The 57,671-nt window shown below is 60.5% G+C and carries 47 protein-coding genes and 2 tRNA genes (1 of these 49 running past the window's edge); 44 read left to right on the forward strand and 5 right to left on the reverse strand.

Annotated features, from left to right (window positions below; all coding sequences use genetic code 11):
- Positions 1-66: 66 nt before the first annotated feature.
- Positions 67-2,235, reverse strand: coding sequence for a transglutaminase domain-containing protein (locus ACTNBB_RS03595; protein WP_441056688.1), 2,169 nt, complete (start codon positions 2,233-2,235; stop codon positions 67-69).
- 336 nt (positions 2,236-2,571) lie between these two features.
- On the opposite strand from ACTNBB_RS03595, the gene ACTNBB_RS03600 reads away from it, so the two are divergent.
- From ACTNBB_RS03600 to ACTNBB_RS03650, 11 genes are all read left to right on the forward strand, one after another.
- Positions 2,572-2,868 (forward strand): type II toxin-antitoxin system RelE/ParE family toxin, encoded by a 297-nt coding sequence (locus ACTNBB_RS03600; RefSeq protein ID WP_441056690.1) that lies wholly within the window; start codon positions 2,572-2,574, stop codon positions 2,866-2,868.
- A 42-nt stretch (positions 2,869-2,910) separates the two neighbouring features.
- A complete protein-coding gene (locus tag ACTNBB_RS03605) occupies positions 2,911-3,963 on the forward strand; it encodes a helix-turn-helix domain-containing protein (protein ID WP_441056692.1) in 1,053 nt (350 codons plus the stop codon).
- A gap of 536 nt (positions 3,964-4,499) precedes the next feature.
- A complete protein-coding gene (locus tag ACTNBB_RS03610; RefSeq protein WP_441056694.1) occupies positions 4,500-6,629 on the forward strand; it encodes a hypothetical protein in 2,130 nt (709 codons plus the stop codon).
- Entirely contained in the window at positions 6,626-7,531 is a 906-nt protein-coding gene (locus tag ACTNBB_RS03615) for a hypothetical protein (protein ID WP_441056696.1), read from the forward strand. The genes ACTNBB_RS03610 and ACTNBB_RS03615 overlap by 4 nt, the downstream gene beginning before the upstream one ends.
- Positions 7,528-9,408 carry a DUF2194 domain-containing protein gene (locus ACTNBB_RS03620; RefSeq protein WP_441056698.1) on the forward strand — a complete coding sequence of 627 codons (1,881 nt, stop codon included), beginning with the start codon at positions 7,528-7,530 and terminating at the stop codon, positions 9,406-9,408. Before ACTNBB_RS03615 ends, ACTNBB_RS03620 begins: the two co-directional genes overlap by 4 nt.
- Entirely contained in the window at positions 9,405-10,832 is a 1,428-nt protein-coding gene (gene pelF / locus ACTNBB_RS03625) for a GT4 family glycosyltransferase PelF (RefSeq protein ID WP_441048827.1), read from the forward strand. The genes ACTNBB_RS03620 and pelF overlap by 4 nt, the downstream gene beginning before the upstream one ends.
- A gap of 3 nt (positions 10,833-10,835) precedes the next feature.
- Complete coding sequence (gene pelG, locus ACTNBB_RS03630) at positions 10,836-12,380, forward strand: exopolysaccharide Pel transporter PelG (protein WP_441056699.1); 1,545 nt, start codon at positions 10,836-10,838, stop codon at positions 12,378-12,380.
- Positions 12,370-14,139 carry a CotH kinase family protein gene (locus ACTNBB_RS03635; protein ID WP_441056700.1) on the forward strand — a complete coding sequence of 590 codons (1,770 nt, stop codon included), beginning with the start codon at positions 12,370-12,372 and terminating at the stop codon, positions 14,137-14,139. Before pelG ends, ACTNBB_RS03635 begins: the two co-directional genes overlap by 11 nt.
- Positions 14,126-14,917 (forward strand): polyphosphate polymerase domain-containing protein, encoded by a 792-nt coding sequence (locus tag ACTNBB_RS03640; protein WP_441048824.1) that lies wholly within the window; start codon positions 14,126-14,128, stop codon positions 14,915-14,917. Before ACTNBB_RS03635 ends, ACTNBB_RS03640 begins: the two co-directional genes overlap by 14 nt.
- 3 nt (positions 14,918-14,920) lie before the next feature.
- Positions 14,921-15,586, forward strand: coding sequence for a DUF4956 domain-containing protein (locus tag ACTNBB_RS03645; RefSeq protein WP_154515404.1), 666 nt, complete (start codon positions 14,921-14,923; stop codon positions 15,584-15,586).
- 66 nt (positions 15,587-15,652) lie between these two features.
- The gene (locus ACTNBB_RS03650; RefSeq protein WP_441056701.1) at positions 15,653-16,645 is read left to right on the forward strand and encodes a PLP-dependent transferase; all 993 of its coding nucleotides are present in this window, start codon (positions 15,653-15,655) and stop codon (positions 16,643-16,645) included.
- Between the two features lie 101 nt (positions 16,646-16,746).
- On the opposite strand, the gene ACTNBB_RS03655 is transcribed toward ACTNBB_RS03650, so the two are convergent.
- Positions 16,747-17,091, reverse strand: a complete 345-nt coding sequence (locus ACTNBB_RS03655; protein WP_441056703.1) for a winged helix-turn-helix domain-containing protein — start codon at positions 17,089-17,091, stop codon at positions 16,747-16,749.
- A gap of 193 nt (positions 17,092-17,284) precedes the next feature.
- On the opposite strand from ACTNBB_RS03655, the gene ACTNBB_RS03660 reads away from it, so the two are divergent.
- The 27 genes from ACTNBB_RS03660 to ffh all read left to right on the forward strand — a co-directional run bounded on the left by ACTNBB_RS03660 (position 17,285) and on the right by ffh (position 49,078).
- The gene (locus ACTNBB_RS03660; protein WP_154515410.1) at positions 17,285-18,796 is read left to right on the forward strand and encodes an IMP dehydrogenase; all 1,512 of its coding nucleotides are present in this window, start codon (positions 17,285-17,287) and stop codon (positions 18,794-18,796) included.
- 370 nt (positions 18,797-19,166) lie between these two features.
- Complete coding sequence (leuS, locus tag ACTNBB_RS03665) at positions 19,167-21,743, forward strand: leucine--tRNA ligase (protein WP_427747319.1); 2,577 nt, start codon at positions 19,167-19,169, stop codon at positions 21,741-21,743.
- A gap of 256 nt (positions 21,744-21,999) precedes the next feature.
- On the forward strand, positions 22,000-22,494 hold the full coding sequence (rimP, locus tag ACTNBB_RS03670) for a ribosome maturation factor RimP (protein ID WP_441033500.1): 495 nt from the start codon (positions 22,000-22,002) through the stop codon (positions 22,492-22,494).
- Between the two features lies 1 nt (position 22,495).
- Entirely contained in the window at positions 22,496-23,743 is a 1,248-nt protein-coding gene (gene nusA / locus ACTNBB_RS03675) for a transcription termination factor NusA (protein WP_154515419.1), read from the forward strand.
- Between the two features lie 91 nt (positions 23,744-23,834).
- Positions 23,835-26,510 carry a translation initiation factor IF-2 gene (gene infB / locus ACTNBB_RS03680; RefSeq protein WP_427719633.1) on the forward strand — a complete coding sequence of 892 codons (2,676 nt, stop codon included), beginning with the start codon at positions 23,835-23,837 and terminating at the stop codon, positions 26,508-26,510.
- A 12-nt stretch (positions 26,511-26,522) separates the two neighbouring features.
- On the forward strand, positions 26,523-26,933 hold the full coding sequence (rbfA, locus tag ACTNBB_RS03685; protein ID WP_006234038.1) for a 30S ribosome-binding factor RbfA: 411 nt from the start codon (positions 26,523-26,525) through the stop codon (positions 26,931-26,933).
- Positions 26,926-27,969 carry a DHH family phosphoesterase gene (locus ACTNBB_RS03690; RefSeq protein ID WP_427719632.1) on the forward strand — a complete coding sequence of 348 codons (1,044 nt, stop codon included), beginning with the start codon at positions 26,926-26,928 and terminating at the stop codon, positions 27,967-27,969. The genes rbfA and ACTNBB_RS03690 overlap by 8 nt, the downstream gene beginning before the upstream one ends.
- 15 nt (positions 27,970-27,984) lie before the next feature.
- On the forward strand, positions 27,985-28,917 hold the full coding sequence (gene truB / locus ACTNBB_RS03695; RefSeq protein ID WP_441056705.1) for a tRNA pseudouridine(55) synthase TruB: 933 nt from the start codon (positions 27,985-27,987) through the stop codon (positions 28,915-28,917).
- The gene (gene ribF, locus ACTNBB_RS03700) at positions 28,914-29,921 is read left to right on the forward strand and encodes a riboflavin biosynthesis protein RibF (RefSeq protein ID WP_441056707.1); all 1,008 of its coding nucleotides are present in this window, start codon (positions 28,914-28,916) and stop codon (positions 29,919-29,921) included. Before truB ends, ribF begins: the two co-directional genes overlap by 4 nt.
- Positions 29,914-32,022 carry a DNA primase gene (gene dnaG / locus ACTNBB_RS03705; RefSeq protein WP_441056709.1) on the forward strand — a complete coding sequence of 703 codons (2,109 nt, stop codon included), beginning with the start codon at positions 29,914-29,916 and terminating at the stop codon, positions 32,020-32,022. The genes ribF and dnaG overlap by 8 nt, the downstream gene beginning before the upstream one ends.
- Before the next feature lie 110 nt (positions 32,023-32,132).
- Positions 32,133-33,476, forward strand: a complete 1,344-nt coding sequence (gene rpoD / locus ACTNBB_RS03710) for an RNA polymerase sigma factor RpoD (protein ID WP_370450567.1) — start codon at positions 32,133-32,135, stop codon at positions 33,474-33,476.
- 342 nt (positions 33,477-33,818) lie between these two features.
- Positions 33,819-33,893 (forward strand) — tRNA-Asn (locus tag ACTNBB_RS03715).
- A 33-nt stretch (positions 33,894-33,926) separates the two neighbouring features.
- Positions 33,927-34,001: transfer RNA gene (locus tag ACTNBB_RS03720), tRNA-Asn, on the forward strand.
- Positions 34,002-34,163: 162 nt separating this feature from the next.
- Complete coding sequence (locus tag ACTNBB_RS03725) at positions 34,164-34,553, forward strand: Asp23/Gls24 family envelope stress response protein (protein WP_187361832.1); 390 nt, start codon at positions 34,164-34,166, stop codon at positions 34,551-34,553.
- Positions 34,554-34,580: 27 nt separating this feature from the next.
- The gene (locus ACTNBB_RS03730) at positions 34,581-36,242 is read left to right on the forward strand and encodes a DAK2 domain-containing protein (protein WP_441056711.1); all 1,662 of its coding nucleotides are present in this window, start codon (positions 34,581-34,583) and stop codon (positions 36,240-36,242) included.
- A 10-nt stretch (positions 36,243-36,252) separates the two neighbouring features.
- The gene (gene recG / locus ACTNBB_RS03735) at positions 36,253-38,430 is read left to right on the forward strand and encodes an ATP-dependent DNA helicase RecG (RefSeq protein ID WP_441056713.1); all 2,178 of its coding nucleotides are present in this window, start codon (positions 36,253-36,255) and stop codon (positions 38,428-38,430) included.
- The gene (rsmD, locus tag ACTNBB_RS03740) at positions 38,427-39,071 is read left to right on the forward strand and encodes a 16S rRNA (guanine(966)-N(2))-methyltransferase RsmD (RefSeq protein WP_441056715.1); all 645 of its coding nucleotides are present in this window, start codon (positions 38,427-38,429) and stop codon (positions 39,069-39,071) included. The genes recG and rsmD overlap by 4 nt, the downstream gene beginning before the upstream one ends.
- Positions 39,064-39,561, forward strand: a complete 498-nt coding sequence (gene coaD / locus ACTNBB_RS03745; protein ID WP_154515440.1) for a pantetheine-phosphate adenylyltransferase — start codon at positions 39,064-39,066, stop codon at positions 39,559-39,561. The genes rsmD and coaD overlap by 8 nt, the downstream gene beginning before the upstream one ends.
- 68 nt (positions 39,562-39,629) lie before the next feature.
- A complete protein-coding gene (locus ACTNBB_RS03750; protein WP_154515443.1) occupies positions 39,630-40,127 on the forward strand; it encodes an ATPase in 498 nt (165 codons plus the stop codon).
- Complete coding sequence (locus tag ACTNBB_RS03755; protein ID WP_441033356.1) at positions 40,127-40,681, forward strand: YceD family protein; 555 nt, start codon at positions 40,127-40,129, stop codon at positions 40,679-40,681. The genes ACTNBB_RS03750 and ACTNBB_RS03755 overlap by 1 nt, the downstream gene beginning before the upstream one ends.
- A 64-nt stretch (positions 40,682-40,745) precedes the next feature.
- Positions 40,746-40,925: a 50S ribosomal protein L32 gene (gene rpmF, locus ACTNBB_RS03760; protein ID WP_022094017.1), complete on the forward strand. Its 180-nt coding sequence runs from the start codon at positions 40,746-40,748 to the stop codon at positions 40,923-40,925.
- A gap of 88 nt (positions 40,926-41,013) precedes the next feature.
- Positions 41,014-42,030 (forward strand): phosphate acyltransferase PlsX, encoded by a 1,017-nt coding sequence (gene plsX / locus ACTNBB_RS03765; protein WP_154515449.1) that lies wholly within the window; start codon positions 41,014-41,016, stop codon positions 42,028-42,030.
- A 117-nt stretch (positions 42,031-42,147) separates the two neighbouring features.
- Positions 42,148-42,390 (forward strand): acyl carrier protein, encoded by a 243-nt coding sequence (locus ACTNBB_RS03770; RefSeq protein WP_441056717.1) that lies wholly within the window; start codon positions 42,148-42,150, stop codon positions 42,388-42,390.
- Between the two features lie 3 nt (positions 42,391-42,393).
- Positions 42,394-43,119, forward strand: coding sequence for a ribonuclease III (gene rnc / locus ACTNBB_RS03775; RefSeq protein WP_154515455.1), 726 nt, complete (start codon positions 42,394-42,396; stop codon positions 43,117-43,119).
- Positions 43,120-43,129: 10 nt separating this feature from the next.
- Positions 43,130-46,666 (forward strand): chromosome segregation protein SMC, encoded by a 3,537-nt coding sequence (gene smc, locus ACTNBB_RS03780; protein WP_441056719.1) that lies wholly within the window; start codon positions 43,130-43,132, stop codon positions 46,664-46,666.
- Positions 46,666-47,583, forward strand: coding sequence for a signal recognition particle-docking protein FtsY (gene ftsY, locus ACTNBB_RS03785; protein WP_271807278.1), 918 nt, complete (start codon positions 46,666-46,668; stop codon positions 47,581-47,583). The genes smc and ftsY overlap by 1 nt, the downstream gene beginning before the upstream one ends.
- A 10-nt stretch (positions 47,584-47,593) precedes the next feature.
- A complete protein-coding gene (gene ffh / locus ACTNBB_RS03790; protein ID WP_441056721.1) occupies positions 47,594-49,078 on the forward strand; it encodes a signal recognition particle protein in 1,485 nt (494 codons plus the stop codon).
- 116 nt (positions 49,079-49,194) lie between these two features.
- Here ffh and ACTNBB_RS03795 read toward each other — a convergent pair whose 3' ends face one another.
- Entirely contained in the window at positions 49,195-49,959 is a 765-nt protein-coding gene (locus ACTNBB_RS03795; RefSeq protein ID WP_441056723.1) for a NifB/NifX family molybdenum-iron cluster-binding protein, read from the reverse strand.
- A gap of 216 nt (positions 49,960-50,175) precedes the next feature.
- On the opposite strand from ACTNBB_RS03795, the gene thyA reads away from it, so the two are divergent.
- The 4 genes from thyA to ACTNBB_RS03815 all read left to right on the forward strand — a co-directional run bounded on the left by thyA (position 50,176) and on the right by ACTNBB_RS03815 (position 54,051).
- Positions 50,176-51,024: a thymidylate synthase gene (gene thyA, locus ACTNBB_RS03800; RefSeq protein WP_154515464.1), complete on the forward strand. Its 849-nt coding sequence runs from the start codon at positions 50,176-50,178 to the stop codon at positions 51,022-51,024.
- A 9-nt stretch (positions 51,025-51,033) separates the two neighbouring features.
- A complete protein-coding gene (locus ACTNBB_RS03805; RefSeq protein WP_441056725.1) occupies positions 51,034-51,552 on the forward strand; it encodes a dihydrofolate reductase in 519 nt (172 codons plus the stop codon).
- Between the two features lie 109 nt (positions 51,553-51,661).
- A complete protein-coding gene (locus tag ACTNBB_RS03810; RefSeq protein ID WP_441033339.1) occupies positions 51,662-52,576 on the forward strand; it encodes a TrmH family RNA methyltransferase in 915 nt (304 codons plus the stop codon).
- A gap of 125 nt (positions 52,577-52,701) precedes the next feature.
- Positions 52,702-54,051: an MATE family efflux transporter gene (locus tag ACTNBB_RS03815; protein WP_370450570.1), complete on the forward strand. Its 1,350-nt coding sequence runs from the start codon at positions 52,702-52,704 to the stop codon at positions 54,049-54,051.
- A gap of 85 nt (positions 54,052-54,136) precedes the next feature.
- Here ACTNBB_RS03815 and ACTNBB_RS03820 read toward each other — a convergent pair whose 3' ends face one another.
- Positions 54,137-54,622, reverse strand: a complete 486-nt coding sequence (locus ACTNBB_RS03820) for a cob(I)yrinic acid a,c-diamide adenosyltransferase (RefSeq protein ID WP_154515476.1) — start codon at positions 54,620-54,622, stop codon at positions 54,137-54,139.
- A gap of 92 nt (positions 54,623-54,714) precedes the next feature.
- Here ACTNBB_RS03820 and ftsH point away from each other — a divergent pair, with 92 nt between their 5' ends.
- Entirely contained in the window at positions 54,715-56,607 is a 1,893-nt protein-coding gene (ftsH, locus tag ACTNBB_RS03825; protein ID WP_195838531.1) for an ATP-dependent zinc metalloprotease FtsH, read from the forward strand.
- 75 nt (positions 56,608-56,682) lie between these two features.
- Positions 56,683-57,135: a DUF523 domain-containing protein gene (locus ACTNBB_RS03830; protein ID WP_441016321.1), complete on the forward strand. Its 453-nt coding sequence runs from the start codon at positions 56,683-56,685 to the stop codon at positions 57,133-57,135.
- 130 nt (positions 57,136-57,265) lie between these two features.
- Here the strand turns inward: ACTNBB_RS03830 and ACTNBB_RS03835 are convergent, their stop codons facing one another.
- On the reverse strand, positions 57,266-57,671 hold the end of the coding sequence (locus ACTNBB_RS03835; RefSeq protein WP_441056728.1) for an iron-containing alcohol dehydrogenase family protein. 683 nt of this gene lie beyond the right edge of the window; the window shows 406 of its 1,089 coding nt (coding positions 684-1,089); its start codon lies off the right edge, out of view; the stop codon is at positions 57,266-57,268.

Raw genomic sequence — 57,671 nt, forward strand, 5'->3', positions numbered from 1 at the left:
GGCGGCGTAGCATGCGCTAGAATGACGGCATTCTAGGTGATTCTCGGCTCCTCGGGCAGCCTGCGGCTACCCTCGAAAACCGAGCTCTACACCAACATTCGGGACACTACCTATCGCGCAAATGAGTCCATTTGAGTTGATGACATTTGTCCAATAGGCGATTTGGAATTCCGTTGGATTGGAAACGCCTGCGACAATGTTGTAAAGGAGCCTCGCCTGCGCTTCTGGTTTCTTTGCCCTAAATTTGCTTGAGGTAAAGAACTCCTTGATTGCCTTTTCCGATCCACCGTTATTGGCTAGCACGTTTGCCCAATAATCAATTCTCCATTGTCCTGGAGCGGGAGTATCGAGACACTTTTCGTAGAGTAGCCAGGCATAGACAGAGGGTGATTGCGAACCTTGGCTGTTTTTGTTGCATAGCCCATAGTTCATGCATTGAGATATAAAGAACTTGCTGTTGCTAAACTCGGCAATCGCTCCGTTAACCCCATTGGCTTTGATGTGTTGCGTCCAGTATGCAAGCTGCGCTTCTGTAGGGTTATTGATTCCGGCGACTACTCGATATAGTAAACGAGTAATTTCCACTGCATTCTTTTGTTTTATAACGCTGCTGGTAAAGAACTCCATTACTGCTCTTTGCGGCCCATCCTTCTGCTTGAGTACGCCTGTCCAGTAACTTATTTGATGCGTTGTTGGCTCTGGCGTGTTAAAGCACTCTGCATATAGCATCCGCGCATAGCCTTCGGGAGTATTTGAATAGTTTGTTTGCGATGGCTCGACCGACTCGGCGTGTTTCGCTTTGAACATATACTTCGCTGTCCAGCTTTTACTCGACGTCATCTCGACCTTTGACGTGGCCGTCAGGTTGGCCTTGTATCCATCGGTCTTCCATTCTCTCTGGCTCATCGCATGGGCAACGATCCCATTTTGAATCCCCAAGATGCTCGGCGGGAAGGACTGGTTGTCGGCATCAATGGAAAAGCTCTTTTCCTTGGCATCTAGGTGCTGCTGAATGCGGTCGGCATACTTCTCGGCCCATTCATCGGCCTTGCCGTTTCGCACAAAGTAATTGTTGGAAAGGTCGGTTGAGCGGTAGGCGTAGTCGTCCTTTTGGTAGTTTGCCGCGTGGTCGGAGTGGGCGATTGCCATGAGCTCGTCGGTCAGGCCAAAGTACAGATGGCGCTGGTCCAAGTCTCCGTACCAGTTGTCGCTGGTGTCGTCCCAGGTTAGGTCCATCTGGCACCATTTGCCGTCGATCTTTACGGCGTTCCAGGTGTGGCCGTTGCCTGTGATGCGGCCGTTGGCGATGCCCGCTGCGTTAAGGAGCTTGGAGTAGATGCGCTGGTAGCTCTCGCAGGTGCCCTGGTGGCGCGTGAGGCCGCTCTCGGCCGAGCACCAGTTGAGGCTGTGGTCGTACTCCAGCTGGTCGAGCGTCCAGTCGTGGAGCCACAGCGCCATGTCGTATTCCGAGCCGTTTGTCTCTTGCCTGCACAGGTCCACGGCGTTGTTGACGATTTGCGTGACGCTTGGGCGGGCGGCGTCGTTTACGGTCACCTCTGCCGTTGTGCGCAGGTAGTAGATCCCCTTGTCGTTTTGGGGGTCGTTTCTGTCGTTGTCCATAAAGTAGAAGTAGATGCGGTACGTGCCCGATGCCGTGAATTCAAAGGTAAAGTCGTGGCCCGTGTTGCCCAGGCTGTAGTAGTTGGACCGTGCCTGGCGCGACGGGTCGCAGACGCTTTCCTGGCTGCCGCCGTCGCAGTATGTGGGCACGTCCATGCGCGCCTTGGCCTGGGACGAGCCGTTGGTTTGGGTTACGTGGAAGGTCGTCGCGGTGCCCGCGGAGGCGTCGTTCCACGAGACGGTGAAGGTGATGCCGTTTTGGGTTGCCGTGGCGGAGTGGGCGTAGCCGGTTTGTGACGTGGTGTAGATTGCTTCGGGCGTGGGGTTGGTCTGGGTTCGGAGGGATGGGGCGGTGGTGCCGTCAGCGCTTTCCGTGTTGGCTGCGCTGGTGCCGGTGGATGTTGCGGTGCCGTCCTCTACGGTGTCTGCTGTCGCGATTGTGTTGGTGCCGTCTTCAGCCTTGCCTGTGCCGCTGCTCGTGGTGTCGGCATGCGCTTGCTGTTCGGCTGTTGCCGGAGGCTGGATGGCTTCCGCAATGGCTACCATGGGCATCGTCGCGCTGACCATGGACGTGCACGCGATCGCGCAGAACAGGTAGTAAAGGGGTCGTTTCATAGCGGAGCCTCTCGGTGAGCAGCCAATAGGGTTCTAAGGCAGCTCCAGGCCAGCACTCCGCACATATTTTGTTGGGGATTATTTTACGAGAACCCCAGTCTACATCAGCGAACTTTTTGGGGAATGTTGGGGAGGGGGTGTTTCTTGCGAAGGATACTCTCCGACTTTATTTGTAGTGACCGCTGAATGCTGCTGTGGATGCCGTCATTATTGCCAGAACGCATGCTGTGGTCAATCTTTAAGCGCATGTTTGCTTTTGCTGCCGATATTGTTCTTGTCCTACTTAGCTGCTATATTATTTTTACCGCAGAGGTAAAACTTTGGTAGGAGGTGGTTATGCAGGTCAACTATAAGAACCGTCAAATCGAAAAGATCTGCACAAACGCTTCTGTTGCTGCCAAAAAATACGATAAGCGTACTGTGGGGCTTATCCAACAACGTGTAGATGAGATTCATGCCGCTGATTCCGTTGAGATGCTCGTCCAGTTTGGGATCGGGCGATGTCATCCACTTGTTGGTGACCGTAAAGGGCAATTTGCAATGGACTTGGTACATCCTCTGCGATTGGTATTTGAAGTCATTAGGGATGAGATTCAGATAGCGGAAATTCAAGAAATCGTTGACTACCACTAACATGAGATTTGAAATAGGAGATTGCTTAAGAGGTGAGAGGTCATGGCAAGGAGCAAGACTTATATCGCAACGCCACCAGGGGCTACTATAAAGGAGCAGCTTGAGTATCGCGGTATGAGCCAGCGCGAGTTTGCTAGGCGCATGGATTACTCTGAGAAGTTCATAAGCCAGCTTATAAATGGACAAGTTGAGCTCACTCCAAATACTGCACATAGGCTCGAGATGGTGCTGGGCGTTCCCTCGGCATTTTGGATGAATCTTGAGGCGCGTTATCGTGAGAAGTTGCTGCGGGTCGAGGACGAAAATTCTATCGAAGAGGATAAGCAGATAGCCAGGAAGTTTCCTTATGCACAAATGGCCAAACTGGGATGGGTCGAGCCGACGCGCTCCGTGGCTGTTAAAGTGGTCGAGCTTAGAAAATTCTTTGAGGTTGTTAGGCTTACGCTGCTGAATGAAGACCGACTTGCTCCGGGAATCGCTTATCGTCGCCAGAAGGAAACCGCTGAATCCGAATATGCACTTTTGGCTTGGGCCCAGAAGGCCAAGATCGATGCGCGAGGGATAACGACCGGTAAGATCAATGTTGGTAAGCTTGAGGAGTATATTCCCAAGCTCAGAGAGCTTACGTCTATGGATCCTGCAGATTTTCAGCCAGCCCTTGTGTCTATGTTGGCTGAATGTGGGATTGCAACGGTCTTTTTGCCCCATCTTGAGCGCACGTTTCTCAATGGTGCGACGTTCTATGACGGATCAAAGATTGTGCTCGCGCTTACGCTGCGAGGGGCCGATGCCGACAAATTCTGGTTCAGTCTCTTCCATGAATTGGCGCATGTTATTAATGGGCACATTGGACGGACCGCTGGGACTACCGAAGAGGAGGAGCGCGCGGCGGATGCTTTCGCGCGTGATACCTTGATTCCTCCAGAGGCATATGCTCAGCTCGTTGATGGAAGCAAGACACGTAGTTCCGTTGCGTCTTTTGCCAATGAGATAGGAATTGCCCCGGGAATTGTAGTGGGTCGTTTGCAAAAAGATGGGTATCTGCCATATAGACAGTTGAATAGCCTCAAGGTTAGGTATCAGTTTGCAGAATAGAGGGCGCATCTCCGAGAATCCCGGGTTTTCTATCGAGGTTTACCGTGAATGCGGGTGAAGAGCCGATGGCGCGCAGTCGTGGTCGCTGGAAGTTACGGTAAGTTGTTTTAAGTGATGCAGTCGCCGCGGACTCTACGTGAGGCGGAGACAAAGGAGGGTCGTTGTCCGGGTTTCCGGCAACGGCCCTTTGACGTTTCCGCGACAACTGGATGTTGTCGCGCATGCCGCCTTTGTTGCTAGATCACTCGATGCGGAGTCATCATTTCGGATGTGCGGGGAAAATCGGAACTCTCGAGCGAACCGCCCTTTTCATGAAACGAAACCGCAGATAGATGCGTTGTCTCTATCCGGCGTAGCCGGCATGTCAAGAATTTGCCGCGTACTTCCGGAATGGGCGCTCATTCAGCACCCTCGTCGCCCCCACATCCTCTGAAGATGTTCTTAAAACTGCCTTAAAGGCGTCCCGGCTCGCGTTGACGGCGTACAATACGCGTGTTTGACTATGGTAAATGTGGAATTAAGGGGAGGGGTGCGCCATGGAGGTGCTGGTTGTTGGCAACACCGCATATGTTGACGATGACTTTTGTGCCAAGGCGTTCCCCGGGGACCATGTTAAGGTCGTCGCTGCCGCGGAAGCGCGCCGCGACGAGTCATCGCCCCATGCCTCGTGGAATGAGCTCCTCCAGCACTTGGAGCAGGCCTACGAGTTCGACCGCGTGGTCTACCTATCCAATTACCTTACCCCGCATACCGATATCGTGGGCGATATCGAGCTGCTGCGCTCGGTCTTTCGTGCGTGCGCGGGTCGCCGGGTCCAGCTGCTGTATGTGGCGGGGCCCGCGGGTGCCGCCGATGCCACGGGACGAACGGGCAAGGGCATTATCGCGCGCGCAGCCAACGACCTGTGCCGCTACTACGCTGCTCGCGAGGGCGTTCAAACCAAGATCCTGCGCGTGCCGTTCCTGTATACCGCGTCTGCCGCGCTGGATGATCCGTTTTTGATGCCGCTGTTCGACGCGTGCTCAACCGGATCGGTCGCTTTGCAGGGCGCGGAGGACGCGCCGTTTCCGCTGCTGTGCGCCGAGGAGCTCGCGGTGCTGGTGCATCGCATCTTTGACAGCTGGGACGCCTCCTTTGAGACGCTCGATGTTGCTGATACCTTCCATCACACGTCAGGTGAGGTGGGCGAGGCCCTCAAGGCGCTGTTCCCAGGGCTCTCAGTTGCCTATGGCCATTCTGCCGGCTATGACCTGCCCGTCAGCGACATCGTTCGTGTTCGCTATGGCTGGTTTCAGCGCTACGACCCGTTTCGTGATCTTTCGACCATTCATGCTCGCTGGGATGCTGGCCGCGCAGGGAAGGTCAACCCCTTGCGCGCCGCTATCGACCGCATCCAGATGCACACGCTGCCTATTAAATGCCTGGAGACGGGCGTCGCCTGGGTCCTGTTCGAGGTGCTGGAGTATTTGTTCTCGCAATCTGCCCAGCTCAACGTGCTCGATTATCGCCTGCTCTACGTCGTGCTCATCGGCACGCTGTATGGCTTGGACTTTGGTCTGGCTGCGGCGCTGCTGGCATCGGTGGGTTTGGCTGTGTGCTACTTTACCCAGTATGGCTATACCTTCCAGGGCCTCTTTTACGAGCCGTCCAACTGGCTGCCGTTTATCGCGTACTTTGTGGTGGGTGCCGTATGCGGCTACGTGCAGCTGCGCAACAACGAGGCCATTAAGGTGGAGCGCGACCAAAACGAGCTCGTGCGCAATCGCAATACGTTCCTCACGCAGCTCTATCACGATGCTATCGAGGACAAGCGCACCTACAAGCGCCAGATTGTGGGGCGTCACGATAGCTTTGGCAAGATCTTTGCCGTGACGCAAGAGCTCGACGTGCTCAACCCGCGCGATATCTACCGCAAGTGCTGTGAACTCATGGGTGAGATTCTCGAAAACAATTCGGTGACGATCTACCACGTTTCGGGCGGGGCGTTTGCACGTCTGGTGGCGGCGAGTCCCGTGATTGCCGAAGACGCCACGCGCTCGCTCACGCTTGAGCAACTTGCACCCCTTTTGGGCGGCGGGGGTCGTTCGAACCTGTGGGTCAATCGCGAGCTGACGCCGGGGCTTCCCATGTTTGGATATACGATCGAGCGCGACGGGGCGCCCGCCGTGTTGATCTTTGTGCGTCGTGCGGCCGAGAACCAAATGACGCTCTATTACCAAAACCTGTTCCGCATCTTGTGCGGACTGGTCGAAAGCGCGCTGGGCCGTGCCTTTGACTATGAGGCGGTGGCGCAGGATAAACGCTGCGTCGATGGCACGTGCGTGCTCAAGCAGGCGGCCTTTGGTCAAGAGCTCGCGGCCGAGCAGGCGCTGTCGGATGGCAAGATGGGCAGCTTTTTGCTCCTGCGCGTGGTGCCGGGCATGGAGCCTGTCGGCGAGCTGGTGGGCGCTATTGGATCGGCAATCCGCGAGAGCGATGCGGCGGGCCTGGTCGACGGTGACGTGCTTTACCTGCTTATGCGCCAGGCAAAGCCGTGCGACCTGCCCATTATCCGCGAGCGCCTGAGCGCGAAGCGGATTGCGGTGGAGCCCGTCGACGGCGAGGACATCGTGGCGCTTCTGCAGCACATCGCTGACACCGGTGACGGTGAGGGGGATGCCGCTTGATCTCGCTTGTCGTTGCTGCCGTCTTGCTGCTGATTCATGCGCTGGTTTGCCTGGTGTTGTGGACGCTTATGAAGTTGGGCCTGCTGCCGGTGTGCGGGCATATGCTGGCCGTGATGGTACTCGTGCCGTTGTGGGGACCGCTGCTGGTGGTGCTGCTTATCACGCGTAGCGCCGTGTTTGGCACGGACCTTAAGGACGACACGCTAGAGTCGCTGCGCATTAACGACGAGCTGCATCGCAGCATCTTGGTGCACGACCGTGAAGCCGATGCGGGCGTGATCCCGCTCGAGGAGGCGCTCATCGTCAACGACCCGGCAGACCGGCGCCGCCTCATGCTCTCCATGCTCACCGAGGAGCCCGATGCGTACCTGGCGCAGCTGCAGGCGGCTAAGCTGAACGACGACGTTGAAGTGGCGCACTATGCCGCGACGGCGGTGGCGCAGATCTCCAAGGAGTCCGACCTTAAACTGCAGCAGCTGGAGCGCGCCTATAAGACCGACCCGAGCGCGCAAAACCTCAACGAATACTGCGATTTTCTTGGTGAGTATTTAGACTCGGGTTTGGCTGAGGGGCGCGTGGCTCAGATTCAGCGTCAACAGTACGCACGTCTACTTGCGCGCCGCTGCGAGCGCGAGGACACCTTTGAGCTGCGTATTCGGTATGCGACGGCGCTGGCCGATGTCGGACAGATCGACGAGGCGCAGGCCGTGACCGACCAGCTCGTGCTCGACGCGCCCGAGGAGCAGGAGGTTTGGATGCTTTGCCTGCGCCTGGCCGTGATGCGCCGCGACGGTGACGAGGTCCACCGCGTGATCGATGCGATCGACAAACAGCATGTGTACTTGAGCGCCGCCAACCGCGAGGAGCTGGCTTTTTGGCGCGACGGGGAGGAGGCCCGATGAGCGTGGTTCAGCATATCCGCGACCGTGCGGGCCATTTTCGCTGGATGGGACTGCTCGTGGTGTGGGCGGTCTTTATTGCCATGGCCGCCGTGCTGCTGGTGGAGCGTGCCGGCGTGCAGTACAGTGCGGGCCAGCATAAGCTGGGGATGCTTGCCGCCAACGATGCGGTGCCGGCCTCCTCGGCAATATTTGGTCAAAAGCCCACGTGCCTAGTCATTACCGATTCCGATCAGACGGGCGTCGAGGACGTAAAGGAACAGTTCGACCAGATCCTGCTCGACATGAAGATCGCGCACCGCGACGTGGACCTTGCCCTGGACGGCGCGGATGCCATTCCCTCGCTGACGTCCTTCGATCGCGTGATTTTGCTCATGCCGTCGCTCGATGGGCTCGGTACGCACCTGACCGATATTATGAGTTGGGTGAGTGCCGGCGGTTCGCTTATGCTCGCCATGCCGCCGGATAATTCGAGCTATCTGCAGGTGATTGCTTCCAAGCTTGGCATTGAATCTGCCGGATACGACTATGTAATAGCCGAAAGCATTGTGCCGAGCGAGGACTTTATGCTGGGCGGGGGAGAGCGCTACGAGCTCTCGGACCCCTTTGATTCGTCGCTTTCGGTTTCGCTGCGCGAGACGGCGCGTGTGTGGGCTAAGACCGGCGATGCGGGCGCCCCGCTCATTTGGTCCAATGACTGTGGTAGCGGACGCACCGTGGTGTGCAATATCGGTATCTACGACAAGGTCATGCGCGGTTTTTACGCCGCGGCGATTAGCTTGCTCGGTGATGCCACGGCCTATCCGGTCATCAACAGTGCCGTCTTCTATCTGGACGACTTTCCCAGCCCCGTGCCCTCGGGCGACGGCACCTACATCAAGCGCGACTACGGGCTTTCCATCGCCGACTTTTATGCCAAGGTCTGGTGGCCCGATCTGCAAAAGCTCGCGCAAAAATACGGCATTCGCTATACCGGCGTGATGATCGAAAACTACGAGGACGCGGTCAACCAGACCGAGCCCGCGCGCCAGGCCGATACCGCGCAGTTTCGCTACTTTGGCGGCATGCTGCTGCAGATGGGCGGAGAGCTGGGCTTTCACGGCTACAACCATCAGCCGCTGGTGCTCTGGGACACCGACTACGGCACGCTGTACGACTACAAGACGTGGAAGAACAAGGAGACGCTCGTCGCATCGCTCAACGAGCTTATCGCCTTTCAGGACGAGGTGCTGCCCAACGCGCACGGTTCGGTCTACGTGCCGCCGTCAAATATCCTTTCGGCCCGCGCTCGCAAGATTATTGGCGAGGACGTGCCGCGCATTAAGACCATCGCCAGTACGTATTTTGAGGATGGTACGGATCTTCCGTACGTGCAGGAGTTTGGCGTGGCGAACGATGGCATCGTGGAGCAGCCGCGCATTGTCTCGGGCGGCATGGTCGACGATTCCTATATGCGCCTGGCTGCCGTGTCCGAGCTCAACATGCACTATGTGAGTACGCACTTTATGCACCCGGACGACTTGCTCGATCCCGATCGCGGCGCCAGGCAAGGCTGGGAGATCTATAAGGGCGGCCTGACCGACTACCTGGACTGGCTTACCAAGTCGGCGCCCGACCTGCGTCGCCAGACCGGCTCGGAATGCTCGGGCGCCATCCAGCGCTTTTCGTCCGTGACGGTGAGCGTGGATACAGATGCGGATGCCTGGACGCTCAACCTGGGCAATTTTCACGACGAGGCGTGGCTCATGTTCCGCGCCAATAACGGTGAGCCGGGAGCAGTCACGGGTGGCGAGATTACGCATCTGACGGGCGACCTATACCTGATCAAAGCTACGGACAAGACGGTGACCATTGCGCGCAAGGAGGGTAGCGACAAATGAGAATCTGCTTGGTACTCGAGGGTTGCTACCCCTATGTGCACGGTGGCGTGTCCACCTGGATGCATGGCTATATACAGGCCATGCCCGAGCACGAGTTTGTGCTGTGGGTGATCGGCGCGCATGCGGCCGACCGCGGCAAGTTTGTCTACGAGCTGCCCGGCAACGTGGTCGAGGTGCACGAGGTGTTTCTGGACGACGCCCTGCGTCTTTCGGGCGAGCAGGAAGAGGCGGACTTTAACGACCGCGAGCGCGAGGCACTGCGCCGCCTGGTGTCGCTCTCTAATCCGGATTGGGACGTGCTGTTCGATATCTTCCAGCGTCGTCGTGTGCATCCGCTCTCGTTTTTGCAGAGCCGCACGTTTATGGATATCTTTCGCGATGTGTGCCTGGCCGAGTACCCCTACACGCCTTTTGCCGACGCATTCCATACCATGCGCTCCATGCTGCTGCCCGTGCTCTACCTGCTGGGCAGCGAGGTGCCGGTGGCCGATGTGTACCACGCCATCTCGACCGGCTACGGCGGCCTGCTCGCCTGCTTGGGTTCAAGCGTTCACCATGCGCCGGTGCTGCTCACCGAGCACGGCATCTACACGCGCGAGCGCGAGGAAGAGATTATTCGCGCCGACTGGGTGGTGCCGTCGTTTAAGGACCGCTGGATTCGCTTTTTCTACCTGCTTTCGGAGGAGATCTACCGTCGTGCTTTTCGCGTGACGAGCCTGTTTCACAATGCCCGCAATACGCAGATCGATATGGGCTGCGATGCGGATAAATGCCTGGTCATCCCCAATGGCATTCAGTTCGACCGCTTTAAGGACATTCCCTTAAAGCCCGATGACGGCTGGGTTGACATTGGCGCGGTGGTGCGCCTGGCGCCCATCAAGGACGTCAAGACCATGATCTATGCCTTCTTTGAGCTGCACGAGCGCGTCCCTAAGGTGCGCCTGCATATCATGGGCGGCGTGGACGACGAGGAGTACGGCGCCGAGTGCCATGCGCTGGTCGATACCCTGGGCGTGCGCGACCTGATCTTTACCGGCCGCGTCAACGTGGTCGAGTACATGGAAAAGCTGGACTTTACCATTTTGACGAGCATCTCCGAGGGCCAGCCGCTCAGCGTGCTGGAGTCGCTTGCCGCGCGTCGTCCCTGCGTGACGACCGAGGTGGGCTGCTGCCGTGAGCTGCTCGAAGGCGCCCCGGGCGACGACTTTGGCGTGGCGGGATTTGTGACGCCGCCTATGTATCGCAAGGGCCTGGCCGATGCCATGGAGCGCATGTGCGCAAGCCGTGCCCGTCGCATTGAGATGGGGGAGCGCGGCCAGCGTCGCGTTGCCACGTACTTTTTGCACGAGCAGATGCTCGCCAACTATCGCGCGCTGTACGACGAGACAGCGCGTGCGTATGATTTGCCCAGAGAGGGGGAGTAGCCGGTGGCCGGAATCGGTTTTGAGCTCAAGCGCCTGTTTAGACGCAAGGGTCTGTTTGCCACGATGCGCGCCTACGGCTACGCCGGCATTGTGTGCACGGGCCCCATGCTGCTGGGCGTGCTGCTCCAGGTGGGTATCTTGGTGCTGTGCGGTTTGTGGGGTGTGGGCCGCGCCAACCAGGATTTGCTGGTGTGCATGGTGACCTATACGCTGCTAGCGTCGCTTACGCTCACCAGCTTTTTCTCCATGCCCGTCACGCGCTTTTTGGCGGACATGCTGTTTGCGGAGCGCGAGGATGAGATTCTGCCCTCGTTTTGGGGTTCCAACGCCATCATGCTGGTTACGGGCGCGGCGCTCTACGGCGTCTTTTTGCTGTTTTCGGGCGCCACGCTGCTTCAGGGGCTGCTGTGCCTGTGGCTGTTCAACATTATGATCGTCAACTGGAACGGCATGAACTACCTCACCGCTATTAAGGACTACCGTGGCATTCTGTGCAGCTTTGTGGCTGCCATTGGCGTGGCGTGCCTGTGCGCCCTGGCCGCGCTGGCGCTGGGGCTGCCGCCGGTCGAGGGCCTACTGGCGTCAATCGCCCTGGGCTACGGCGTCATGCTCGCCTGGGACGTGGTGCTGCTGTACCGGTATTTTCCGCAGAGTGACCGCAGCCCCTGGCTCTTTTTGCGCTGGCTCGATCAGTTTATGCCGCTGGCGCTCACGGGCCTGTTTACCAACCTGGGGCTCTTTGCGCACCTGGTAATTATTTGGGCCGGCCCCATTGGCGTGCAGGTCAAGGGCTTGTTTTATGGCGCGCCCTACCACGATGTTCCGGCGCTCATCGCGTTTTTGACGATCCTGGTCACGACCGTCAACTTTGTGGTCTCGGTCGAGGTCAACTTTTATCCGCGCTACCGCGACTACTACAGCCTGTTCAACGACGGCGGCGTAGTGGGCGACATCGTGGTGGCCGAGGAGGAGATGCTCTCCACGCTCAACAGCGAACTGCGCTTTTGCGCGCTCAAGCAGCTGTTTGTGACGGCGGCGGTCATCTCGCTCGAGACCACGGTGCTCTCGGCCCTGCCGCTGGGCTTTAACAGTCTTATGCACGGGTATTTTCGCACGCTATGCGTGGGCTATGGCCTGTATGCCGTGGGCAATACGGTGATGCTCGTCTTGCTGTACTTTACCGACTACAAGGGGGCCGTGCTGGCCTCGGGCCTGTTTGCCGGTGTGGCGGGGCTGGCGACTGCCGTGTCGCTGCTTTTGCCGCAGCAGTTTTACGGCTTTGGCTTTTTGTTGGGTGCGGCGGTGTTTTTTATCGTGGCGCTGCTGCGACTCGACACCTATACTGCCAACTTGCCGTATCGTATTCTGAGCCAGCAGCCCATGGTGGCGACCGACAAGACGGGTCGCTTTACACAGCTGGGCCGCTTGCTCGACCGTGCCGAGCGGCGCTATGAGGAAGCCCGCCATAAGGGCGAGCCACATGGCGCGTTTGAACGCACGGTGGTCCGTGTGTATCGCAACCATTGGGGAGGTCCTGATGACCGATAGGATGATATCGCGTCGCCGCTTGATTGAGGCGGCTGCCGGCACACTGCTGCTTTCGGGCTGCTCTGCGCAGGACGAATCCTCGACCAAAAAGGTCAAAAAGCAGGGCAAGATTAACAAGGCCGAGGCCTCGAATGAGGTCAAGCACCTGCGCGACAAGGACGAGCTCTACGAGGTCTACGACGACTCGGGCATTGTGACCATGTACCTGACGGTCTCGCGCGGCAACAGCTCCGAGAACACCGACCACAGCTGGGCCGAGATCAATACGTACTCGGTGTACGACTATGCCGACATGGGCGCGGCGCGCTATCAGGTTATGGGCCTTTTGCAGGCGGGCGACGAAGACGGCCCAGTTGCCGGCGAGGTTGGCTATGGCGAGGAAGCGCCCAATGCTACCGTGCAAGTGCGCGGTCAGACGTCGAGCCGTTATGCTCAGAAAAATTACAAGGTGGAGCTCAAAAAGGGCAAGGGTACCTGGCGCCAGCAGCGCGCGATTGCGCTTAACAAGCACATGGGCGAGGGCTTGCGCTTCCGTAACAAGATGGCCTACGATCTGATCCGTGGCATTCCCCAGATGATGGGCCTGCGCACGCAGTTTGTGCACCTGTGGGTGTGCGACCAGACCGAAAAGTCCAACGACACCTTTGAGGACTACGGCCTGTTTACACAGGTCGAGCAGCTCAACAAGACGGCGCTTAAGGCACATGGCCTAGATAAGAATGGACACCTGTACAAGTTGAACTTCTTTGAGTTCCGTCGCTATGAGGACATCATTAAGCTTGCCGACGATCCCGATTACAACCAGGCGGCTTTTGAGAGCATGCTCGAGATTAAGGGCGACTCGGACCACACCAAGCTCATCGAGATGCTCGATGCGCTCAACGATGACACTCAAAAGATCGAGGACGTGCTTGCGACCTACTTTGATACCGAGAATCTGGTCTATTGGCTGGCGTTTCAGATCCTGACGGGCAACTGCGATACGCAGAGCCGTAACTGCTATCTGTACAGCCCGCTCAACTCAAATACCTGGTACTTTTTGGCTTGGGATAACGACAGCATGCTGCGTAAGCTTGAGCTGAGCCTGAAGGGGTTCTCGGACTTTGTGAACTGGGAGCGCGGCGTGAGCAACTACTGGGGCAACGTGCTGTTTAACCGCGCGTTGCGCAGTAAGTCGTTCCGCAGCGAACTCGACCGTGCCGTCAAGGACTTGCGCTCGTATTTGACCGAGGAACGTCTGGCCAGGATGATCAAGCACTACCGTGAGGTTACCGAATCCCTGGTCTTTGCCTCGCCCGATATTGACAATCTGCCTGTCACCAAGGACCAATACGAGCAGATCGCCGCGGCGATTCCCTCCGAGATCGAGGAGAACTACAAGAGCTATTGCGAAAGCTATAAAAAGCCCATGCCGTTCTACATTGGCGTGCCGCAGATTGAAAACGGCAAGTTGCGTGTGAACTGGGATGCCGCGTACGACTTTGAGGCGCGCGATATTCGCTATACCGTGGAGCTTGCGCGCGACTACGCCATCAATGACGTGCTTTTTAAGGCCGAAGACGTGCTGCTGCCTGAGGTGACGTGCGAAGCGCCCGATACCGGTCAGTATTTTGTACGCGTGCGTGCCACCAACTCCGACGGCTATACGCAAGATGCGTTTGACTGCTATGTGACCGACGATGGCAAGCAGTACGGCATGAAGTGCTTTTACGTGCAAGACGGCGGTAAGGTCGTGGAGGACACGTATGAGGAGGGCTAGCGCGTTGCTTGAGCGCCTGGCGGCCCCGCCTGCGCGTGCCACGCAGGAGCGTTATCGCCACGAGCTCAAATATCTCATTAACGAGGGCGAGCACTCCGCGCTTGCCTGTCGCATGGCGCCGGTTTTTAAACTGGACAAGCATGCGCGCTCGGGTGGTTACACCATTCGCAGCCTGTACTTTGACGACTACTGCAACTCGGCCTACGAGGAAAAAGACGCCGGTATTCTCATGCGCAAAAAGTATCGCGTGCGCATCTATAACGGCAGCGACAGGGTGATTAAGCTCGAGCGCAAAAAGAAGTACGGCAGTTGGATCTACAAGGAGGACGCGCCGCTCACGCGCGGCGAGTTTGAGCAGATCCTGGCTGGCGACTACGGCTTTTTGCTGAGGAGCCCGCACCAACTCTGCCGCGAGTTCTACATCGAGTGTATCTGCAACATGATGCGCCCGCGGACCATCGTGGACTACGAGCGCGAGCCGTGGGTGATGGATGAGGGCACCGTGCGCATTACGTTTGACATGAACGTGCGTGCCGCGGTGGGTAGCTTTGACATCTTTGACGCGACCTTGCCCGCGCTGCCCGTGCTGGAGCCCGGCAAGCTGGTGATGGAGGTCAAGTTTACCGAGTTTTGTCCGCAGCTGGTGCGCGATATGGTGCCGCCGGGCGCGGCCGAGCTTACGGCGGTTTCCAAGTACTGCCTGTGTTACGAAAAGACCGCCTACCTGCGCGGTTTTAACTACTGGGAATCGGATTTTGAGAACCGAGGGGATATTTAGACCATGAGCACCAGGGACTTTTTTAAGAACTCCGTCTTGGAGGCGTTTGGTCAGGTCGACCCTGCCAAGATCGGCCTGTCACTGCTCGTGGCGCTCGCCATGGGCATCCTGATCTATTACGTGTACAAGCGCTTTTTTACCGGCGTGGTGTATTCGCGTAGCTTTGCCGTGACGCTCGTGGGCATGTGCGTGCTCACCTGCATGGTCACGCTCGCGATCTCGACAAACGTGGTCATCTCGCTCGGTATGGTCGGTGCTCTGTCCATCGTCCGCTACCGTACGGCGGTCAAGGACCCGCTCGACCTGCTGTATCTGTTTTGGTCCATTACCACGGGCATTACGGCGGGAGCCGGCATGTATGCGCTCGTGGGGCTCGCGGCAGCAGTGATCGTGCTGATGATCGCCGGCTTTGCGAGCCGCCAGGACAAGTCGCGCGTGTACATGATGGTCATTCACTACACGGGCCAGACCGCTGGCGACGATATCGTGCGCGCGTTTGGGCGCACCAAGTTCACCGTTAAGTCCAAGACTATGCGCGGCGACAAGGTGGAGATGGCCGTCGAGGTGTTCTCTGACGGTGTGGATATGCCCTATGCCGACGCCATCCGTGCCCTCGATGGCGTGGAGGACCTAACGCTCATCCAATACAACGGCGAATACCACGGCTAGAACCCTAGCGAGTAGATTGGGGAAACATCCGCATCGTGGGCTTTTGTTTTGAAGGGACGGTGTCACGTGGACGTACAACAGCTAGAAGAGGCCTGGGCTGCAAGGGCTGGCGCGCGCGAGGCGCGACTGGTTGCAGCCTCGCATGTGCCGGCGGCGCTGTCTCTGTTGGGGATTGTGCGTCCCGGCGATCGCCTGGTGGCCTTTGCGGATGACTTTGCCGAAGCGTTTGCTTGCGGCTTTGAGGGCTGCGATGTCGTGCTGGTGGGCTCGCCGTCCGCCGAGGCGTTTGCTGCTGCGTCCGAGGGCTTTGATGCTTCGCTTGATGCCGAGGGGCCGCACCTGTGGTGGTTCGCCAACTCCATTGGCGCGTTCGGTCTGCGTGTGCCCGATTTGCGCGCGTTAGGCCGCGCCGCGCGTGAGGCCCATGCACTGCTGGTTGTTGACAACACCGTGGCTGACGTCTTTGGCTGCAATCCGCTGAGCTTGGGCGCCGTGCTGTCGCTCGAGGCACTCGACCGCGTGTGTGCCGGTAAGGCCCCGCGTAAGCTCGTTGCCGCTTCGGTGGCGCGATCGCAGGTCAAGCGCCATCGTGTGGATGCCGCGGCTGAGTGCGCGCATGCGTTGTTTGCGGGCTGCGGTGCGTCGGCGCTCGATCTTTCTGCTGAGGAGGCCGACGTGCTGGAGCGCGGGCTTTCCTCGCTTAACGCTCGCATGCAGGCTCACTTCGATCGAGCCCGTGCGCTGGCCGAGTATCTGGCCGCGAACGAGATGGTGCGCAGCGTGCGCTATCCCGGGCTGAGCTCACATCCTGACCATGCGGTTGCAACGGGAATCCTCGAGCATGGCTTTGGCCCGGCAGTTGAGTTTGATCTTATCGAGCGTAACGCGGGAGAGTTGTTCGACGCTTTGCCGGGGGAGTTTCGCACATCGCCTGCCGGCGGCGCAACGACGCGTCTTTCGGCCCCACGTGGCAAGCAGGGGGACACCATCCGCCTCTTCGCCGGCACCGACGATCCCCTGACGGTAGCCGCCGCCCTCGATAACGCCCTCCGACAGTAGCTAATTTGGGACGGGGCTTTTTTAGCTACCCAATGTCAATTTTTGGCTATGAGTTAAGAATGCTCTGGATGGGTAGCTAAAAAAGCCCCGTCCCAAATTAGCTACTCTTTGATGGTGTCGATCAGGTCGTTGGCCCTTGCGGCTATGACTTCGTTGATCTCTGCCTGCAGCTCCTCGTAGGCCGCTATGGCTCGCTCGCCGGCGGGGGTGAGCGAGCTCCCGCGGGCGCCGTCGCGCTCGATGAGCTTGCACCCCAGCTGCCCCTCGGCCTCGTTCACAATGCGCCATGCCTTGGAATAGGCCATGCCCATGCTCTTGGCGGCACGGTTGATCGAGTGTTCGCGGGCGATACCCTGCAGCAGCAAGACGCAGCCGTGGCCGAACACGCCCGGTAGATCATTGTCGCACGACTGAATGACCAGTTTTGCCGTCGTCTTGTACTCCATGCGCTCCACGTCTCTCCGCTAAAGTGTTTGCTGGGCAAACGCAAAGCCTGCGTTAAACCCTCGTGTGCTCTTCTTAAGTCATGCATTGTAGCAGTCAAAGTGCGTTAAGATACTTGCCCAGTATTGGGCGCCCAAGGTTGGGCTGGGTCCTACGAGGCCTGCAGCCGACCGGTCGCATGGAAAAAGGAGAAACATGGCTACGTTCTTTCCCGGTGAGTCCCACACGTTTTCGGAGTATCTGCTGGTCCCTGGTTATTCGTCCTCGCAGTGCATCCCCAACAACGTCTCTCTTAAGACGCCGCTAACCCGCTTTAAGCGCGGCGAGAAGCCGGCAATCACCCTGAACATCCCCATGGTTTCCGCCATCATGCAGTCCGTCTCGGGCGTCGACATGGGTGTCGCGCTCGCTACCGAGGGCGGCCTGTCCTTCATTTACGGTTCCCAGACCCCCGAGTCCGAGGCCGCCATGGTCAAGGCCGTCAAGGATCACAAGGCCGGCTTTGTCCAGTCCGATTCCACGCTGACCCCCGACATGACCATGGAGCAGGTCATCGAGCTCAAGGAGAAGACCGGTCACTCCACCATGCCGGTCACCGACGACGGCACTCCCAAGGGTAAACTCCTGGGTATCGTTACCAGCCGTGACTATCGCCCCAGCCGCGATGACCACCAAAAGAAGGTCTCCGAGTTCATGACCCCGCGTGAGCAGCTCATCGTGGGCGACAAGAACATCAGCCTCAAGGTTGCCAACGACGTCATCTGGGACAACAAGCTCAACGCCCTGCCCATTGTCGACGACAACGATCACCTTATGGGCATTGTCTTCCGCAAGGACTACGACAGCCACAAGACCAACCCCAACGAGCTGCTCGACGGCGACAAGCGCTACATGGTCGGCGCCGGCATCAACACCCGCGACTATGCCGAGCGCGTGCCGCTGCTCATCGAGGCCGGCGCCGATGTCCTGTGCATCGACTCTTCCGAGGGCTTCAGCGAGTGGCAGAAGCGCACCATCGAGTGGATTCGCGCCAACTACGGCGAGGATGTTAAGGTCGGTGCCGGCAACGTCGTTGACGCCGAGGGCTTCCGCTTTCTGGCCGACTGCGGTGCCGACTTTATCAAGGTGGGTATCGGCGGTGGCTCCATCTGCATCACCCGCGAGACCAAGGGCATCGGCCGTGGCCAGGCCACCGCGCTGATCGACGTCTGCCGCGCTCGCGACGAGTACTACGAGGAGACCGGCGTCTACGTGCCCGTGTGCTCCGACGGCGGTATCGTCTACGACTACCACATGACGCTCGCCCTTGCCATGGGTGCCGACTTTATGATGCTGGGCCGTTACTTCGCCCGCTTTGACGAGAGCCCGACCGAGCGCGTCAACGTCAACGGTCAGTACATGAAGGAGTACTGGGGCGAGGGTTCTGCGCGTGCCCGCAACTGGCAGCGCTACGACCTGGGCGGCGCCGCGAAGCTCAGCTTTGTCGAGGGCGTCGACTCCTACGTTCCCTACGCCGGCTCCCTTAAGGACGGCGTGGGCGGCACGCTCTACAAGATCAAGTCCACGATGTGCAACTGCGGCGCCCTCTCGATTCCCGAGCTCCAGAAAAAGGCACGCCTGACCCTGGTGAGCTCGACCTCGATCGTCGAAGGCGGCGCCCACGACGTAGTCGTCAAGGATTCTCAGCAAAGCGTCAGCTACCGCTAAGCGGCTTTCCCAAGCACCGCACCTTGCCGTTCAAACCGTCGCTCGCGTACCAAAGTACGCGTCGCTCCTCTTTCACGGCAATCTGCGGCACTTGGAAAACCCGACCATGCTTGAGCGGGTAGCAATTAGCGGTTGATTCACAACCACGTTATTAAGATAAAGCGAGATGCCTGCAAGTCGCAGGCATCTCGCTTGTCGTATTTGCTATCATCAGTCAAGTTAACCTTAGGGTCGGTCGGCTTGGCTTTGTTCGCTACAAGTTCCGCACGCAAAGAAGAGCACTTAATGTGCTCTTCGTCTTGCGCAGGACTGTCCGCAGTAGCGAATAGAGCCAAGCCGACCGACCCCAGCTAAGATTAAAGGAGCTGATATGTGCGATTGCACAGATCATAAGGACGAGATCCCTGCCTACGACGCGCAGGCCATTGAGTCCAAGTGGATGAAGGCCTGGGAGGACTCCAACCTCTTTGCCGTCGACACCGACGCCAGCAAGCCCAAGAAGTACGTGCTCGAGATGTTCCCGTATCCTTCGGGCGACCTGCACATGGGCCACGCGCGCAACTATACCATCGGCGATGCCATGGCCCGTCAGGCCCGTATGCGCGGCTTTGACGTGCTGCATCCCATTGGCTTTGACGCCTTTGGCCTGCCCGCCGAGAACGCCGCCATCAAGCACAACACGCAGGCTGCTGCCTGGACGTATAAGAACATGGACCAGGCGCTCGCCACGATGAAGCGCATGGGCTTCTCCTACGATCTGGATCGCATGGTCAAGACCTGCAGCCCCGACTACTACCGCTGGGGTCAGTGGATCTTTGAGAAGATGTGGGAAAAGGGCCTGGTCTACCGCAAGAAGAACCCGGTCAACTGGTGCCCCAACTGCAAGACCGTTCTGGCCAACGAGCAGGTTACCGAGGGCAAGTGCTGGCGCTGCGGCACCGAGCCCGAGAAGCGCGACCTTGAGCAGTGGTACTACAAGATTACCGAGTACTCCCAGGAGCTGCTCGACGATCTGGAGAAGCTCCCCGGCTGGCCCGAGCGCGTTAAGCAGATGCAGGCCAACTGGATCGGCCGCTCCGAGGGCGCCGAGGTCGACTTTACCCTGTGTGATGCCAACGGCGATCCCATCGAGGGCGACGAGGGCAAGATCACCGTCTTCACCACGCGTGCCGACACGCTCTTTGGCGTCTCCTTCTTTGTCCTGGCTCCCGAGTACGCTCGTCTGCACGAGCTCGTCGAGGGCACGGAGTACGAGGAGGCCGTGACCAAGATCGTCGAGGACTCCAAGCATATCTCTGCCGTCGAGCGTGCTCAGGGCACCCTCGAGAAGCATGGTGCCTTTACGGGCCGCTACGTGGTTAACCCCGTCAACGGCGAGAAGGTTCCCGTGTGGGTTGCCGACTATGTCGTTGCCGATTACGGCACCGGCGCCGTCATGGCCGTTCCCTGCGGCGACCAGCGCGACTTTGAGTTTGCCCGCAAGTACGACCTCCCGATCGTCCCGATCATCCTGGACGATGACGACCGCGCTGCCGTCGAGGCCAGTGGCGAGACCATCGATACCTTCCATGCCGAGACCGTCGACTGGGATTGCGCCCACGCTGCCGAGGGCACGCTCGTTCAGTCCGGCAAGTACACCGGCATGCGCGGCGGTAAGCACTCCGAGGGCGAGGCTGCCATCGTGGCCGACCTCGAGGCCATGGGCTGCGGTCGTCGCAAGGTCGAGTTCCGCCTGCGCGACTGGCTCATCAGCCGTCAGCGCTATTGGGGCAACCCCATCCCGGCCATCCATTGCGAGCACTGCGGCATTGTGCCCGTGCCCGAGGACCAGCTGCCGGTGACGCTGCCCGAGAACCTGGACCTGGGCGCCGGCGAGACCCTCGCCGAGTGCAAGGACTTCTACGAGACCACCTGCCCGGTCTGCGGCCGCCCGGCCAAGCGCGAGACCGATACCATGGACACCTTCACCTGCTCCAGCTGGTATTACCTGCGCTATACCGACCCGCACAACACCGAGCTGCCCTTCTCCCGCGAGGCGGCAGACCGTTGGATGCCCGTCGATAACTACATCGGCGGCATCGAGCACGCCATTTTGCACCTGCTCTACAGCCGCTTCTTTACCAAGGCGCTGCGCGACCTTGGTCTGCTCAGCGTGGACGAGCCCTTTACCAACCTGCTGTGCCAGGGCATGGTCAAGGACGAGAACGGCGACACCATGTCCAAGTCCAAGGGCAACGTCGTGCCTCCGAGCTCGGTTATCGAGCCCTACGGCGCCGACACCATGCGTCTGGCGATCCTGTTTATCGCCCCGCCCGAGAAGGACTTTGACTGGGATCCCAAGGCCGTCGAGGGTGCCAACCGCTTTATCAAGCGCGCCTGGCGTATCGTGTGGCAGCTTGTCCAGTCGGGTGATGCCAACGTTGCCTTCGACAAGTCCGTGCTCGACGAGACCGCGATGAAGCTCTATCGCGAGCGTCACCGCACCATCGCCAAGTGCACCGAGGACTTCGATCGCGGCCAGTTTAACACCGCGATCTCGGCCGTCATGGAGCTCGTCAACGCGGCGAGCGCCTACCTCAACGCCACCGAGGGCGCATCGCGCGACAAGGCGCTGTGCTACGGCGTGGCCAAGGACATCGTGAGCGTCCTTGCCCCCATCTGCCCGTTCTGGGCCGACGAGCTGTGGCACGAGGCACTCGGCTGCGAGGGCAACGCCTACACCGCCGCCTGGCCCGAGTTTGACCTGGCCGAGTCCATCGAGGACACGGTGCAGATCGTGGTCCAGGTGCTCGGTAAGGTCCGCGGCCGCATCGATGTGGCCCGCGATGCCTCCAACGAGGAGATGCAGGCTGCCGCCGAGGCCGCTGTTGCCAAGTGGCTCGAGGGCAAGACGGTCGTCAAGGCCATCTGCGTGCCCGGCAAGTTGGTCAACCTGGTGGTTAAGTAAACCTTGCGCATATAGTTGATGCACAATAGACGAGGGACGATCCGGCTGGGTCGTCCCTCTTTTTGGATATGGATACTTGCGACTACACCTAATTATCCATTTCTTGTGGAGAACCTGTGCTCACGCTGACCTGCGGGTTTGTGCTGTGGTTGCACGTTTTCGCAGGTATTGGTATAGTTTGCCTGTAAATGAAGTTGTAATTGAAAGAAGTGGGGTTTCGGCCCCGCTTCTTTTTTGTATGGATGGAGGTGCCGCAATGGTCAAGACCAAGACCGAGCAGGCGATCATCGACGCGCTCGAGGCCGTCGCTCCCCAGCACGATGTCGATATTGTCGACGTTGAGCTCGTGGGTGCCACCAAGGCCCCCTGCGTGCGTGTGCGTATCGAGGGTGCCGAGGGTCAGAGCCTGTCGCTCAACGACGTCACGGCCAACACCAAGTGGGTCGGCGACGTGATTGAGGAGCTCGACCCCATCTCTTCGAGCTATACGCTCGAGGTGTCGAGCCCGGGTATGGCGCGCCCGCTGCGCCGTCCGCGTGACTTTGCCCGCTTTGTGGGCGAGGACTGCGAGCTTTCCTCCACCGCCACCGAGGGCCGTCGCAAGTACTCCGGCAAGATTGCCGCCGCGACCGAGACCAACGTAACCCTCGAGCTCGAGGACGGCGAGTCTGTCACCCTCGATTTTTCCGATGTTAAAAAGTGCAAGTTGAAGCCCGTCTATGACTTCAAGCCCGCGAAGGAAGGAAACTAACATGGCAGCATCCGACATGATGTCCGCCCTGATGGAGCTTTGCCAGGAGAAGCACATCGACCAGCTCTACCTGATCGACCGTCTGGAGCAGTCGCTCGCCAAGAGCTATGCCGAGATCCTGCATCTTGAGTGGGGCGCCAAGGTGACCATCGACCGCACCACCGGCAAGATCTATGTCTACCGCCTGGAGCCGATCGACGATTCCATGGACGAGGAGGGCAACTTCACCGAGTTCGAGGAGATCGACGTCACCCCCAAGAACACCAGCCGCATCGCCGCCCAGCACGCCAAGGCCGAGATCAACGCCATCGTGCGCAACTCCGCCCGCGAGCAGATCTACGAGGAGTTCTCCGGGCGTATCGGCGACCTCATCAGCGGTACCGTACTGCAGTCCACACCCGACTTTACGATCGTCAAGATCCGCGAAGGCGTCGAGGCCGAGCTTCCGCACTTTGATCAGCGCCGCTACGAGAACGAGCGCAACGAGCGCCCCATGGGCGAGCGCTATCTGCACAACCAGCACATCAAGGCCGTGATCATTGACGTTCGCGACCCCAACTCCACGCTTCCGCCGGTTCGCGGCGAGCACAGCCGTCCGCCGATCGTTATCTCGCGTACCCACCCCGAGCTCATGCGTCGTCTGTTTGAGCAGGAGGTGCCCGAGATCTATGAGGGCACCGTCCAGATCAAGTCGATCGCCCGCGAGCCCGGTCAGCGCTCCAAGGTCGCCGTCCACTCGCTCGACGACCGCCTGGATCCCGTGGGCGCCTGCGTCGGCCCCAAGGGCAGCCGTGTGCGCGCCGTCGTGGGTGAGCTGCGCGGTGAGCGCGTCGACGTCATCCTGTGGGATGCCGATCCGGCCGTCTACGTCGCCAACGCCCTGTCGCCCGCCAAGGTCACTCGCGTCCTTATCGACGAGGAGAAGGCCTATGCCGGCGTCATCGTGCCCGACGACCAGCTTTCGCTCGCCATTGGCAAGGAGGGCCAGAACGCCCGCCTGGCCGCACGCCTGACCGGCTGGCACATCGACATTAAGTCCGAGACCCTTGCCGCCGACATCCTCAAGAACGTTCCCGTTCACGAGGAGCCTGCCGCCGACCTGATCGGTGACGAGGAGGATGACGACGCCCGTCGTTGCGAGTACGTGTCCGAGGACGGCATCCAGTGCCGCAACCAGGCCCGTCCCGGTTCCCGTTTCTGCGGTGTCCACGACACCGACGCCTTCGATGATGCGGAGGACCTGATCTAGCGCGCGGTTGCGCTGGACAGGTTCCGGCGCACATCCCACGCTCGTTCAGTCTCTAGGCACCCAAGGTGCCAGAAAGGGTAGGTGAAGTCATATGGCAAAAGTCCGTGTGTCCACCCTGGCCAAAGAGTTCGGCATGACCTCCAAGGAACTGATGGGTCACCTCGCCGAAATGAAGATTCCCGCTAAGTCTGCTTCCTCCGCGCTGGAGGACGCTTATGTTGCCATGGTCCGCAAGCAGCTTGCCTCGGTGATCGAGGCCCGCGCCCAGGAAGTCGAGGCCGCCAAGCAGGCCGAGGAGGAGGCTGCCGCCGCCGAGGAGGCAGCGCGTGCCGCCGAGGCCGAGCGCGAGCGCATTGCCGCCGAGAAGGCACGCGAGGAGGAGCGCCGCCAGTTTGCCGCCGCTCAGGCCGCCGAAGAGGCAGCCCGTGCCGAGGCCGAGGCCAAGAAGAAGGCCGAGCAGGAGCGCCTTGCCCGCGAGAAGGAGGAGGCTGCTCGCGAGGCCCAGCGCCGCGCCGTTCCCGCTTCCGACTCCGGTTCGCGCTTCCGTTCGCTGCTCGATCAGATCGCCGCACAGGAGACCGTGCTCAAGGAGAAGAAGGACGCCGAGGACAAGGCCAAGGCCGAGCGCGGCAACCGTCGCGGCGGCAACAACGATCGTCGTGGCGGCCGTCGCAACGACCGCAACGCCTCCGAGAGCCGCCCGCACAGCCATCGCACCAATGCCAGCAACAATGTCGCTGCCGGCATGGATTTTCCCAACCCCGATAAGCAGGGCAAGGGCAAGAAGCGCAAGGGTGGTCACAACAGCGAAGAGGACCACTACAGCCGCATGGCGCGCGAGGCCGAGGAGTACAGCCGCGAGAAGGTTCTCGAGGAGGCCCGTGCCGCCGTCGAGGAGGCCTCTCGCGAGTCCACCGGTCGCCGCAAGAAGCGCAAGGAGAAGCGCGAGCGCGAGGCCGCTAGGGCTCAGGAGGAGCGCAAGATTGAGGAGGCGCTGGCCCAGGGCGTGAACCCCGAGGAGCTCGACGCCATCAAGGTCTCCCAGGGCGTTACCGTCCAGGAGCTTGCCGAGGCGCTCGACGTTCCGGCCAACGACATCATCAAGCGCCTGTTCCTGCTGGGCACCCCGCTCACCATGACGCAGTCCATGTCCGACGACCTTGTCGAGCTCGTTGCCGACGACTTGGGCCGTCAGATCAGGATCATCACCCCCGAGGAGGAGAACACCTTCTCGTTCTACGACGATCCCGCCGACCTTAAGCCCCGCGCCCCGGTCGTCACCGTCATGGGTCACGTCGACCACGGCAAGACGAGCTTGCTCGACGCCATCCGCCACACCGGCGTCGCTGCCGGCGAGGCTGGCGGCATTACCCAGGCCATCGGCGCATCGCAGGTCATGATCAACGACCGCAAGATCACCTTCATCGATACCCCGGGCCACGCTACCTTTACGGCCATGCGTGCCCGTGGCGCCAAGGTGACCGACATCGTCATCCTGATCGTCGCCGCCGACGACGGCGTCATGCCCCAGACGGTCGAGTCGATCAACCACGCCAAGGCCGCCGGCGTTCCCATCGTCGTCGCCGTCAACAAGATCGATAAGCCCGGCGCCAACCCCGACCGTGTGCGCCAGGAACTCACCGAGTACGGTGTTATCCCCGAGGAGTGGGGCGGACAGAACATGTTCGTCAACATCTCGGCCAAGCAGAAGATCGGTATCGACGACCTTCTGGAGACCGTGCTGCTCCAGGCCGATGTGCTCGAGCTCAAGGCCAACCCCGATACCTTCGCCTCGGGCAACGTCCTCGAGGCCAAGCTCGACAAGGGCCGCGGCTCGGTCGCTACCGTGCTCGTGACCCGCGGTACCCTGCACGTGGGCGATACGCTGGTCGCCGGCCTTACCTATGGCCGCGTCCGCGCCATGCTCGACCCCAAGGGCCGCGCCGTCACCGAGGCCGGTCCCTCCGACGCCGTCGAGATCCTGGGCCTGCAGTCCGTGCCCAACGCCGGTGACGAGTTCCGCGTATTCGAGGACGAGCGCGAGGCGCGCGCCCTGGCCGATGAGCGCTCGCTCAAGGCCCGCATCGAGGAGCAGAGCCGCGTGAAGCACGTCACGCTCGAGAACCTCTTCGAGACCATCGCCGACGCCGAGGTCAAGGAGCTCAACCTGATCATCAAGGCCGACGTCCAGGGCTCCATCGAGGCCCTTCAGGACTCGCTCGACAAGATGGATCAGTCCGAGGTCCGCATCAACACGATCCACTCCGCGGTCGGTGCCATCAACGAGACCGACGTCGTCCTGGCCGACGCCTCCAACGCCATCATTATTGGCTTTGGCGTGCGTCCCGACGGTAAGGCCCGCTCCGCTGCCGAGCGCGAGGGCGTCGAGATTCGTTGCTACGACGTTATCTACAAGTGCCTCGAGGAGCTCGACGCTGCCCGTATCGGCATGCTCAAGCCCACCGAGGTCGAGGTCTCCACGGGTACCGCGACCGTCCTGGACACCTTTAAGGTGCCCAAAGTCGGTATCGCCGCCGGTGTCCGCGTCGAGGAGGGCGAGATCGCCGCGACCGATTCCGTGCGCCTGGTGCGCGACGGCATCGTTGTCTTTAACGGTAAGATCGCCTCGATGCGCCACTACAAGGACGAGGCCAAGAGCCTCAAGAGCGGTTCCGAGGGCGGCATTGGCCTGGAGAACTTCCAGGACATCAAGCCCGGCGACCAGATCGAGGGTTACCGTATCGACCAGGTTGCCCGTACCGAGTAGGGGGGTAGCGCTATGAAGCAAACGCAGGCAACCCGCCGTCTGGGCGAGCAGCTTCGCGAGAAGCTCGGTTATATCCTTCTCTTTGAGGTTTCCGATCCGCGTCTCGACCTGGTCACCCTGACCGCGGTCGAGGTCGCGGTGGACCGTTCGTTCGCGCGCGTGTACGTGTCGTGCGATGCGAGCCGCTACGATGAGGTCATGGAGGCGCTCGCCAGCGCCAAGGGCCGCATTCGCAGCCTGTTGGCTCGCTCGCTCGACTGGCGCGTCACGCCCGAGCTCGATTTTCGCATCGATCGCTCGACCGATGAGGCCGAGCGCATTACGCGTGCGCTGGAGAATGTCCCGGCCACGCTGGCGATCGAAAAGGACGAGGACGGCTATCCCATAGCGGATGCCGCCCAGGAGGCAGCTTTAGATGACTAATTCCGCCGACCTCGTCTCGTGCGAGTCTGCAGATATTAAACGACGCATCCTCGAGCTTATCGAGGGTGCGTCCTCCATTGCGATCTCGGGTCATACCTCTCCCGACGGCGATGCCCTGGGCTCCGTGTTGGGCTTGGGTCTCTCGCTCATGAAGGCGTTCCCCGACAAGGACATCGCGCTGCTGCTCGCAGACGACGATCCCGTTCCGCGTATTTACCGCTTTATGGAAGGCGCCGATCGTCTGGTGCCGGCTTCGAGCTTTACGGGCGATCCCGACCTGTTTATCTCGGTGGATGTGCCGGTTGTCGAGCGTCTGAACAACTCGGCCGACGTGCTCCGCCGCTCCAAACATGTGGTGTGCTTTGACCACCATCCGGCGCGCGAGGAGTTTGCCGAGGTAAGCCTGAGGCGTGTCGATGCTGCGGCGTGCGCCATGATCATCGACCGCTTTCTGGATGATTGCGGCATTGTCGTTCGCGATCGCATCGCCACCTGTCTGCTCTGCGGCCTGGTTACCGATACCGGTCGTTTTCAGTATCAGAATGCCGATGCCGCTGCGTTCCATGCGGCTTCGCGCCTGGTGGCGCACGGTGCCGACCCGGCGCGTGTCGCGCTCGAGGTCTATCAGAGCATGCGCGTCGAGTTCTTGCACCTCAAGTCCATCGTCATGGGCCGCATCAAGACGGTCGCGCACGGGCGCGTGGCGTATAGCTACGCGTACGAAAGCGACCTTAAGGAATGTGGCGTCACCTCGGATGAGTGCGACGGCTTGGTCGATGTGGTGCGCTCGGTGATGGGTGTCGAGGTCTGCCTGTTCCTTAAGGGCATCGAGGGCGATACCAAGGTGCGCGGAAACCTGCGCTCCAAGGGCGACATGGATGTCTCCGAGATTGCGGCCAACTTTGGCGGAGGCGGACATCACGCTGCCGCCGGCTTTACCAATAACGGAACGATTTTCGAGACGCTCACCGCGGCACTTCCCATGCTGGCCGAGCTGGTGGGGGAGGATCCCGCTTCGGTGACCGTCGAGCTTTAACTTTTTGGATGGTACATGGCTCGTCGTACGCCTTCTCAATTGAATATGCTGCTCGCCGTCGATAAACCGGTGGGCTGCACGTCCCACGACGTGGTTTCGCGGTGCCGGCGCGCCCTCCATGAGCGGCGCGTCGGTCATGCCGGCACGCTCGACCCCATGGCGTCGGGTGTCATGGTGGTGGGCGTGGGCCAGGCTACGCGTCTGCTGGGCATGCTTACCCTCGATACCAAAAGTTACGTCGCCGATATCTCGTTTGGCGCCGAGACCAATACCGACGATGCGGAAGGCGAGGCCGTCCGTACGGTTGCCATTGCACCCGAGCTGCGCGATCCGGCCTATGCCCGTGAGCGCTTGAGCGCCATGCTGGGCCCTCAGATGCAGATCCCGCCGGCGTTTTCGGCTATTTCGGTCAACGGCGTACGCGCCTATAAGTCTGCACGTGAGGGCAATGCCGTTGAGTTGCCTGCGCGCCCGGTCGAGGTATATTCTGCCGACCTGATCGCCGTGAGTGGCGAGGGCGATTCCTGCATTTGGACCGTTGCCTTCTCGGTGAGCAAGGGCACCTATATCCGTGCGCTCGCTCGCGACCTGGGTCGCGCCTGCGATAGTGCCGCGCATATTTCTGCGCTGCGCCGTACCGCTTCTGGCGTTGTCTCCATCGGTGCCTGCCATGCGGTCGAGGAGCTTTCTGCCGAGTCCGCTGCCGGCTTTGCCTTGGACCCCATTGCGGCCCTCGGCGCCACGCGCGTTGACTTGCCGGGCAATCTTGCGGAAGATCTGCTGTGCGGACGTCGTATTCCTATTGATCGCGCGCTCGCCGGCTTCGATGTGTCTAAAGCGCCGTTTGCGCTGGTGCTCGATGGCGGGCTCAAGGCTTTGGCTCGTATCGAGGATGGTCGCTTTGTGATGGAGCACGTCTTTCCGCAGGCGATCGGCGGTGTTCGATGATGCTGGACCCTCGCGAGCTCGCGCGCACATTTTTTGTGGGCGCGGCGGCGGAGGCCCGCATCGTTTTGGCTGATGCTTTTGGTGACTGCGAGTCTATGGGTGCCGCCTCGATTGCCATCGGCGTGTTCGATGGCGTGCATAGGGGACATCGTGAGCTGATCGACGCGGTCATTCGCGATGCGCGCGTCCACGGCTGCAAAGCGGTAGTCGTAACGTTTGACCCTGATCCAGATGTTGTGGTGAGCCCTGCGCCCGCTCAAAAATTGATGACGACGGCCGACCGCCTGCATGCCCTGGCTCAGACTGGGGTCGATGCCGTGGTGGCTGTTCCCTTTACGCCTGCGGTAGCGTCGCTCGACCACGTGGGCTTTCTTGAGCTGTTGGCGCATGCTGTCGACATTCGCTCCATTCGCGTTGGCAGCGATTTTAGGCTGGGCCGCGGCGGTGCCTCGGGCGTTGCCGAGATGCAGGCATGGGGTGTCGAGCGCGGTGTTGACGTGTATGGGCACAATTTGCTGTGCGAGGCCGGCGAGGCTATCTGCGCCACCCGCATTCGACGTGAGCTGAGCTTGGGCCACGTTGAGCTGGCAGCCGATCTACTCGGCCGTCCCTATATGGTGCGCGGCGGCGTGATTCGCGGTCGCCACGAGGGCTCCGATATGGGATTTCCTACGGCAAACCTGCTGGTGCCAAACGGAATTCAGCTGCCTGCCGATGGCGTCTACGAGGGCCTTGTGCTGGTCGACGATACCGTGTGGCCCGCTGCCGTCAACGTGGGCCTGCCGCCGACGTATGCCGACGATGCCGCTTCGGCGCATCTCGAGGCCAACTTGATCGGGTATGCGGGCGACCTGTATGGACGTTCGGTTTCGTTGGCGTTTACGCGTTGGCTGCGTCCTTCGCGCGTGTTCGATTCGCTGGACGAGCTTATCGCGACCGTCGAGGGTAATATTGACGATATCCGTCATAACTTGGGTGAGCAGGGGGTGAGCATCCGTGATTAGCGATGAGGAGAAAGACCAGGTGCGCGCTGCGTCCGACCTGGTTGCCATTGTGCAGGAAACGGTTGAGCTCAAGCCTCGCGGCCATGAGTTTTGGGGTTGCTGCCCCTTCCATGGCGAAAAGACCCCATCGTTTCACATTATCCCCGCTACGCAGGTTTGGCACTGCTTTGGCTGCGGCGAGGGCGGCGACGTCTTTACCTACATCATGAAGCGCGAGAACCTGAGCTTTCCCGAGTCGATTCGCTACCTGGCCGATCGTGCCGGCATTGAGCTGCACGATACCGGCGCGCAGCGCGATCGCGGCACCAAGCGCGCCCGTATCTATGACCTGTGCGCCGAGACGGCCCAGTTCTATCACACCATGCTCATGCGCGGTAAGGACAGCCGTCCGCGTGAGTACTTTGCCAGCCGCGGTATGGGTGGCGACGTCTGCCGTCGCTACTGCCTGGGCTTTGCGCCGGGTCGCAATATGTTGGTGGCCCATCTGTCGCAGAAGGGCTTTACCCCGCAGGAGATGATCGACGCCAACGTGGCCGTGAGCCGCGGGCGCGGACAGCTTGCCGATCGTTTTTACGACCGCGTGATGTTTCCCATCTTTGACGAACAGGGTCATAACATCGCCTTTGGCGGTCGTATTATGGGCGACGGCCAGCCCAAGTACCTCAACACCGCCGAGACGAGCGTGTTTCATAAAAAGAGAAACCTCTACGGCTTTAACTGGGCCAAGGAGTTTATCGTCGCGCAGGATACCGCCATCGTGGTGGAGGGATATACCGACTGCATCGCCTGCTGGGAGGCAGGGATCAAAAACGTCGTCGCCACGCTGGGTACGGCGCTGACGGAACATCACGTAAAGACGCTCACCCGTTTTGCCAAGCGCATTGTGTATATGTTCGATGGTGACGCCGCCGGTCAAAAGGCCGCGCGCCGCGCGATTCAGTTTATCGAGCAGGATTCGATGGACCTGCGCTGCGTGGTGCTTCCTGACGGTAACGACCCCATGGAGTTCATCACGGCGCATGGTGGCGAGGCACTGCAGGCGCGTATCGACGCCGCCGAGCCCCTCATGGACTTTGTGTACCGCTCACTGCAGGAGTCGAGCGACATTACCACGCCGGGCGGTCGCGCCAAGGCGCTCGAGGATGCGCTGACGCTCATCTATCCGCTGCGCGATAGCTACATGATCGATACGTACTTTATCCAGATCGCCGACCTTCTGGGCCTGGATTTGGAGACGGTACGCTCGAGCTCGGGCCGTGTGTTTCGCGATGTCGCCAAACGCGAGGACGCCGAGCGTCGTCGCGAGCAGAACTACGAGCGCCAGCGGGCACAGGCCGAGCGCGCAGGAGGCGCGGGCGGTCGGGCGTCCGGTCCGCAGGGGGCATCTCGCGGCGCCTGGGCGTCGGGGACGACGCCGCCGGTATCCACACCGGTCGAGGAGGAACCGTACGACTATGTGCCGCTCGAGGCCTACGGGGCCGCGCCGGTCGAGGTCGTCGACGATATGCCGCCGATCGATGTGCCTGCTGGCATGGACGCGGCGCCCGCGGGGTCTGCTTCGACCGCTTCCGTTCCGGCGACGCCGATCGTGCTGACCGATCTGGAGCGGAAGTCTCTGGCGGGGGAGCGCGAGCTGTTGACGATGCTCACCAGCTACCCCGACCTATTCCGCACGTACGCCGATCGCATCTGCTCGATCGAGTGGGTAGACCCCCGTCACGAGTCCATCGCGTGGGCCGTGCTCGCGACGCCGCCGGGCACCGACCCCGCGGCGTGCATGGACGCCGCGCGCGCGGTGTGTCCCGAGGCGGCTTCGCTTGTCAGCGCCGGGCGCATCTCGGCGACGAGCAAGCACCCCACCGAGACGAACATCGTCTTTATGCTCGATACGCTTGAGCTTTACACCATCAAGCGCCGTATGCGGGCTGCTCAGGCCAAGCTGCGCCAGGACCGGTCGCTCGACGATGACGCGCGCCGTGCATTGACCATGCAGGCCGCGCAGGATTCTTTGCGCCAGCGCGAGCTCCAGAAATCGATTGGCGGCGTGGCCGATCCGTTCCGGTTGATTGGTTTGGAGGCCGCGGGTCCCGATCAGGCCTAGATGTTGTGGTCAATCGGCATGTTATCTGCTATATCCAGTCTGAATTTTGGGTATAGACGTGTAAGTGTGTGCTAAAGTAATGTGTCCTGTGGACTACGAAGGGAGAATCTGTGCCAAATAAGACTGAGAGCACGGGTACTGGGCTGGAATCCTACGTTGCTAAGCTCATGGGCAACGGCTCAAACAGGACTTCGGTAACCGAGGACGAGATCCAGGTCGTCCTGAAGGATATCGATGTTTCTGACGAGCAGCTCAACGCGGTCTATTCCGCGCTGCGCAACAGCGGCATCCAGATTATCTCCGCGAGCGGAAACGACGACGCCCCCATGGACGTCGACGATGACGATAACGATACCGACGATTTCGATGACGACGAGGAGCACGATTCCGGCTCGCTCGACGATCATGAGCTTAAGATGGCCCGTCAGGCCGATGCCGAGATGGGTTCTTGCAAGAGCAAAAAGAAGCGCACCGTCCGCACGTCCCGTTCACGTTCTCGCGTGCGTGGCATCGATGCCTCCACGGTGATGCTGACCGGTGACCCGGTTCGTATGTACCTTAAGGAGATCGGCAAGGTCGACCTGCTGACCGCCTCCGAAGAGGTCGATCTGGCCATGAAGATCGAGGCCGGCCTCGAGGCCACCGAGAAGCTCGAGGCCGCCGAGGCGGGCGAGATCGAGCTCACTCGCGCCGAGATGCGTCGTCTGACTCGTATCGAGAACGTGGGCCTCGAGGCCAAGCAGGCGCTCATCAGCGCCAACCTCCGTCTGGTCGTCTCCATCGCCAAGCGCTACGTCGGTCGCGGCATGCTGTTCCTGGATCTGATCCAGGAGGGCAACCTCGGTCTGATCCGCGCCGTCGAGAAGTTCGACTACCAGAAGGGCTTCAAGTTCTCCACGTACGCCACGTGGTGGATCCGTCAGGCCATCACGCGCGCTATCGCCGACCAGGCCCGTACCATCCGTATTCCCGTGCACATGGTCGAGACCATCAACAAGCTTGTCCGCGTGCAGCGCCAGCTCCTCCAGGATTTGGGTCGCGACCCGACCCCCGAGGAGATCGGTGCCGAGATGGACATGAGTGCCGACCGCGTCCGCGAGATCCAGAAGATCTCGCAGGAGCCCGTGTCGCTCGAGACTCCTATCGGCGAGGAAGAGGATTCCCAGCTGGGCGACTTTATCGAGGACTCCCAGGCCATCGTTCCGCCCGATGCCGCCAGCTTCTCCATGCTGCAGGAGCAGCTCACCCAGGTGCTCGACTCGCTTGCCGATCGTGAGCGCAAGGTTATTGAGCTGCGCTTTGGACTTGTCGACGGACATCCCCGCACGCTCGAGGAAGTCGGCCGCGAGTTTGGTGTCACGCGCGAGCGCATCCGCCAGATCGAGTCCAAGACCCTGGCCAAGCTCCGCCACCCCAGCCGCTCCAGCAAGCTCAAAGACTACATCGAAAGCTAGTCATGCAAGAAGCGCCCTCAAGCACATCCGCTTGAGGGCGCTTTCATGTAACAAGGGCCGGCAGTTGGGGCACGGGTAGTCTTTTTGGGACGGGGCTTTTTTAGCTGCCCTATCTCAATGAGCGGCTCAAGCTTTAAAGGCCCCAGATTGGGTAGCTAAAAAAGCCCCGTCCCAAAAAGACTACCCTGGGCGTCTGGTTGATTAGTCGTTGGGGACGTTCTTGAATGACTAGTCGTTTAAGAACGTCCCCAATGACTGGGTCGGAAAATTTCTCAAAAAAGTTCTTGCCCTGAGCTGATTCGTCCGTATAATAAACTTCGTTGCTTGAGAGCATGCACTTATTCCTCGGTAGCTCAATGGTAGAGCACGCGGCTGTTAACCGCGCTGTTGTAGGTTCGAGTCCTACCCGGGGAGCCAGAGTTTCTCAGCCCAATCTGCTGGGCTTTAAATTCCTCGGTAGCTCAATGGTAGAGCACGCGGCTGTTAACCGCGCTGTTGTAGGTTCGAGTCCTACCCGGGGAGCCAGATTGTAAAACCCGTCGCTTTTGCGGCGGGTTTTTTTCATACCGCGATTCCTTAACGCAAACGTTGCCATATCAACATTTCGTGTCGAGGATGTAATCCCGCGACCCACCACCTCAACATGGCGCGGTCGTTGTAGAATATTGCAATGATTGCTCCCACGACATGGTGCCGCGAGCACCAGATAAGGAGATTCTTGTGTCTGAGACCATTAACGGCAGCCTGAGCGTCTCGAACGACGTTATTGCCGATATTGCCGGTTATGCCGCGATGACGTGCTATGGCGTCGTCGGTATGGCCGAGCAGCTCCAAGGCGCCGAGAGCGTGCGCCTGCTTGCCGGTCAGCGCCTCCGCAAGGGCGTGCTTGTCTCCGCCGACGAGAACGGCCTTACGGTCGACCTTCACGTCGTGCTCGAGAACGGCGTCAACATGAAGTCCGTCTGCCACAATCTTTCGAGCTCCGTTGCTTTCACCCTGCAGGAGATCGCCCAGATCGATCCCGCCAGCCTTAAGATCGGCATTCACATCGACGCGCTCAAGAGCCGTCTAAACTAGCATCCGAAAACGGAGATTCAAATACTCATGATTGTAAAGACCATTCGCACCTGTTTTCCGATCGCTGCGGCTGCCGTTTCCGACAAGGCCGAGGAGATCAATAAACTCAACGTCTTTCCCGTGCCCGACGGCGACACCGGCACCAACATGTCGCTCACGCTCGCCTCGGTGACCAAGGAGCTTTCCGCCCTTCCCGCCGATGCCGATATGGAGGCCATCGCCGGCGCCATCACCCACGGCTCCCTCATGGGCGCCCGCGGCAACTCCGGCGTTATCACCTCGCAGATCCTGCGCGGCGTGGCCGAGGGGCTCGTCTCTGTCGATGAGCCCATCACGTCTGCCGACATCGCGCATGCTTTCCGTCGCGCCGTCAAGGTCGCCTTCCAGGCCGTCCGCAAGCCCATCGAGGGCACGATTCTTACGGTCCTGCGCGACGTCTCGACCAAGGCCGACGAGTGCGAGAAGAAGAAGTTCTCGGCCGAGGACGCGCTCGACGCCATCGTCGTCGAGGCCTACCAGTCTGTGGCTCGCACGCCCGACCTGCTGCCCGTTCTGAAGGAGAACGGCGTGGTCGACTCCGGCGCCTTTGGCTTTGCCATCTTCCTGGAAAACTTCGTTGCCGCTGCTCTGGGCCGCAGCACCGTTGTCGAGGATTTCTCCACCACGTTTGATTCCGCTGGTTCTGCCCGCGATGCGGCCCTCGGTCGCGTCGAGATCGAGGCCAACGACGACTGGGAGGGCTCGGAGTTCCGCTACTGCAACGAGTTCCTCTTTAAGGCCGACGCCCCGTTTGACGAGGACGAGTGCCTTAAGTTCCTGGGTTCCATGGGCGACTGCGAGCTGCTCGTGGGCGCCTACCCCGACTACAAGATCCACGTGCACTCCAACACCCCCAACCTGGTGCTCGAGCACATGTTGCAGCTTGGCCAGATCTATGAGGTCTTTATCCACAACATGGAGATGGAGGCCCACGACCGTACCGCTAAGATCCATGAGGACCAGGAAAAGGCCGCCGAGCCCGCCAAGGCCCTGGGTTTTGTCGCCGTTGCCGCCGGTTCCGGTGAGGCCGACATCCTCAAGTCCCTCGGCGTCGACGTAGTCGTTTCGGGTGGCCAGACCATGAACCCCTCGACCGCCGACCTGCTGGGCGCGGTGGACCAGGTCAACGCGACTTCGGTCATCATCCTGCCCAATAACGGCAATATCCGTATGGCTGCCGAGGCTGCCGCTTCTGCCTGCACCGACAAAAAGGTCGCCGTGGTTCCCACCAAGACCGTTCCGCAGGCGTTCTCCGCTCTGTTCGCGGTGCTGCCCGATTCCGAGCTCGAGGACGCCGTCGCCGCCATGGTCGATGCCATCAGCGAGGTTCGCGATGGCGAGGTCACCCGTGCCGTGCGCGATTCCAGCGCCTCTGACGGCTCGCCGATTCACTCCGGTGACGCCATGGGTATCATTGCCGGCTCCATCGACGTGGTCGGCTCCGATGTGAAGCAGGTCACGCTCGACTGCATCAACCGCATGCAGGAGGAAGAGGAGGGCGACGCGCTGACGATTCTGGCCGGTGAGGAGCTGTCCGATGAGGCCTTCCAGGAGATCGTCGACGCCATCGAGGAGGCTCAGCCCGACCTGGAGATTGACGCCCATCGTGGCGAGCAGCCGCTCTATCCCGTGATCTTCTCGATCGAGTAGGCATCTGCCCATGTCCGAGCTGTGCTCCGTGCCGCGCGTCTCGGAGCGCTTTGCCCAGAGCAATGCGCTCGACGAGGATATCGCGCGACTCAAATATGTTTCGGGTAAACGTGAGGAGGCCCTTCGCCGTCTGGGAATTAGGACGGTGGGGGACCTCCTTCTCCATATCCCTCATCGATATCTGGACTTTACACGCTCCTGGTCCATCGAGATGGCGCCTATCGGTACGGTGTGCACGATCGTCGCCACGGTCGATCGTATCGTTCAAAAGCAGCCCCGCCCACGTATGCAGGTTACCGAGGTCTCGCTTGTGGACGAGACGGGCGTGCTGCAAGTCGCTTTTTTCCGCCAGCCCTGGATTGCCCAGCAGCTCAAGCAGGGCGACCGCCTGGCCGTGATGGGTAAGGTCGAATTTGCCTACGGCTTTAAGCAGATGGCCTCGCCGCATTTCGAAAAGCTCGAGGACGGGCGTGCCGCGGGCACCATCCTGCCGGTTCACTATGTGAGCGACGGTGTGAGCCAGGCTTGGATGCGCCGTATCGTGAGCGGCGCGCTCGAGATTGTCGGCAATCCCTTCGACCCGATTCCCGCGCCCCTGCGCGCCAAGCGCCGCCTTATGAGCAGCGCCCGTGCGCTGCGTTCGATTCACTTTCCCTCGAGTATGGCCGAGCGCGATATCGCGCGCGCACGGCTTGCCTATGAGGAATGCCTCTATCTTCAGCTGGCGCTTCGTCTGCGCAACGACGGCGGTATGGTCGAGGTGGTTCCCTACACTCATACCGCGGGTGGTCATTTGACGGCGCTTAGACGGGCCCTGCCGTTTTCGCTGAGCGACGAGCAGGAGGCCGCGTTCCAAGACATCCTGCATGACATGTGCGATGGCGACCACGTGATGAACCGCTTGCTGCTGGGCGATGTCGGTACCGGCAAGACCGCCGTCGCCGCCTGCGCGCTGGCAGTCGCGGCCGATTCGGGTACCCAGTCCTGCGTCATGGCACCCACGGGCGTGCTGGCGCGTCAATATGCCGATAAGACCGGCCCTTTGCTCTCGCAGGCCGGTATGTCCTGGGCGCTCCTGACGGGTGCTACCCCGGCCGCCGAGCGCGAGCGCATCCATGCACAGCTGCAGTCTGGTGAGCTCGATGTGCTCTTTGGTACCCATGCGGTCCTTTCGGATAACGTAACGTTTAAACATCTTTCACTCGTCGTTATCGACGAACAGCACCGGTTTGGCGTGGGGCAGCGCAATGCCCTGCGTTCCAAAGGCCCAGGTGCGGACTTGCTCGTTATGACGGCCACGCCTATTCCGCGCACACTGGCGCTTTCGGTCTATGGCGACCTGGACACGTCCATCATTCGTCATCGCCCCGTTCCCGGGGCCGGCGTCTCGACGCGCGTGCTCACCGAGTCGAGCCGCGACCTGGCCTACGGTGCCATTCGCGAGGCGCATGCTCAAGGACAGCAGGCTTACGTTATCTGCCCGCTTGTGGAGCCGAGCGACTCCGCGGACGATTTGGAAGACGTTCCCGGCATTGCTCGCGACGATGAAGGTCGCGTGACGGTGCCCGTGCCGTTGCACGACACCGCGACCGAGCTCGACCGCCTGCGTCTGGCATTGCCGGGGCTTTCCGTCGAGCGTCTTCACGGCCGCATGTCGGCGGGGGAGAAGGACCGCGTGATCGACGCCTTTAAGCGCGGCGAGATCGACGTGCTCGTCTCGACTACGGTGGTCGAGGTGGGCGTCGACGTGCCCAACGCCACCGTCATGGTTATCGAGAACGGCGAGCGCTTTGGCTTGGCGGCCCTGCATCAGCTTAGAGGCCGCGTGGGCCGCGGCAGCGTGTCGGGCACGTGCCTGGTCATGACGCATTCCAAGGGCAATGGCGGTGTGTCTGCTGCGCAAGACCGCCTGCGGGCGCTCGAAAAGACCTCTGACGGTTTTGCACTTGCGCAGATGGACCTGCGTTTGCGCCACGAGGGCGAAATCTTGGGTTATCGCCAACATGGCGGTGTGACCCTGCGTTTTGTGGACCTGGACGCCGACGAGGATCTTATCGAATGGGCCCATTTGGACGCGGTCGAGCTCTTGCGGTATGCTTGCAACCTTGACTCCGTGGCGACGCGTCCCTTGCGCGATGCGGTCGCCACGCGTTATCGACATATCTTCAAGGAGGTCAGCGGAGGATGAGAATCATCGGCGGTGAATGGCGCGGCCGCAAGATCGAAGAGCCGCGTGGGCGCGATGTCACCCGTCCCACGACCGACCGCGTGCGCGAGGCATGTGCGTCCATGGTCATGTCGGCATTCGATTTCGATCTGGACGAGGTCCGCGTGCTGGATGCCTTTGGCGGCTCCGGTGCCCTGGGAATCGAGATGCTCTCGCGCGGCGCTCGCTCGCTCATCACGTTCGAGATCGATCGCAATGCCGCCCGACTGATCACTAAGAATATCGAGTCGCTGTGTCGCGACCGCTCGCGTTGGCGCGTCGTTACCGGCGATGTGTTGACGAGCGCCTCGCGCGGCCGTGTTCCGGGCGGCCCCTTTGATCTGGTCCTGCTCGATCCACCCTATGCCTTTGGCGCCGAGCCGGTCGAGGAGCTGCTGCGCAATCTTGCCCAGCAGGGCTTGCTGGCACCAGGGGCCTTTGCCCTGTTTGAGCATGCCGCAAGCGATGCGGGCGCTCATCCGGCTGGTTTTGAGACCGTGCGAGAGAAACGCTACGGCATTACCTCGGTTGACTTGCTGCGCTGGGTGGCCGCGGACGAGTGCGACCATGCTAATGACAGCGATATTGACGAGGACGTGCCTTTGGAGGATACCCATGAATGACACTATCAACCGCGTGATCGTTCCGGGTACGTTTGACCCCATCACGTTTGGTCACATCGATGTAATCCGCCGCGCCCGCCGCATTTTTCCCAGCGTGATTGTCGCCGTGGCGGAGTCGCAGGGCAAAAACGGCGTGGGCACCACCTTTATGCTCGATGAGCGCGTGGCGTTGGCCCGCGAGGCCCTGGGCGATATTGACGGTGTCGAGGTACTGCCCTTTACCGGCCTGTTGGTCGATTTTGCCCGTGAGCAGGGTGCGGGTGCTGTGGTCAAGGGCCTGCGCGCCATGACCGACTTTGAGTACGAGCTGCAGCAGGCGGACCTCAACTATCGCCTGGACAACGAGCTTGAGTCCATTTTTGTCATGAGTGCGCCGCAGTACGGCTATATCTCGAGCTCGGTGGTTCGTCAGATCGCATCGCTCGGAAGCGATGTGTCGACGTTTGTGCCGCCCAATGTGGTCGAAGCGCTTAAACATCGCTTTTCGTGACGTTTCATATTGCCTGATGGCATGTGGTAAACTAACACGATGACATGTTACCTATGAAAGGAGACCGGATGCCGGGCGAGAATTTTCCTGGCGACAGGATCGTGAGCCTTGTCGAGGAGCTCGAGGGGCTCATCGAAGAGGCTAAGACGCCGTTCGGCAAGAATGCCCAGATGAAGGTTATCGATGCCGACGTCTTCTTTAACATCCTTGACGAGATCCGTATGAGCTACCCCGAGGAGTGGCAGAAGTCCCGTCGCATCCTCAAGGAGCGCGACGAGCTTATGGCCTCCGCCGCCGCTCAGGCCGATTCCATCATTGCCGATGCTCAGCAGCAGGCACTCACCATTGCCGGTGAGCAGGAGATCGTCCGCTTGGCGCAGCAGCAGGCCGACGATATCCGTGATCGTGCCCAGCAGTACGAGCGCGAGACGCGCTATGCGGCCGAGGATTATGCCGAGCAGGTCTTTACGCACCTCGAGGAGAACCTCAAGAGCCTGACCGGCACCGTTACCCGTTGCCGTCAGCAGCTCAACGAGGGTGCCGCCCAGCAGAACGGTCAGTGGTAATGGCTGAGTTCCCGAGCGTTACCGTCGATCTTTCCGAGCAGCTCGAGTTTCCCGGAGACTCGTATCCGCTGACCGGCAAGGTCGATGTCGCCACCTACACGGTGGGCGAGAAGGAGTACCAGCTGCAGGACGGCATTACTTACGACGTGGTTTTTACCAATGCGGGCACCGGTGTTCTGCTCTCCGGCATGGTTCGAGCGCACGCCACCGGCGAATGCGACCGCTGCCTTGAGCTCGCCTCGTTTGATATCGCCGGCGAGATCGAGGAGTTCTACCTCTTTGAGGAGCCCGAGGATCCCGAGGCCTACGAGGACGGTTACGAGCTTTTGGGCGAGGACCGCATTGTCGATCTGGGGGAGCCCATTAACGACGCCGTTGTCATGGACACGCCGTTTGTGGTGCTCTGCAAGCCCGATTGCCGCGGCCTGTGCCCCACCTGCGGCATCAATCTCAACGTCGAGCAATGCGATTGCGCTGCCCAGGCCGAGGCCGAATGGGCCGCTGCCACGGAAAATCCATTTGCAGCATTGAAGAATCTCAATCTTGATGAGTAAAAATGTGGTAGTATCGCTACTTGCGCGTAATCGCCACACTGGATAGTTCATAAGGAAGGTCACTATGCCCGTACCTAAACAAAAGCAGGGTCGTATCCGTACCCATACCCGTCGTTCCGCCAACATGAAGATCTCGGCTGCGGCTCAGTCCACGTGCCCCCGTTGCGGCGCTGTCAAGCTCCCGCACCACGTGTGCCCCAGCTGCGGTTTCTACAAGGACCGCGAGGTTATCGTTACCGAGTAACTGTATACTCTGGATACGATGCCGTTCCAACTGGAACCACAATGGCCGGCTCAATGAGTCGGCCATTTTTGTATAAGGAGCACTTGAAATGAGTAACGTTCGCGTTTGTGTAGACGTTGTGGGCGGAGACGAGAAGCCCCAAGTTGTCCTCGACGGTATTGAGGCCGCACTTGCCGCCGATCCCGATATCGAGGTCATTGCTGTTGGCCCCGCCGATATCGTCAACCCCTTTGCCGCGGCGCACGCGCGCGTGGAGGCTCTGGAGGCCCCCGATGTCATCGCCATGGACGACGATCCCATCCGCGCCGTGATGACCAAGCGTAAGTCTTCGATCGTACTTGCCTGCCGTGCTATTAAGAAGGGCAACGCGGACGCGTTTTTCTCCGCGGGGTCGACCGGCGCCATGACGGCTGCCGCCACCGCCTACGTGACGCCGTTTAGATATTTGGTAGAGGGTAAGAAGCAGCCGGTGCGCCCATGCCTCACCAATGCGCTGCCCAACCGCGCCGGTGGCCTTACGGTACTGTGTGACATGGGGGCCAACCCCGATGTCGAGGTCGACGACATGGTCCGCTTTGCCCAGATGGGTGCAGCCTATGCCCGCGTGGTCCTGGGCATCGAACATCCGCGTGTGGGCCTGCTTGGCAACGGCACCGAGGACGAGAAGGGTTCTAACTTTACCAAGGCGTGCTTCCCGGCTATGAAAGCCGCGGTCCCCGGTTTTGTGGGCAACTGCGAGGGCACCGATCTTACGTCGGGCAATTTTGACGTTGTGGTCGCCGACGGCATGTCGGGCAATATTGCGCTCAAGGCAACCGAGGGCGCTGCCAAGTTTTTGCTGCAAGAGCTCAAGGGCGCCTTTATGTCTTCGCTCGGTACCAAGATTGCCGCGCTGCTCATCAAAAAGCAGATGCGCCAGATGAAAGCCAAGCTCTCGGGCGATGCCAAGGGCGGCGCGATCCTGCTGGGCCTTCGCGGCGTCGTTTTGATTGGCCATGGCGCCACGTCGGCCGAAGCCGTTAAAAACGGTACGCTCGCCGCGGCTCAGGCCGTTCGAGCCGGGCTTATCGAAAGCATTGCCAATTCCATGGAAGGTATCGTTTAGCAAGAGCTCCGTTACGTGGCTCAAGCTATGCATCGTGGGGTAGAATCGGAGCCGTGCTGCAATGCGGCTTCCGCCCGCGCGACACATTGTATTCCACGACTTATGAGAGGATGCGCTATGGATCGCTCCGAAATCTTTGACAAGATCGCCGAGGTCGCTGCCGACGTGCTGGGCGTTGACGTTGCCGAGATCAGTGATGAGACGACTTTTGACGACCTCGATGCCAATTCGCTCGAGCGCCTGCAGCTGGTGACGGCCATCGAGGACGAGTTTGACCTCGAGATCGATGACGAGACCCTGTTGTCGCTCACCTCCGTTGCCGACGCTGTCGACGCTATCCAAAACGCCAGGGAGGCCTAGGTCTTGGCTTTATCTCAACGACTCACGCGCGCTCAGGAAATCCTGGGCCATGAGTTTAATAACAAGGTGCTGCTACGCGCGGCGCTCACCCACCCCTCGGCAGTAGAGGGGCAGCCGGTCTCTGCCAGCTATGAGCGGCTTGAGTTTTTGGGTGACTCCATTCTGGGCGCCGTGGTTGCCCGTTCGCTCTTTGAGTCTTATCCCGAGTTCGATGAAGGCAAGCTCACGCGTCTGAAGGTATCACTTGTTTCGGGTGCCACGCTGTCCGAGGTTTCGCACGAGCTGGGCATCGACGACATCATCATCTTTGGCGCCTCCGAGACCGGTACCGGCGCGCGCGGCCTTAACTCGGCGCTCGAGAACGTCTATGAGTCGCTCGTGGGTGCGTTGTACCTCGATGCCGGCTGGGATGCGGCGGCGGAGTTCATCCACCGCACGCTTAAGCCCCATTTGGCCTCCGAGCGTGCCGAGCACCCCGCGAACCCCAAGTCGTTCTTGCAGGAGTGCGTGCAGGCAGACGGTCACGAGCCCCCGGCATACAAGCTGGTAGGCTCCGAGGGCCCGGCACATGCGCCCACCTTTACCGCCGTGGTGCTTGTCGACGGTATCCGTCAGGGCCGCGGCACCGGCGCCTCTAAGAAAGAGGCCGAGGGAGCCGCTGCACTCGAGGCGCTCGACCGCATGGGTTACACCACCAACGGTGTGATTCTCAACAAGAAGCCCGTTTAAGCGAGGAACCGTGTATCTCAAGTCCCTTACGCTCAAAGGGTTCAAGTCGTTTGCCGACCGCGCCCATATGACGTTTGAGCCGGGCCTGACCGTCATCGTCGGTCCTAACGGCTCGGGAAAATCGAATATCTCCGATTCGATTCTGTGGGTACTGGGTGAGCAGAGCGCCAAGCAGCTGCGCGGCCAGGCCATGGAGGACGTCATCTTCTCGGGCTCGTCGGCGCGCAAGCCGGTGGGCGTTGCCGAGGTCACGCTGGTGCTCGATAACTCGGACCATGTGCTGCCTGTCGACTTTGATGAGGTTGCCATCACCCGCCGCATGTATCGTTCGGGCGAGAGCGAATACCTCATCAATTCGAGTCCGTGCCGCCTGATGGATATCCAGGACATTTTGCACGATTCGGGCTTGGGTAAGGATACGCATTCCATTATCAGCCAGGGCAAGCTCGATGCCATTTTGCAGAGCCGTCCCGAGGAGCGCCGCGTCCTTATCGAGGAGGCTGCCGGCATTTCCAAGCACAAGCGCCGCAAGGAGCGTGCGCTCAAAAAGATTAAGTCGATGGACGAGCACCTTACTCGTGCTCGCGACATCAATAAGGAGATTGCCCGTCAGCTGCGACCGTTGGAGCGTCAGGTCGATCGCGCGCGCAAGTACAAAGAGCTGTCCTCGCGCGCGAACGAGCTTACGCAGATGCTGGCCGTTGACGAGCTTCGTTCGCTGCAGTCGCAGTGGAACGATCTGGAGAGCCGTTCCAAAGAGGGTGCCGCCGAGCTGGAGCTTGCACAGTACCGCTTGGGCGAAAAGGAGCGCGAGCTCGAGAAGCTCCAGGTGATGCTCGAGGAAAAGGGCCTGTTTGTGGGTGACTTGGGCGAGCAGCGCCGTCATATGCAAGATGTGGTCGGCCGTATTAACTCCGATATGCGCCTGCTCGAGGAAAAGGGCCACAATATGGTGTCGCGCCTGTCCGATATGCGCGGCCAGATTTCGAGCTCCGAGCATCAGCGTCGTCGCGTGGTCGAGGAGCTCGAGGATGCACGTGCCCAGCTAGAGGAAGTGACCGGTGCACACATGCAGGCCCAGGACGACGTTGACGCCGCCGGCCCTGCCGCCGCCGAGCTCCACGAGCGCCGTGTTGCGCTTGACAATCAGATTTCGCAGCTTACGCGCGAGCAACGCGATGTGCAGCGCGTGGCCGACAAGGCTGCGCTCGAGCTTGCCAAGGTGAAAGACTCGCTGAGCAATGCCGAGGTCGAGGACAACATGTACGCCTCGCGCCTGGAGCAGATTGACGAGCAGCTCGAGGAGGTCACGGCCTCGCTCGAGAGCCGTCGCGACCGCGCCGAGGAGCTCGACGGCGCGCTCGATCAGGCTCGCCAAGCTCAGGCCGATGCGCGCCAGGCCACCGAGGTCGCCCGTGCGGCGTTGAAGGACTTGCGCGCCCGTGAGAGCGAGTCGCGCAACAAGCTGTCCGAGGTGCGCTCTGAGCTTGCGAGCCAAAAGAAGCTCGATGCCCGTATGGCCGATAGCTCGCCGTTGGTGAGCCGTCTGGTAGGGGCATTGGGCGATGACGTAACGGGCCGTCTGGGCGACGTGCTCGAGGCGCCGCGTGAGCTTGAGAGCCTGGTCGAGCAGCTGCTTGCCGGCGATATCGATGCCCTGTTGTTTGATGACGCCGCCACGCTTGAGCGTGCCGGTCGTGCGGCTTTGGACCAAAAGAAGGCCTCGGGCGAGGCACTGCTGGTGGCGCGTGGTGTGAGCGGCTCTGCTGCTGCCGAGGGCGCTGCCGGTTCGCGTCTGGTTGATCGCCTGTCCGTGCGTGCCGGTTATGGCCCGATTGTCGAGGCACTGCTCGGCGGCTATTACGTGGTCGATGACTTGCCTTGTGCGCTGGCGGCACCAGTCGTTGACGGTGTGACTTATGTGACGCCCGATGGCGCTCGCGTGAGCTTTGGTGGCCTGGTGCGCGTGGGGCTCGATGCCGGCGAGGCCTCGGGTGCCCTGGAGCGGAAGCGCCGCATTCGCGAGCTCGAAGGCCTGGAGCCCGATTTGGCTGCCGTTTTTGAGCATGTGTCGAACCAGGTTATCGAGGCCAATGCGGCCGTCGAGGAGGCGCGTGCCGCCGAGGGTGATGCCGCCGGCGAGATCGCTCGTCTTGAGGGCGAGCGTCGCTCGCTGCTCTCCGAGATTGGCCGCCTGGAGCAAAGCGCCAACAACGCCGAGGTCGAGCGTGCGCGCATCTCCAGGCGCCGTGAGCAGGCGGCCGAGGCCGTTCGCGCCGCGCGCCCGCGCGTTGACGAGCTCACCCGTTCGCGCGACGAGGCCCGTGCGCAGGTAAGCGACCTGGGTCTCCAGATTGCCGAAGCCAACGACGAGCTCGATCGCGTGCGCCGTGACGATTCCGAGGCAGCCGGTAAGCTCGCCGATGCCAAGGTGCGCCTGGCCCAGACGAGCGAGCGCCTGCGTTCGCTGAAGGGCCGCGTGCCCGATCTGGAGCATCGCCTGGAGGGCATTGACCGCCGTATCCGCGGAACACGTCAGGCTTCGCGCTCGCTCGAGCTGCTGCGCCTGCGTGTCGATCCCATGCACGAGCGCTATTCGGCCCTGCTGGAGCGTGCATCTGATTGGGCCGCGCGCCTGCGTGACCAGGCCTCACTCGAGGAGGCAGACTCGGCTTCGCTCAAGAAAACCATCGAGGATGCCAAGGCCGAGGTCTCCCGCGCCAAGGAGCGGGTCGATGCCGCCACGGCGACACAAAACGAGTTCAAGGTCGCGCGCGGCAAGCTCGAGGTGCAGGTAGAGGCGGCCATCAAGGCCATTACCGCCGATGGTACCACGGTGCTTGAGGAAGCGCTCATGCTTCCTGCTCCCACCGATCGCGACGCCGCCGAGCGCGAGCTCAATCAGCTCGTGCGCCAGATCAACAACCTGGGCCCTGTGAACCAGGTTGCCATGGAGGAGTACGAGCAGCTCAAGCGCCGCGCCGACTACATCGAGGAGCAGCTGGCCGATCTGGAGAGCGCGCGCAAGGCGCTCACCAAGATTACCGTGGCCATCGACCGCAAGATGCGTAAAGCCTTCCTGGTGACCTTCGAAAAGGTCGATGCGAACTTCCGCGAGATCTTCGCCATGCTGTTCCCGGGTGGCCAGGCGCATCTGGAGATGACCGACCCCGAGCATCCGGCCGAGACGGGCATCGAGGTCGTGGCGCAGCCGCGCGGCAAGCGTATCACCAAGATGATGCTCATGTCGGGCGGCGAGAAGAGCCTGACGGCGCTTGCCCTGCTCTTTGCCGTGTATCGCACGCGTACGGTGCCGTTCTATGTGCTGGACGAGGTCGAGGCGGCGCTCGATGACGCCAACCTGTCCAAGCTCATCGGCGCGCTCGACGTGCTGCGTTCCGATACGCAGCTCTTGGTTATCTCGCATCAGCGCCGTACTATGGAGGACGCTGACGTCCTCTACGGCGTCTCGATGCAAGCTGACGGCGTCAGTCGCGTCGTCTCGCAAAAACTCGATCGCGAAACCGGAAAGGTCGTGAATGCATAATGGGATTCTTCGATGCTCTCTCGCGCGGACTTGAGCGCAGCCGCGAGGCCCTCAACGAGGTCTTTTACTTTGGCGGCGAGGTCGACGAGGATTTTTGGGAGGACCTAGAGGACACCCTCGTCATGGGTGACATGGGTGCCGAGGTCGCCATCCAGGTCTCCGACGACCTGCGCGATGCCGCGGCCAAGAAGAACCTCAAGACCGCCCCGCAACTCCGTCGGGCCCTGGCCGAGCAGCTCGAGCAGCATTTTGTACCCGTCGAGCGCGATCCGTTCGCCGACACGCCGAGCTGCGTGCTGTTTGTGGGCATCAACGGTGCCGGCAAGACCACTACGGTCGGCAAGATCGCGAGCGCCATGGCTGCCCGTGGCAAGAACGTCGTGATCGGCTCGGCCGATACCTTCCGCGCTGCCGCCATCGAACAGCTCGATGTGTGGGGCCAGCGCGCCGGCGTCCCCGTCATAAAGCGCGACCGCGGCTCAGACCCGGCAAGCGTTTGCTACGACGTACTCGACGAGGCCGATAAGCGCGGCAGCGACCTGGTGCTCATCGACACCGCCGGTCGTCTGCACACGAGCCCCGAGCTCATGCGCGAGCTTGCCAAGGTGGTCAACGTGACGCGTAAACGCGCCGCCAATATGGCCGCCGGCCCCATGCCCGTCTCGGTCGTCCTCGTGATCGATGCCGCGACGGGCCAAAACGGCCTGAACCAGGCGCTCGAGTTTAACGAGGCGCTGGGTCTGGACGGTATTATCATGACTAAGCTCGACGGCACGGCAAAGGGCGGTATCGCCATGGCCGTGGCCGAGAAGCTCAAGCTCCCGATCCTGCGCGTGGGCGTGGGCGAGCAGGTCGATGACCTGCAGGAGTTTAATGCCAAAGATTTCTGCCGCGCCCTGGTGGGCGAGTCCAACTAAGGAGTGACCAGTGTTTGATTCTCTGAGCGATCGCCTCAACGACACATTTGACCGCCTGCGCGGCAAGGGCAAGCTGACCGAGGCCGATATCACCTCGGCCATGCGCGACATTCGCATGGCGCTGCTCGAGGCCGACGTCAACTTTAAGGTCGTCAAGGAGTTTGTCGCCAAGACCAAGGAGCGCTGCATGACCGCCGAGGTCATGGAATCGCTGACGCCGGCGCAAAACGTCGTCAAGATCGTGCTCGACGAGCTCACCGAGATGCTCGGCTCCACCGAGAGCAAGCTCGTCTTTAGCAACCGCATTCCCAACGTCATTATGCTCGTGGGCCTGCAGGGCTCCGGTAAGACCACGGCGGCTGTAAAGCTGGCATACCTGCTCAAGAAGCAGGGCCGCTCGCCGCTGCTCGCCGCGTGCGACGTCTACCGTCCCGCCGCTGCCGACCAGCTGGCCACGCTTGGCGGAGAGATCGGCGTGCCGGTCTTCCGCGGTGACGGCGAGCACCCGGTCGATATTGCCAAGGGCGCCATCCAGGAGGCCGTCGACCACCTGCGCGATGTGGTCATCGTCGATACCGCCGGTCGTCTGCAGATCGACGAGCAGATGATGCAGGAGGCCGTGGACATCAAGAAGGCCGTCAAGCCCGATCAGGTGCTGATGGTCGTCGATGCCATGACCGGCCAGGATATCGTCAACGTTGTCTCGACCTTCGCCGAGCGCACCGACTTTGACGGCGTGATCATCTCCAAGCTCGACGGCGATGCCCGTGGCGGCGGCGCGCTTTCGGTGCGCCAGGTGACCGGCAAGCCCATCAAGTTCGTGAGCATGGGCGAGAAGCCCGATTCGCTGGAGCCGTTCTATCCCGATCGCATGGCCAAGCGCATCTTGGGCATGGGCGATGTCGTCGGCATTATCGAGAAAGCCCAGGAGGCAGCCGATGCCGAGCAGCTCGAGGCTGCCGAGCGCATGCTGCGCGAGGGCTTTACCATGAACGACATGCTCGACCAGATGAAGGCCGTCAAGAAGATGGGCGGCATGAAGGGCATTCTGGGCATGCTTCCCGGCGGCCAGCGCGCGCTCAACCAGATGGGCGGCAACCTGGATGAGGGCATCTTCGACAAGAACGAGGCCATCATCATGTCGATGACCAAGGAAGAGCGCCTGCGTCCTTCCATCATCAACGGCCAGCGTCGCGCCCGCATCGCCAAGGGTGCCGGCGTGACCCCCACCGAGGTCAATAGCCTTATGAAGCAGTGGGGCGAGATGAACAAGATGATGGGCCGCATGCGCTCGATGGCCAACCAGGCGCAAGCCGGCGGCAAGAAGGGCAAGAAGGGTAAAAAAGGCAAAAAGATGCGCATGCCCAATATTCCCGGTCTGGATGCCATGGGCCTGGGCAGCATGGGCGGCCTGGGTGGCATGGGAACAGGTGGTCCCAAGTCCGATATGGACCTGCTGCGCCAGATGGAAGCGCAGATGCGTAATAAAAAGTAACGACTGGTTGAGTCGAGTATGGCGAAGGCCGCCTGGATGGTACTCCAGGCGGCCTTCGCCGTTCGTTCGCAGGTTTTCTCACGCGCGGAAGCGTGTCGGCGTTGAGGTGCTTGCCACTAGTGGCAGCCACAGCCCTCGTGCCCATCATGGTCGTGGTGGCCGTGGCAGCCGCAGGACTCGCCATGCTCGTGGGCGTGCTCGTGCTCGTGCCCATGGCAGTCGCAGGTGGCCTCGCCGGTCTGCGCGAGCGTGCCGGCAATGAGGGCCTCGACGCAGGCGTCGCAGCTGCCCTGGGCGCCCGCATAGACCGTGATGCCTGCCTGGGTGAGCGCGTTGATGGCGCCGCCGCCGATACCGCCGCAGATGAGCGTATCGACGCCACCGTTGGCGAGCAGACCCGCTAGGGCGCCGTGACCAGTGCCGCCGGTGCCTACGACCTGCTCGTCGAGTACCTTGCCATCCTGGATGTCATAGATTTTGAACTGCTCGCTGCGGCCAAAGTGCATAAAGATGTTGCCGTTGTCGTACGTCGTTGCCACCCTCATGGTGCCGACCTCCTTTGCTGGCCATATGGCCGTCGTCGTAGGTGTGGGGGAGTATGCGATATTGCCGCCCTCGATACTAAGTGCTCGCCCGTTGACCAGCGCGTTTGCCACCTTGCGATGCGCGCGGCTGCAGATGGCCGCCACGGTGGCACGGGCGATGCCCATTTGCTGGGCGACGGCCTCCTGATTGAGGCCTTCCAGGTCGCAAAGCCGTAGGACTTCGAGCTCATCGACCGTCATATCGATGGCGTCTCCGCTGGCAAGGCCGTCAGGGGTAAAGCCGCGATATTCGGGAATGATCCCAACACGGCGCAATTTTTCGCGTCTTCCTGCCATACACTCTCCAAATCTGACATATGTCAACAATAGGATAGCGCATATGCGGAGCCGCTCAAGCTATTTTTGGCATATGTCAAAAAAGCTAAAGGTGCAGCATTTGCGAATGCGGCGCCGTACTGCCGTGCATTGCGTGTTCCGCCCCAAGTGTGCAATTCGATGCTGCGCGCCTGGGCTACAATAAAAATCGCTTATAGGCGACTGACAGGAGGGTCAATGAGCAAAGCTGATCAACAGTTTGTAGCCATGTGCCGCGATATTCTGGACCATGGCACCACTACCGAGGGCCAAAAGGTTCGTCCGGTGTGGGAGGACGGCACCCCTGCCTATACTATTAAAAACTTTGGCGTTACGGCACGCTACGACCTGCGTGAGGAGTTTCCGGCGCTTACCCTGCGTCGTACGGCCCTCAAATCTGCCATGGACGAGATCCTATGGATCTATCAAAAGAAGTCCAATAACGTGCATGACCTCAACAGTCATATTTGGGATGAGTGGGCCGACGAGACCGGCTCCATCGGCAAGGCCTATGGGTATCAGATTGGGCAGAAGAGCCATTATGCCGAGGGTGACTTTGACCAGATGGACCGCGTGCTGTACGACCTTAAGCACACGCCGTACAGCCGCCGCATCATGACCAATACGTACGTGTTTAGCGACCTGTCCGAGATGCATCTGTATCCGTGCGCCTACAGCGTGACCTATAACGTCACGCAGCGCCCGCAGGATGACAAGCCCACACTCAACATGATTCTCAACCAGCGCAGCCAGGACATTTTGGCCGCGAACAACTGGAATGTGTGCCAGTACGCCATTTTGCTGATGATGGTCGCGCAGTCGGTCGATATGATCGCTGGCGAGTTGCTGCATGTGATCGCCGATGCCCATATTTACGACCGTCATGTCGATATCGTCCGCGAGCTTATCGAGCGTCCGCAGTTTGCTGCGCCCAAGGTAACGCTCAACCCCGATGTGCATGATTTCTACGCGTTTACGACTGATGATCTGATCGTTGAGGGCTATGAGCACGGCCCGCAGGTCAAGAACATCCCCATTGCGGTGTAGGTGACGCGCATGACGTGTAAGCTTTCTGCCATTGTCGCCGTGTGCGATGACTGGGGCATTGGGTGCGAGGGCGACATGGTCGTGTCCAACCGTGCCGACATGCGCCATTTTGTGGCATGCACCAAGGGTTGTCCGGTCATTATGGGACGCAAGACCCTGCTGAGTTTTCCCGGCGGGCGTCCGCTCAAGAACCGTCGCAACATTGTGCTCACCCGCGACGAGGGCTTTGCTCCCGAGGGCGTCGACGTGGTGCATAGTATCGATGAGGCGCTCGCCGCGGTTGCCGATGAGCCCGTTGCCTGGGTGATCGGTGGCGGCGAGGTGTATCGGCAATTTTTGCCGTACTGCGTGGAGGCCGAGGTCACGCATAACCATTGCGTACATGACGTGGATACGTACTTTCCCGACTTGGACGCCGATTCCGCGTGGGAAGTTGCGCGGCGCGACGGGGTTGCCACGATTGCCGCGGGCGAGGGTGACGAAGGCCTCGATTATGAGTTCGTGACATATCGTCGCGTTGATGCTTAAATCGTCTGGCGTGAACGGTATCATCGGGTTGATTGAATGCATGGGGCGGCGCTTAGCGTCGCCTCGTTTGGTATAGATGTGCTGTAAAGAAGGGTACGGGCTGGCTGCTATGACTGATGCCGTTGAGGTGCTGCGAATCGATTCCCTTAATGATGAGCGGCTCGACGCCTACGTGCGACTGACGGAGCGCGAGCTGCGCTGCGTGCTGGAGCCGCAAAAGGGCATCTTTATCGCCGAGAGCGCCAAGGTCATTGAGCGTGCGGTGCGTGCCGGATACGAGCCGGTGAGCTTTCTTTTGGGTGAGCGCTGGCTCGATCAGATGATGCCGCTGTTCGAGCGTCTGGTTGTACGCGAGGGCGCAGGTCCGGTTCCTGTGTTCGTGGCCTCCATGGAGCTCATGGAGCAGTTGACGGGCTTTAACGTGACGCGCGGTGCGCTCGCGGCGTTCCGTCGCCCGCGTCAGATTCCGGTTGATGAGTTCTTGGGCGGCGTCGTCGAGGTGGCGGGTGAGCGCCCGGTGCGCGTGTGCGTGCTCGAGGGTATTGTCGACCATACTAATGTGGGTGCGATTTTCCGCTCGGCGGCAGCGTTGAATGTCGATGGCATTTTGGTAAGCCCCACTTGCTGTGACCCGCTGTACCGCCGCTCGGCCCGCGTGAGCATGGGCACGGTGTTCCAGGTGCCCTGGACACGCATTGGCAGCGAGGCGCGCGTATGGCCGCATGATGGGCTGGCGGCGCTGCACGATGCCGGCTTTTCGTGTGCCGCCATGGCATTGACGGATGATTCGGTGTCGTTGGACGATCCTGCGCTGCAAGAGATTGACCGCCTGGCAATCTTTATGGGCACCGAGGGCGCCGGCCTGGGCGCCAAGACCATCGCGGGCTGTGACCGGGCTGTGCGTATTCCGATGGCGCACGGGGTCGATTCGCTCAACGTGGCCGCGGCGAGTGCTGTCGCTTTTTGGCAGTTGTGTCCGCACGTGAGCAACGAGTATCACTACCAGCCGGGACTGTATCACTAGGCAGATATTTTGCACCGGGCTCTGAGTCCGTGTGTTTCGGTTGACGCCGGTCGGTGCTAAGCTGGTGCTGGCTTTGGTCTTTATTTGACGTTTTGTTGTTTGACGTGCGCTGGTGGGGAGGGCGTGTGGCTAAGAAATCTACGGCTATCGATGTAACACAGGGTGTTATTTGGCAGCAGTTGCTTTCGCTGTGCGTTCCCATCTTCTTTAGTTCGTTCTTTCAGCAGGCCTACACACTTATCGGTACCTATATCGTCGGTCAGTTTGGCGGCAAGCTCGCGCTGGGCGGCATCCAGGCCACGATGGTGCTCACGGAGCTCTGCATCGGTTTTTGCGTCGGTGTTGGCGCCGGCTGTGCTGTTATTACGGGTCAGTATTTTGGCCAGCACGATGATGAGCGACTGAGTCGTTCGGTCCATACGGCCATGACGCTCGCTCTGGTGGGCGGTATCGTCGTCTCGATTCTGGGCATAGTGTTCGTTGAGCCCATGCTGGTGCTTATGAATACGCCGCATGAACTATTGGCCGAGGGTGTGGCCTATGCTCGTTGCTATTTTGCCGCCATGGTTGCGGCGCTTCTGCTCAATATGGGAACGGCACTGCTGCGCGCCGTGGGCGACACGCGTGGCCCTGCCGTGATCATCGCTTCCGGCTGCCTCGTTAATGTGGTGCTGGATGTCATTTTTGTTGCCGTGCTGCATATGGAGGCTTTGGGCTGCGGCATCGCGGTGGCGCTGACCATTTGCTCCAACGCCACGATGATCGTGATTCGCATGATGCACGCACCGGGTGCGTGGCGGCTTTCACTGTCCAAACTCGGCATTGATCCTGGTATTTGCAAGAGCATGATCTCGTGTGGTCTGCCGCTTGGCTTTCAGTCTGCTGCGTATTCGATTTCCAACGTCTTGATTCAGGTGTCGGTCAACTCGTTTGGTGCCGATGTCACCACGGCTTGGGGTCTTTCGGGCCGCTTAGATGGCATTGTCTGGATGGTTACCGAGGCGCTTGGCGTGTCGATCACCACGTTCTCGGCACAGAACTTTGGCGCGCGCAACTACGAGCGCATGCGCAAGGGCTACCATACGTCGCTCGTGCTGTCGTTTATGCTCATTGGTGGCCTGTCTGCCGTGCTGCTGGTGTTCTCGGGTCCTCTGTCGCGTCTGTTTGTCGACGATGCTTCGATCTCGGCGTACACCACGACCATCATCCATTTTATTGCGCCGTTCTATGCGATTTTCTCGATTATCGAAAACGCGTCGGGCTCCATTCGCGGTGCCGGCGTGAGCTTGCAGCCCATGATTCTCACGATTTTCGGCACCGTCGTACTCAGGGTGATCTGGGTGTTTGCGATCATGCCTTTCGATCCGTCGCTTGAGCTCCTACTGCTGGTTTACCCCGTAACCTGGCTCATCACGGCCACGATGTTCACCATCTACCACCACAGCGGCAACTGGCTAGGCCGCGCCACTGCCTAATGATCCGTATGAGACGGAGGAAAACGGATCATTGCTCTTCGTGGTGATGTCGATGATTCGTTTTCCTCCGTCCCCTTTGGATCAATTAGTATTCGATGCCTTGGCGGGCTAGGAGGCCTTCGTCGAAGTAGTGTTTGACGGGGCGCATTTCGGTTACGAGGTCGGCAAGGTCGGCGAGGGGCAGCAAGCCGCGGCCAGTGAGCACGAGCTCCGTGGTGGTTGGTTTCATAGCGATCAACGCTTCGACATCTTCGCGCGTCACAAAGCCCCGTCGCATGGCTTCTCCCAGCTCATCCAAGATCAGCACGTCGACTTGGCTAATCTGCTCGCGCGCCAGCTCCATGATCTGTGCGGCACAGGCTTCGGGCGTGTCGCGGTCGGCTTGTACGATGCAAAGCCCCAATCGAGGAGCTGCGTCATGTTCGGCGCAGTGCAGCTTCTTGGCAAATTGAAGCATGAGCACGTTAAGTCCATAGCCCGTGGCGCGCAGCGCGAGCCCCAGCGCAGCCGTCGTCTTGCCCTTGCCGTCGCCCGTATAGATTTGAACCTTGCCGACTTCCAGTGATGCCATCTCTGTCCTTTCGTGTCCGGTGTCGGTTTATCGCCGGCCGGGTGGGGTATTCTAGTTAGCATTATCAACCCCAGTAGATGGAGTTCAAGCAGATGGAGATGGATGACAACAAACGTAGACGGAATATGATCCTCTACGTGCTCATCGCCTTCGTCGTCTACCTCGTGCTCTCGACCGTTCTGTTCCCCAACATCGGTCACACGCAGCAGATTACGAAGACCGATTACTCGACGTTTGTCAAAGCGCTCGACAAGAAGAGCGTCGATAAGGTCGAGTACAACACGGACGATTACTCGATTTATTACACCAAGAAGGGCGAGGACGAGAACATCGCCTACAAGACGACCGGTGTGCCGAATGATGCGGGCTTTACCGATCGCGTGCTTGAATCTGGCGCCTCGCTTGAGTCGGTCGTTCCCGATAAGAACTCGGGTCTGATGACTTACTACCTGCTCACCCTCATTCTTCCCATGGCGATTTTCTTCCTGATCGGCTGGTGGCTCAACCGCCGCATGAAGAAGGCCATGGGTGATGACGGCCCGTCGATGAACTTTGGCGGCGGCGGTTTTGGCGGCGGTGGACTGGGCAAGTCCGGCGCGCGTGTGATTGCCTCCAAGGACGTGGGCGTGACCTTTAAGGATGTTGCTGGCCAGGAAGAGGCCAAGGAGTCCCTCAAGGAGGTCGTCGACTTTCTGGAGAAGCCGCAGCGCTACGAGGAGATTGGCGCCAAGCTGCCGCGCGGTGCCCTCCTTGTCGGCCCTCCGGGCACCGGTAAAACCCTGCTTGCCAAGGCTGTGGCCGGCGAGGCTGGTGTGCCGTTCTTTAGTATTTCGGGCTCTGAGTTTGTTGAGATGTTCGTCGGCCGCGGCGCCGCCAAGGTTCGCGATCTGTTTAAGCAGGCCAAGGAAAAGGCCCCGTGCATCGTCTTTATCGATGAGATCGATACTATTGGCAAGAAGCGCGACGGCGGCGGCTTTAGTGGCAACGACGAGCGCGAGCAGACGCTCAACCAGCTGCTGACCGAGATGGACGGCTTCGATAACCACAAAGGTATCGTCGTCCTCGCTGCCACCAACCGTCCCGACAGCCTTGACCCGGCCCTGTTGCGCCCCGGTCGTTTTGACCGCCGCATTCCCGTTGAGCTGCCCGACCTGACCGGCCGTAAGAACATTCTTGAGCTGCACGCCAAGAGCGTGAAGACGCAGCCGCCGATCGACCTGACCGCGATTGCCCGCGCCACGCCCGGTGCCTCGGGCGCCGACCTGGCCAACATCATCAACGAGGGCGCCCTGCGTGCCGTCCGCGAGGGTCGCAAGCGCGCCACGCAGGACGACTTTGAGGAGTCGGTGGAGGTCGTCATCGCCGGTCAGCAGCGCAAGTCCACGGTGCTGTCCGACCACGAGAAGCAGGTCGTTTCTTACCACGAGATCGGCCATGCCATCGTTGCCGCTCGCCAGAAGGGCTCTGCGCCGGTCACAAAGATCACCATCGTGCCGCGCACGAGCGGTGCTCTGGGCTACACCATGCAGGTCGAGGAGGATGAGCGCTTCCTGACCACGCGCCAGGAGATCCTGGACAAGCTCGCCGTCTATTGCGGTGGCCGTGCTGCCGAGGAGCTCATCTTTGGCGAGATGACGACCGGCGCCGCCAACGATATCGAGCAGGCCACCAAGCTCGCCCGTAACATGGTGACGCGCTTTGGTATGTCCGATGAGTTTGGCATGATGGCGCTCGGTACCGTGCAGAACGCGTACCTTAACCAGGATACGTCGCTCACCTGCGCCCCCGGTACGGCCGAGCGCGTGGACGCGATTGTCGCCAAGCTGATCGAGGATGCGCACGACCGCGCCCTGCAGATCTTGAAGGAGAACAAGTTTAAGCTCCACGAGCTGGCTCGTTATCTGTACAAGAAGGAGACGATCACGGGCGAGGAGTTTATGAATCTTCTCACGCGTGAGAATCCGCTGATGCCAAAGCAGCAGTAATACTAGTTGCGCAGTGCTTTCGCCCCATTTGAGTGTCCACCTCAAATGGGGCGTTTTGCTTGGGAAGGGTTGTATATGAAGATCGTGGTAAGTGCCTGCTTGATGGGCGAGAGCTGCAAGTATAACGGGCTCGATAATTACCATCGCGAGCTGGTCGAGGCTTGCGAGCGCACGGGAACCGAGGTGCTCCTCGTGTGCCCTGAGGTTTTTGGCGGCCTGCCCACACCGCGCAAGCCGTCCGAAATTGTGAACGGCGAAGTCCGTACCTGCGAGGGCGCCTCGGTCGATCGTGAGTTTCGCCTGGGTGCTGAGCGTGCACTCGACATGTGCGAGCAGGCGGGCGGGCCGGAAGAGATCGCCGCGTGCATCTTACAGGACCGTAGCCCCTCGTGCGGTGCAGGTCGCATCTACGATGGCACCTTTAGCGGCACGCTCACCGCGGGCAACGGTGTCTTCGTCGACCTGCTCCTGCGCCACGGGTACCGTGTGATTCCCGCAAGTGAATTTGACCCGAGTATGTTGGAATAGCAAAAGAATGGGGGCGGCCATCGAGTAGATGGTCGCCCCCTTTACTGGCAAGCTAAACAATTTCAACAGATGTTCAATGGCGTTTGCCCAGATAAAACCTGCCAAAATAAACCTGTCCCTTTTTGGTAGGTTAGGCGAGGAGCGTGTGGCCGTAGGTGTTGGCTGCCTTGATGGCGGCGGCGAACTTCTCGTCGGTGAAGGGCTCGGGGTTACCCTGCTTCCACTCGTTGGTGGCGTGCGCGTACTCGCACAGGGCAGGGATATCGGCCTCGGAAAGCCCGACCTGCTCAAGCGTTACGGGCAGGCCCATCTGCTTGTTAAAGGCGGCATAGCGCTCAAGGTTCTCGGTGTCGCCCGTGTAGGCGAACAACACGAGCACGCCCAGGCTTACGACCTCGCCGTGCAGGTAGGTGCCCTCACGCGGAATGCTGCAAGTGGCGTTGTAGAACGCGTGTGCCACGCTCGAGTTGTAGTAGTAATCGTTCTGGTTGGTCAGGTTCGAGACATATCCCGTGTTGACCACGATGTCGAGCGCG

The organism is Collinsella sp. HCP28S3_B9 (assembly GCF_052066095.1).
In the GTDB taxonomy this organism is placed as follows: Bacteria; Actinomycetota; Coriobacteriia; order Coriobacteriales; family Coriobacteriaceae; genus Collinsella.

What these genes read in the sequence shown, in the direction of transcription:
- ACTNBB_RS03595 (WP_441056688.1), bottom strand. Translation starts at nt 2,235, where the DNA reads ATGAAACGACCCCTTTACTACCTGTTCTGCGCGATCGCGTGCACGTCC.
- pelF (WP_441048827.1), top strand. Translation starts at nt 9,405, where the DNA reads ATGAGAATCTGCTTGGTACTCGAGGGTTGCTACCCCTATGTGCACGGT.
- rimP (WP_441033500.1), top strand. Translation starts at nt 22,000, where the DNA reads ATGGTCAAGACCAAGACCGAGCAGGCGATCATCGACGCGCTCGAGGCC.
- coaD (WP_154515440.1), top strand. Translation starts at nt 39,064, where the DNA reads ATGAATGACACTATCAACCGCGTGATCGTTCCGGGTACGTTTGACCCC.
- ACTNBB_RS03635 (WP_441056700.1), top strand. Translation starts at nt 12,370, where the DNA reads ATGACCGATAGGATGATATCGCGTCGCCGCTTGATTGAGGCGGCTGCC.
- ACTNBB_RS03655 (WP_441056703.1), bottom strand. Translation starts at nt 17,091, where the DNA reads ATGGAGTACAAGACGACGGCAAAACTGGTCATTCAGTCGTGCGACAAT.
- truB (WP_441056705.1), top strand. Translation starts at nt 27,985, where the DNA reads ATGGCTCGTCGTACGCCTTCTCAATTGAATATGCTGCTCGCCGTCGAT.
- ribF (WP_441056707.1), top strand. Translation starts at nt 28,914, where the DNA reads ATGATGCTGGACCCTCGCGAGCTCGCGCGCACATTTTTTGTGGGCGCG.
- ACTNBB_RS03645 (WP_154515404.1), top strand. Translation starts at nt 14,921, where the DNA reads ATGAGCACCAGGGACTTTTTTAAGAACTCCGTCTTGGAGGCGTTTGGT.
- ACTNBB_RS03830 (WP_441016321.1), top strand. Translation starts at nt 56,683, where the DNA reads ATGAAGATCGTGGTAAGTGCCTGCTTGATGGGCGAGAGCTGCAAGTAT.
- plsX (WP_154515449.1), top strand. Translation starts at nt 41,014, where the DNA reads ATGAGTAACGTTCGCGTTTGTGTAGACGTTGTGGGCGGAGACGAGAAG.
- ACTNBB_RS03805 (WP_441056725.1), top strand. Translation starts at nt 51,034, where the DNA reads ATGACGTGTAAGCTTTCTGCCATTGTCGCCGTGTGCGATGACTGGGGC.
- ACTNBB_RS03820 (WP_154515476.1), bottom strand. Translation starts at nt 54,622, where the DNA reads ATGGCATCACTGGAAGTCGGCAAGGTTCAAATCTATACGGGCGACGGC.
- recG (WP_441056713.1), top strand. Translation starts at nt 36,253, where the DNA reads ATGTCCGAGCTGTGCTCCGTGCCGCGCGTCTCGGAGCGCTTTGCCCAG.
- ACTNBB_RS03640 (WP_441048824.1), top strand. Translation starts at nt 14,126, where the DNA reads ATGAGGAGGGCTAGCGCGTTGCTTGAGCGCCTGGCGGCCCCGCCTGCG.
- ftsH (WP_195838531.1), top strand. Translation starts at nt 54,715, where the DNA reads ATGGAGATGGATGACAACAAACGTAGACGGAATATGATCCTCTACGTG.
- ACTNBB_RS03690 (WP_427719632.1), top strand. Translation starts at nt 26,926, where the DNA reads ATGACTAATTCCGCCGACCTCGTCTCGTGCGAGTCTGCAGATATTAAA.
- leuS (WP_427747319.1), top strand. Translation starts at nt 19,167, where the DNA reads ATGTGCGATTGCACAGATCATAAGGACGAGATCCCTGCCTACGACGCG.
- infB (WP_427719633.1), top strand. Translation starts at nt 23,835, where the DNA reads ATGGCAAAAGTCCGTGTGTCCACCCTGGCCAAAGAGTTCGGCATGACC.
- rbfA (WP_006234038.1), top strand. Translation starts at nt 26,523, where the DNA reads ATGAAGCAAACGCAGGCAACCCGCCGTCTGGGCGAGCAGCTTCGCGAG.
- thyA (WP_154515464.1), top strand. Translation starts at nt 50,176, where the DNA reads ATGAGCAAAGCTGATCAACAGTTTGTAGCCATGTGCCGCGATATTCTG.
- ACTNBB_RS03725 (WP_187361832.1), top strand. Translation starts at nt 34,164, where the DNA reads ATGGTGCCGCGAGCACCAGATAAGGAGATTCTTGTGTCTGAGACCATT.
- ACTNBB_RS03605 (WP_441056692.1), top strand. Translation starts at nt 2,911, where the DNA reads ATGGCAAGGAGCAAGACTTATATCGCAACGCCACCAGGGGCTACTATA.
- rpmF (WP_022094017.1), top strand. Translation starts at nt 40,746, where the DNA reads ATGCCCGTACCTAAACAAAAGCAGGGTCGTATCCGTACCCATACCCGT.
- nusA (WP_154515419.1), top strand. Translation starts at nt 22,496, where the DNA reads ATGGCAGCATCCGACATGATGTCCGCCCTGATGGAGCTTTGCCAGGAG.
- ACTNBB_RS03610 (WP_441056694.1), top strand. Translation starts at nt 4,500, where the DNA reads ATGGAGGTGCTGGTTGTTGGCAACACCGCATATGTTGACGATGACTTT.
- ftsY (WP_271807278.1), top strand. Translation starts at nt 46,666, where the DNA reads ATGGGATTCTTCGATGCTCTCTCGCGCGGACTTGAGCGCAGCCGCGAG.
- ACTNBB_RS03795 (WP_441056723.1), bottom strand. Translation starts at nt 49,959, where the DNA reads ATGGCAGGAAGACGCGAAAAATTGCGCCGTGTTGGGATCATTCCCGAA.
- ACTNBB_RS03600 (WP_441056690.1), top strand. Translation starts at nt 2,572, where the DNA reads ATGCAGGTCAACTATAAGAACCGTCAAATCGAAAAGATCTGCACAAAC.
- rsmD (WP_441056715.1), top strand. Translation starts at nt 38,427, where the DNA reads ATGAGAATCATCGGCGGTGAATGGCGCGGCCGCAAGATCGAAGAGCCG.
- ACTNBB_RS03750 (WP_154515443.1), top strand. Translation starts at nt 39,630, where the DNA reads ATGCCGGGCGAGAATTTTCCTGGCGACAGGATCGTGAGCCTTGTCGAG.
- ACTNBB_RS03810 (WP_441033339.1), top strand. Translation starts at nt 51,662, where the DNA reads ATGACTGATGCCGTTGAGGTGCTGCGAATCGATTCCCTTAATGATGAG.
- ACTNBB_RS03755 (WP_441033356.1), top strand. Translation starts at nt 40,127, where the DNA reads ATGGCTGAGTTCCCGAGCGTTACCGTCGATCTTTCCGAGCAGCTCGAG.
- ACTNBB_RS03660 (WP_154515410.1), top strand. Translation starts at nt 17,285, where the DNA reads ATGGCTACGTTCTTTCCCGGTGAGTCCCACACGTTTTCGGAGTATCTG.
- ACTNBB_RS03620 (WP_441056698.1), top strand. Translation starts at nt 7,528, where the DNA reads ATGAGCGTGGTTCAGCATATCCGCGACCGTGCGGGCCATTTTCGCTGG.
- ACTNBB_RS03730 (WP_441056711.1), top strand. Translation starts at nt 34,581, where the DNA reads ATGATTGTAAAGACCATTCGCACCTGTTTTCCGATCGCTGCGGCTGCC.
- ACTNBB_RS03770 (WP_441056717.1), top strand. Translation starts at nt 42,148, where the DNA reads ATGGATCGCTCCGAAATCTTTGACAAGATCGCCGAGGTCGCTGCCGAC.